This is a genomic window from Chitinophaga jiangningensis (genome assembly GCF_900142605.1).
Taxonomy (GTDB): Bacteria; Bacteroidota; Bacteroidia; order Chitinophagales; family Chitinophagaceae; genus Chitinophaga; species Chitinophaga jiangningensis.
Genome location: NZ_FRBL01000006.1, coordinates 173,015 through 230,685, shown reverse-complemented (window position 1 = coordinate 230,685; position 57,671 = coordinate 173,015). Strand labels below are relative to the sequence as shown.

General features: G+C 46.4%; 45 protein-coding genes and 2 tRNA genes (2 of these 47 running past the window's edge). 33 read left to right on the top strand and 14 right to left on the bottom strand.

The features are described 5' to 3' along the window. On the bottom strand, positions 1–1,025 hold the start of the coding sequence (fusA, locus tag BUB18_RS16445; RefSeq protein ID WP_073083170.1) for an elongation factor G. The gene continues 1,120 nt to the left of window position 1, outside the view; the window shows 1,025 of its 2,145 coding nt (coding positions 1–1,025); its start codon is at positions 1,023–1,025; its stop codon lies beyond the left edge, outside the window. 625 nt (positions 1,026–1,650) lie between these two features. Between fusA and BUB18_RS16440 the strand changes: the two genes are divergently transcribed. The 5 genes from BUB18_RS16440 to BUB18_RS16415 are packed head-to-tail and all read left to right on the top strand — an operon-like array spanning position 1,651 to position 9,231. Further along, entirely contained in the window at positions 1,651–4,107 is a 2,457-nt protein-coding gene (locus tag BUB18_RS16440; protein WP_143159972.1) for a tail fiber domain-containing protein, read from the top strand. An 11-nt stretch (positions 4,108–4,118) separates the two neighbouring features. Then, entirely contained in the window at positions 4,119–4,625 is a 507-nt protein-coding gene (locus BUB18_RS16435; RefSeq protein ID WP_073083166.1) for a T9SS type A sorting domain-containing protein, read from the top strand. Positions 4,626–4,656: 31 nt separating this feature from the next. Beyond that, entirely contained in the window at positions 4,657–5,823 is a 1,167-nt protein-coding gene (porV, locus tag BUB18_RS16430) for a type IX secretion system outer membrane channel protein PorV (protein ID WP_073083164.1), read from the top strand. 42 nt (positions 5,824–5,865) lie between these two features. After that, entirely contained in the window at positions 5,866–6,237 is a 372-nt protein-coding gene (locus BUB18_RS16425; RefSeq protein WP_073083161.1) for a hypothetical protein, read from the top strand. Between the two features lie 18 nt (positions 6,238–6,255). Beyond that, positions 6,256–9,231, top strand: a complete 2,976-nt coding sequence (locus tag BUB18_RS16415) for a collagen-like domain-containing protein (protein WP_218588052.1) — start codon at positions 6,256–6,258, stop codon at positions 9,229–9,231. A 391-nt stretch (positions 9,232–9,622) separates the two neighbouring features. Here BUB18_RS16415 and rpsG read toward each other — a convergent pair whose 3' ends face one another. The 3 genes from rpsG to BUB18_RS16400 all read right to left on the bottom strand — a co-directional run bounded on the left by rpsG (position 9,623) and on the right by BUB18_RS16400 (position 11,912). Further along, positions 9,623–10,090: a 30S ribosomal protein S7 gene (gene rpsG, locus BUB18_RS16410; RefSeq protein WP_073083158.1), complete on the bottom strand. Its 468-nt coding sequence runs from the start codon at positions 10,088–10,090 to the stop codon at positions 9,623–9,625. Between the two features lie 29 nt (positions 10,091–10,119). Beyond that, complete coding sequence (rpsL, locus tag BUB18_RS16405) at positions 10,120–10,500, bottom strand: 30S ribosomal protein S12 (protein WP_012789278.1); 381 nt, start codon at positions 10,498–10,500, stop codon at positions 10,120–10,122. A gap of 314 nt (positions 10,501–10,814) precedes the next feature. Continuing rightward, entirely contained in the window at positions 10,815–11,912 is a 1,098-nt protein-coding gene (locus BUB18_RS16400) for a branched-chain amino acid aminotransferase (RefSeq protein WP_073083156.1), read from the bottom strand. 131 nt (positions 11,913–12,043) lie between these two features. On the opposite strand from BUB18_RS16400, the gene BUB18_RS16395 reads away from it, so the two are divergent. The 4 genes from BUB18_RS16395 to BUB18_RS16380 are packed head-to-tail and all read left to right on the top strand — an operon-like array spanning position 12,044 to position 14,191. Then, entirely contained in the window at positions 12,044–12,541 is a 498-nt protein-coding gene (locus BUB18_RS16395; protein WP_073083154.1) for a hypothetical protein, read from the top strand. A 7-nt stretch (positions 12,542–12,548) separates the two neighbouring features. Beyond that, entirely contained in the window at positions 12,549–13,130 is a 582-nt protein-coding gene (gene rdgB / locus BUB18_RS16390) for an RdgB/HAM1 family non-canonical purine NTP pyrophosphatase (RefSeq protein ID WP_245805687.1), read from the top strand. Positions 13,131–13,150: 20 nt separating this feature from the next. After that, positions 13,151–13,585 carry an acyl-CoA thioesterase gene (locus BUB18_RS16385; protein WP_073083151.1) on the top strand — a complete coding sequence of 145 codons (435 nt, stop codon included), beginning with the start codon at positions 13,151–13,153 and terminating at the stop codon, positions 13,583–13,585. Positions 13,586–13,597: 12 nt separating this feature from the next. Then, positions 13,598–14,191 carry a nitroreductase family protein gene (locus tag BUB18_RS16380; protein WP_073083150.1) on the top strand — a complete coding sequence of 198 codons (594 nt, stop codon included), beginning with the start codon at positions 13,598–13,600 and terminating at the stop codon, positions 14,189–14,191. 162 nt (positions 14,192–14,353) lie between these two features. Here BUB18_RS16380 and BUB18_RS16375 read toward each other — a convergent pair whose 3' ends face one another. After that, positions 14,354–15,919 carry a glycerol-3-phosphate dehydrogenase/oxidase gene (locus tag BUB18_RS16375; protein WP_073083147.1) on the bottom strand — a complete coding sequence of 522 codons (1,566 nt, stop codon included), beginning with the start codon at positions 15,917–15,919 and terminating at the stop codon, positions 14,354–14,356. 98 nt (positions 15,920–16,017) lie between these two features. Between BUB18_RS16375 and BUB18_RS16370 the strand changes: the two genes are divergently transcribed. The 3 genes from BUB18_RS16370 (at position 16,018) to BUB18_RS16360 (ending at position 20,753) form a co-directional block, all read left to right on the top strand. Continuing rightward, positions 16,018–18,543, top strand: coding sequence for a mechanosensitive ion channel family protein (locus tag BUB18_RS16370; RefSeq protein WP_083550143.1), 2,526 nt, complete (start codon positions 16,018–16,020; stop codon positions 18,541–18,543). Positions 18,544–18,662: 119 nt separating this feature from the next. Beyond that, positions 18,663–18,736 (top strand) — tRNA-Met (locus tag BUB18_RS16365). A gap of 190 nt (positions 18,737–18,926) precedes the next feature. After that, on the top strand, positions 18,927–20,753 hold the full coding sequence (locus BUB18_RS16360; protein ID WP_073083142.1) for an AIPR family protein: 1,827 nt from the start codon (positions 18,927–18,929) through the stop codon (positions 20,751–20,753). 45 nt (positions 20,754–20,798) lie between these two features. Here BUB18_RS16360 and BUB18_RS16355 read toward each other — a convergent pair whose 3' ends face one another. Further along, positions 20,799–21,017, bottom strand: a complete 219-nt coding sequence (locus tag BUB18_RS16355; protein WP_073083140.1) for a helix-turn-helix transcriptional regulator — start codon at positions 21,015–21,017, stop codon at positions 20,799–20,801. Between the two features lie 455 nt (positions 21,018–21,472). Between BUB18_RS16355 and BUB18_RS16350 the strand changes: the two genes are divergently transcribed. Together BUB18_RS16350 and BUB18_RS16340 are read left to right on the top strand one after the other, a co-directional pair. Next, positions 21,473–21,775: a hypothetical protein gene (locus BUB18_RS16350; protein WP_073083138.1), complete on the top strand. Its 303-nt coding sequence runs from the start codon at positions 21,473–21,475 to the stop codon at positions 21,773–21,775. Positions 21,776–22,124: 349 nt separating this feature from the next. Continuing rightward, entirely contained in the window at positions 22,125–22,325 is a 201-nt protein-coding gene (locus BUB18_RS16340; RefSeq protein ID WP_073083135.1) for a hypothetical protein, read from the top strand. 294 nt (positions 22,326–22,619) lie between these two features. Here BUB18_RS16340 and BUB18_RS30190 read toward each other — a convergent pair whose 3' ends face one another. Further along, on the bottom strand, positions 22,620–22,985 hold the full coding sequence (locus BUB18_RS30190; protein ID WP_073083133.1) for a pentapeptide repeat-containing protein: 366 nt from the start codon (positions 22,983–22,985) through the stop codon (positions 22,620–22,622). Between the two features lie 20 nt (positions 22,986–23,005). Then, a complete protein-coding gene (locus BUB18_RS16330) occupies positions 23,006–23,695 on the bottom strand; it encodes a methyltransferase domain-containing protein (protein ID WP_073083132.1) in 690 nt (229 codons plus the stop codon). A gap of 246 nt (positions 23,696–23,941) precedes the next feature. On the opposite strand from BUB18_RS16330, the gene BUB18_RS16325 reads away from it, so the two are divergent. The 3 genes from BUB18_RS16325 (at position 23,942) to BUB18_RS16315 (ending at position 27,088) form a co-directional block, all read left to right on the top strand. Then, entirely contained in the window at positions 23,942–24,982 is a 1,041-nt protein-coding gene (locus BUB18_RS16325) for a bifunctional transcriptional activator/DNA repair enzyme AdaA (RefSeq protein ID WP_073083129.1), read from the top strand. A gap of 113 nt (positions 24,983–25,095) precedes the next feature. Then, positions 25,096–26,190 (top strand): YbjQ family protein, encoded by a 1,095-nt coding sequence (locus tag BUB18_RS16320; RefSeq protein ID WP_073083126.1) that lies wholly within the window; start codon positions 25,096–25,098, stop codon positions 26,188–26,190. 10 nt (positions 26,191–26,200) lie between these two features. Beyond that, on the top strand, positions 26,201–27,088 hold the full coding sequence (locus BUB18_RS16315) for a DUF6929 family protein (RefSeq protein WP_073083123.1): 888 nt from the start codon (positions 26,201–26,203) through the stop codon (positions 27,086–27,088). A 2-nt stretch (positions 27,089–27,090) separates the two neighbouring features. Here the strand turns inward: BUB18_RS16315 and BUB18_RS16310 are convergent, their stop codons facing one another. Next, complete coding sequence (locus BUB18_RS16310) at positions 27,091–27,900, bottom strand: ATP-grasp domain-containing protein (RefSeq protein WP_073083121.1); 810 nt, start codon at positions 27,898–27,900, stop codon at positions 27,091–27,093. 14 nt (positions 27,901–27,914) lie between these two features. Continuing rightward, on the bottom strand, positions 27,915–29,027 hold the full coding sequence (locus BUB18_RS16305) for a Fic family protein (protein WP_073083119.1): 1,113 nt from the start codon (positions 29,025–29,027) through the stop codon (positions 27,915–27,917). A gap of 122 nt (positions 29,028–29,149) precedes the next feature. Here BUB18_RS16305 and BUB18_RS16300 point away from each other — a divergent pair, with 122 nt between their 5' ends. The 14 genes from BUB18_RS16300 to BUB18_RS16230 all read left to right on the top strand — a co-directional run bounded on the left by BUB18_RS16300 (position 29,150) and on the right by BUB18_RS16230 (position 47,445). Then, on the top strand, positions 29,150–29,767 hold the full coding sequence (locus tag BUB18_RS16300; RefSeq protein ID WP_073083116.1) for a class I SAM-dependent methyltransferase: 618 nt from the start codon (positions 29,150–29,152) through the stop codon (positions 29,765–29,767). 93 nt (positions 29,768–29,860) lie between these two features. After that, complete coding sequence (locus tag BUB18_RS16295) at positions 29,861–30,457, top strand: RNA polymerase sigma factor (RefSeq protein ID WP_073083114.1); 597 nt, start codon at positions 29,861–29,863, stop codon at positions 30,455–30,457. A gap of 78 nt (positions 30,458–30,535) precedes the next feature. Further along, positions 30,536–31,696: a FecR family protein gene (locus tag BUB18_RS16290; RefSeq protein ID WP_073083112.1), complete on the top strand. Its 1,161-nt coding sequence runs from the start codon at positions 30,536–30,538 to the stop codon at positions 31,694–31,696. A 142-nt stretch (positions 31,697–31,838) separates the two neighbouring features. Then, the gene (locus BUB18_RS16285; protein ID WP_218588051.1) at positions 31,839–35,276 is read left to right on the top strand and encodes a SusC/RagA family TonB-linked outer membrane protein; all 3,438 of its coding nucleotides are present in this window, start codon (positions 31,839–31,841) and stop codon (positions 35,274–35,276) included. 88 nt (positions 35,277–35,364) lie between these two features. Next, entirely contained in the window at positions 35,365–36,702 is a 1,338-nt protein-coding gene (locus BUB18_RS16280; protein WP_178372150.1) for a RagB/SusD family nutrient uptake outer membrane protein, read from the top strand. A gap of 10 nt (positions 36,703–36,712) precedes the next feature. Continuing rightward, on the top strand, positions 36,713–37,399 hold the full coding sequence (locus BUB18_RS16275; protein ID WP_073083109.1) for a DUF4843 domain-containing protein: 687 nt from the start codon (positions 36,713–36,715) through the stop codon (positions 37,397–37,399). A 22-nt stretch (positions 37,400–37,421) separates the two neighbouring features. Next, positions 37,422–38,858 carry a PKD-like family lipoprotein gene (locus BUB18_RS16270; protein WP_073083107.1) on the top strand — a complete coding sequence of 479 codons (1,437 nt, stop codon included), beginning with the start codon at positions 37,422–37,424 and terminating at the stop codon, positions 38,856–38,858. Further along, positions 38,858–39,724: a peroxiredoxin family protein gene (locus BUB18_RS16265; RefSeq protein ID WP_073083104.1), complete on the top strand. Its 867-nt coding sequence runs from the start codon at positions 38,858–38,860 to the stop codon at positions 39,722–39,724. The genes BUB18_RS16270 and BUB18_RS16265 overlap by 1 nt, the downstream gene beginning before the upstream one ends. Before the next feature lie 10 nt (positions 39,725–39,734). Further along, complete coding sequence (locus tag BUB18_RS30145; RefSeq protein ID WP_083550133.1) at positions 39,735–40,985, top strand: TlpA family protein disulfide reductase; 1,251 nt, start codon at positions 39,735–39,737, stop codon at positions 40,983–40,985. Positions 40,986–41,837: 852 nt separating this feature from the next. Next, complete coding sequence (locus BUB18_RS16250; RefSeq protein WP_178372149.1) at positions 41,838–42,680, top strand: sensor histidine kinase; 843 nt, start codon at positions 41,838–41,840, stop codon at positions 42,678–42,680. A 9-nt stretch (positions 42,681–42,689) separates the two neighbouring features. Next, the gene (locus BUB18_RS16245) at positions 42,690–43,436 is read left to right on the top strand and encodes a LytR/AlgR family response regulator transcription factor (RefSeq protein WP_073083095.1); all 747 of its coding nucleotides are present in this window, start codon (positions 42,690–42,692) and stop codon (positions 43,434–43,436) included. Positions 43,437–43,571: 135 nt separating this feature from the next. Beyond that, positions 43,572–43,775, top strand: a complete 204-nt coding sequence (locus BUB18_RS16240; RefSeq protein WP_073083092.1) for a hypothetical protein — start codon at positions 43,572–43,574, stop codon at positions 43,773–43,775. 23 nt (positions 43,776–43,798) lie between these two features. Further along, positions 43,799–44,161: a response regulator gene (locus BUB18_RS16235; protein WP_073083090.1), complete on the top strand. Its 363-nt coding sequence runs from the start codon at positions 43,799–43,801 to the stop codon at positions 44,159–44,161. A gap of 107 nt (positions 44,162–44,268) precedes the next feature. Then, positions 44,269–47,445, top strand: coding sequence for a lantibiotic dehydratase (locus BUB18_RS16230; RefSeq protein ID WP_083550124.1), 3,177 nt, complete (start codon positions 44,269–44,271; stop codon positions 47,443–47,445). 107 nt (positions 47,446–47,552) lie between these two features. Here the strand turns inward: BUB18_RS16230 and BUB18_RS16225 are convergent, their stop codons facing one another. Then, the gene (locus tag BUB18_RS16225; RefSeq protein ID WP_073083083.1) at positions 47,553–48,662 is read right to left on the bottom strand and encodes a suppressor of fused domain protein; all 1,110 of its coding nucleotides are present in this window, start codon (positions 48,660–48,662) and stop codon (positions 47,553–47,555) included. Between the two features lie 104 nt (positions 48,663–48,766). Here BUB18_RS16225 and BUB18_RS16220 point away from each other — a divergent pair, with 104 nt between their 5' ends. Both BUB18_RS16220 and BUB18_RS16215 read left to right on the top strand, forming a co-directional pair. Next, on the top strand, positions 48,767–49,534 hold the full coding sequence (locus tag BUB18_RS16220) for an NIPSNAP family protein (protein WP_073083082.1): 768 nt from the start codon (positions 48,767–48,769) through the stop codon (positions 49,532–49,534). Positions 49,535–49,685: 151 nt separating this feature from the next. Then, positions 49,686–49,757: transfer RNA gene (locus BUB18_RS16215), tRNA-Met, on the top strand. Between the two features lie 313 nt (positions 49,758–50,070). Here the strand turns inward: BUB18_RS16215 and BUB18_RS16210 are convergent. From BUB18_RS16210 to BUB18_RS16200, 3 genes are all read right to left on the bottom strand, one after another. Next, positions 50,071–52,536, bottom strand: a complete 2,466-nt coding sequence (locus BUB18_RS16210; protein ID WP_073083079.1) for an outer membrane protein assembly factor BamB family protein — start codon at positions 52,534–52,536, stop codon at positions 50,071–50,073. A gap of 202 nt (positions 52,537–52,738) precedes the next feature. Continuing rightward, positions 52,739–54,544, bottom strand: a complete 1,806-nt coding sequence (locus tag BUB18_RS16205; RefSeq protein ID WP_073083831.1) for a RagB/SusD family nutrient uptake outer membrane protein — start codon at positions 54,542–54,544, stop codon at positions 52,739–52,741. Positions 54,545–54,554: 10 nt separating this feature from the next. Further along, on the bottom strand, positions 54,555–57,671 hold the 3' portion of the coding sequence (locus tag BUB18_RS16200; RefSeq protein WP_073083077.1) for a SusC/RagA family TonB-linked outer membrane protein. It continues 318 nt past the right edge of the window; the window shows 3,117 of its 3,435 coding nt (coding positions 319–3,435); its start codon lies beyond the right edge, outside the window; the stop codon is at positions 54,555–54,557.

Here is a 57,671-nt window from a genome sequence, read left to right as displayed (position 1 = left end):
TAAGCCCGGAAGAACGCCAGACGACCTACGAAAGGATCGGTCATAATTTTGAACGCCAGTGCTGCGAATGGTTCTTTAGCATCTGGTTTACGCTCGATTTCATCACCAGTATCAGGGTTGGTACCTTTTACCGCTTCGATGTCCATTGGAGAAGGCAGGTAACGGCAAACCGCATCCAGCATTTTCTGAACACCTTTGTTTTTGAAGGAAGAACCGCACATCATAGGGATGATAGCGATATCGATGGTAGCTTTACGGATAGCTTCGTGGATTTCAGCTTCGGTGATGGTATTAGGATCATCGAAGAATTTCTCCATCAGTTTGTCATCGTAGTCAGCAACAGCTTCAACCAGTTTAGCTCTCCACTCGTTCGCTTCGTCTACCATGTCAGCAGGGATTTCGATTTCCTGGTAAGTAGCACCTTTACCTTCTTCGTCCCAGATGATACCTTTCATGGTGATCAGGTCAACCACGCCTTTGAAAGTATCTTCTGCACCGATAGGCAGGGTCAAAGGAACAGGGTTAGCACCCAGCATTTCTTTAACCTGTTTAACTACGTTCAGGAAGTCAGCACCTGCACGGTCCATTTTGTTAACGAAACCGATACGTGGTACACGGTAGCGGTTAGCCTGGCGCCAAACGGTTTCAGACTGAGGCTCAACGCCGGATACGGCGCAGAACAGTGCCACCAGACCGTCCAGTACACGGAGGGAACGCTCTACCTCAACGGTAAAGTCCACGTGGCCCGGAGTATCGATGATGTTGAATTTGTATTGTTTAGTATCTGGTTGTGGCTTACCCTGTAAAGTTGGGAAATTCCAAAAACAAGTGGTAGCAGCAGATGTGATGGTAATACCTCTCTCCTGCTCCTGTGCCATCCAGTCCATGGTAGCGGCACCTTCGTGTACCTCACCAATTTTGTGGGATTTACCTGTGTAATACAGGATACGCTCTGTGGTAGTGGTTTTACCCGCATCAATGTGCGCCGCAATACCAAAGTTCCTTTGAAATCTTAAGTCTGCCATAATATTAAAATGACTAAATAATGCAATTTAGGGCGCAAAGGTAATCTTTTTTCCGTAATAAATAAAACGCCCGGGTAGGTGATCATGTTATTTATTCCTTAACGAATTTCGGCTTTTTTTCCGGACCGCCGCCGACCCATAAAAACCGACCAAATTTGGAAATTTTACCGCCGTATTTCATTTATTCTCAATGGGATAAGAATTGTTTGATAATTTAGAGAACATTTTTGCAGTTTTTTATGTTCCATTGCAACGGATCATAACTATTGATTGGAAATCAGCACTATGAATGTTTAAACATTGGAAGCCGTTTTTGTTCATCCTTATCTAATGCACTTATGAAGAAATTACTACTTATTCTGTAATGTTTTATCCTGACCCCGATTTTTACCAAAATCGAAACGATATGACCCCTGCATTGCACTACGGGCTTATTTCGAGCAACATCAAGTCAGACAGATAGATTGTAATTTTTGATGCATTAGCACATGAATACCGTTATTGCCAGCGCATTAACAGGGAGGATTTGTGTGCAGACTGATGCCGGGCGCTACTATCATTCTACGCAGAAAGACACAACGTACAAGAGTTTAATCCCATTCCATAGATAGAAAACTTCTGCAAAATGAAAAGATCCCTTAGGGTTTTATGCCTGCTGATCGCATGCATATGCCTGTTTCAACCTCAGCAAACCATGGCCCAAAGCGGTATGGGCGGTATTAATTATCAAGCGGTGGTGCGTAATGCAAGTGGTACCGCAGTTCCTAACCAGCCGATAAAGATACGTTTCTCCGTATTGGACAACTCTCCCGGAGGCCAGGTCCAATACCAGGAAACACATGATTTAACAACGAATCAATTAGGGTTATTTACCACGCAAATTGGTACGGGAACCCCTACGAACGGCACTTTTGCAGCTATTCCATGGGCCAACACCAACCAGTATCTGCGGGTAGAAGTAGCAATAAATGGTGGCAGTTACAGCGAATTGGGCACCGCCCAGTTATTTGCTGTACCCTATGCCTTGTACGCTGCCAATGCGGGATCTCCCGGGCCCCGCGGATTACAGGGTGTACAGGGTATACAGGGTCTTAAGGGAGATGTGGGTGCCACCGGTCCGGCAGGACCAGCCGGCCCCGCAGGCCCTCCAGGTCCGCAGGGCGCACAAGGCCCGGCTGGCGTGGCAGGACTGGCAGGTCCTAAAGGAGATCCCGGTATACAGGGCCCTCCAGGACCGGCAGGCCCCATAGGACCACAGGGCCCCCAGGGCGAACAAGGTTTAACCGGCCCCCAGGGAATGATCGGATTTACCGGCGCCACCGGACCAGTAGGTCCCACAGGCCCGCAGGGACTGAAAGGGGACGATGGTATCCAGGGGCCGATGGGCCCAACAGGACTCACCGGTGCTAAAGGCGATCCCGGTGATCCCGGACCAGCAGGACCGGCAGGCATCCAGGGACCGGCAGGGCCCATAGGACCCGCAGGCCCTATAGGCGCCACCGGTATAGCAGGCCCCATAGGCCCCGTTGGACCGGCAGGACCAGCAGGAGCAACCGGTGCCACAGGCCCTCAGGGTGTTCCAGGCCCCATGGGATTGATTGGACCAATGGGCCCTATTGGACCAATTGGACCAATTGGGCCAGTAGGAGCCACCGGCGCCACAGGGCCAATCGGCCCGGCAGGACCTCAAGGCCCCATAGGTCCGGCAGGCAGCTTAACCGGCGCGGCGGGCGGCGACCTCACGGGCACCTATCCCAATCCGCAGGTGGCAGGGATAAGAGGCATTAACGTCTCCACAACCCCACCTACCAATGGTCAGGGATTGGTATATAACGGCACCGATTGGGTACCGGGTAACCTTACCGGAGATAACCTTGGGAACCACATTGCCACCATGGACATACAGCTGCGTGGTTATAAGCTAACCAATCAACCAACCAACACCGGGATCAACCTGACCGATGAGGGCAAATTTACCCTCACCACCAATCCCGGCGGCCTGGGTACCTACGCCACCACCTTCGTAGTGGATGATTTTGGCAGTGTAAACGCCCAGGGAAAACTTTCCGTTGGTACTATCCCTGCTACCGGAGCAGGCTGGCGGATGATGTGGTATCCGGGAAAAGCCAGTTTCCGTGCAGGTGGTGCAGTGACTAACGAATGGGATGATGCAAATACCGGCCAATACTCCATAGGCTTAGGTACCAATGTGCTGGCGAGCGGCTTTGCCAGTATTGCCGCAGGAGATGCCATCCGATCAGCCGGATATGCAAGTGTGGCGCTTGGCAGGGCTAATGAAGCCAGCGGAAGTGGCGGTATAGCTATAGGCACCCGTTGCTATTCATCCAAACTTAGCGCTGTAGCGATAGGTGATACGGTAGCAGCTGATGGAGACTATAGTGTAGCACTGGGCAGATATGCTAAAAATGCCGGCTATGGCGGTTCTATGGTCATGGGTGATAACTCTTCCGGACTTGATGTAGTGGTAAATACGGCCTCCAATCAATTTGTAGCACGTTACGCAGGAGGGTATATACTTTATACTTCACCATCATCAGGAGGTGTATCCCCGCTGGGAGCAGCATTAATACCAGGTAGTACTTCCTGGAGTGCAGTATCCGATTCAACCAAAAAGGAAAAATTTGCGCTCGCGAATGGTGATGAATTCCTGGAGAAGCTAAACCAGCTCCATTTAGGTTCCTGGAATTATAAAACATTTTCACCAGCTGAATACCGGCATTATGGTCCGTTTGCACAGGAAATTTATGCAGCATTCGGCAGAGACAAATATGGCAAAATCGGTTGCGACACCCTCATCAACAGCGGAGATATGGATGGTATCATGCTCATCATGCTGCAGGCATTAAACAAGCGCTGCGAAGCATTACAAGTAGCAAACAAGAAACTGGTTTCACAGGTAACGGATCTGGCTACCCTGAGAAAAGAAAATGAAGAGCTGAAAGCCGCCCTGAGCAAAGTGGAAGCACTAACGCAAAGGATTCTGCAACTGGAAGCCACGGTAAAATCAAGTGCTGGCGATCAACCAAAAACAACAGCATCCAACATCAATCAAACACACTAACCAGTATCGCTATGAATGTATTTACACGTGCAGGTATTTGTATACTCTTTTTACTGAGTGTATGCATTACTGTTGCTCATGCTCAACTTATCCTTAACAGGCAGGTGGCTGCAACGGCGGGTGGTAGCGGCACAGCGGGGAATACGCGTATTCAGTATACGATCGGAGAACCAATGATCACACTGATTACCGATGGCCGCGTGCTGCTCACCCAGGGCTTCCAGCAACCGGAAGAGCTGCCTCCTGTGGATCCGGGTGCCAACGTGGTAAAGGGATTCATCATTTTCCCCAACCCGGCTTCTACTAACCTCAAAGTTCAGCTCGATTTACTCGCGCCGGCAATTGTCAATCTCGAATTGATCAATACCGCCGGCCAGAGCATGTATCGGGAGGGGCAGTCGATGGGTGCCGGCAGAAACACGGTGGTAATTGCCGTCAACAAATTTGCCTCAGGCATTTACCGGCTGAAAATCAAGGTAGGACCTCAGATATTCTTTGAGAAAATCATTATTCAATAACCTTCTTCGCAGATAGATAAAAGCTACCATTATGCAAAAACAGTTCTATTTGATTTTGCTTGTGTGCATGCTATATGCCCCATCCCTGCTGATGGCGCAAAAAACCGGACAGCGGCCGCCAGACATTGGCGCCAGTTTTCTGTTGGTTAACCCGGATGCCCGCAGCAGCGGCGCCGGTAATGCACCTACGGGATTGACCCCGGATGTAAACGCACTGTTTTCCAATGCCGCAAAAATCGTATTTGCCGGCGACTGGGGCGTGAGCGCCAATTACGCCCCATGGATGTGGGAACTGAATAACAGTGAGTCGAATATGGCTTATGTAGCCGCTTTCAAAAACTTTGGCCAGGACCGGAACCAGGGTGTAGGACTTTCCATGAAATACTTCAATTATGGCAGCATGACCTTCCGGGATGATAACGGTACTGTGTTGCAGGACTATAATCCAAGAGAATTTGCCATTGATGGTTCCTACGCCAGAAAGCTCGGCCAGCGTACTTCCCTGGCAATATCGCTGAGATACATCCGCAGCCAGCTTGGTGAAGGTAACTACAACGGCCTTCAGCAAAAGCCAGCATCTGCGGTGGCCGGCGACATCGGCTTCTACTACCAGAACACGGCCGACAACCTGGATTTCGGTAACCGTTACAGCTTTGGCGTAAGTATCACCAACATCGGCACCAAGCTGTCCTACACCGATGATAAAGACAGGAAGAGTTTTTTACCGATGAACCTCCGGATTGGCGGTGGATATGCCTTTGTAAACACCGACTACAACACGTTTACGGTTACACTGGAAGTAAATAAGCTGCTGGTGCCCACCCCTCCTATTTATGCGCTGGACTCCAATGGTTTGATGACCGACCAGATCCTCAAAGGAAAGGATCCTAACAGAAGCGTGGTAGAATCCATTTTTTCCTCCTTCGGCGATGCGCCGGACGGATTCCAGGAAGAGTTGCGGGAGTTCACTATCGGAGCGGGCGTAGAATATTCCTACAAGCAGACCTTGTTTTTACGGGCGGGTTACTTCTACGAGCATCCTAACAAAGGTTACCGCCAGCACTTTACCAGTGGCCTGGGTGTGAGGTTTTCCAATGTGGAACTGGATATGGCTTACCTGATACCAACAGACGGTAGTTTATATCAGAAGAAGACACTGATGTTCTCTTTACTCTATAACATAAACAAAGATCACTAGCAGGGCTAAATATTCAAATAATTGCTAAACCTCCATGTCGATATGAAAAGACTATTAACACTACTTATTATCAGCTGCACCGTAGCAACCGCAGCACATGCGCAGGACGCCAAAGAAGGTCAGTCACTGAAGCAACGGCTGTTTCCGACGATGAAGCAGGATATTGATGCCATCAATCAACGTTCTGCCGTAAATGACAAACTGCCTGTAACGCCATCGAATAAACGAACCAAAGAAGTGATTTTTACCGACTACAAGCCGGCTGCTACCACGGCGCCGGCTGCTGCAACAGCCCGGTCAAAATCCAATGCCGGCACGCTCCCTTCTGACAAGGCACCCGTGCACAGCATTGATTCTACACCAGCCAAAATCTACATCCCTCATCAGGGAGAAGAAGCACCCAAGAAAAATTAAACTTTAAAAAAGCAGATTATGCTATTAAGAAACTTTGTTCTTATACTCTTCCTGATGGCCGTAGTACAGGGCGCGTCCGGTCAGAGCAGCTTACAGAGAATTAACTACCAGGCGATAGCCAGGAATACCAATGGTACCGTATTGGCAAATACAGCCGTGAAAGTGCGTATTTCAGTGTTGGGTGGCGCTGCAAATGGACCGATACAATACCAGGAGACACATGATGTAGTCAGTAATCAATTGGGGCTGTTTACCCTGCATATAGGTGCAGGAACGCCTGTAACCGGCACCTTTGCCGGGGTGCCATGGGCGGATGCCAACCAGTTTATACAGGTGGAAGCCTCTGTAAATGGAAGTCCGTTTGCAGTACTGGGCACCAGTCAGCTGGCCAGTGTACCGTTTGCTTTATATGCGGCTAACAGTCAGCCCGGCCCGGCCGGACCGGCAGGACCATCAGGCCCTCCGGGGCCAGCAGGACCTGCAGGGCCGCAGGGTGAGCCCGGCGTGGAAGGTGCTATGGGGGTACCGGGTCTTCCGGGGGCTCCCGGTATCCAGGGACCCGTAGGGCCACTGGGACCTATGGGACCGGCAGGACCCATTGGACCAGCCGGACCGGCAGGCACACCTGGAGCACCCGGAGCAGTAGGACCAGCCGGACCGGCAGGCCCCGTGGGACCAGCAGGGCCAGTGGGACCGGCAGGACCTGAAGGACCATCCGGACTTTCCACCGGACCAGCCAGCGGGGATCTCACCGGCAATTATCCCGGCCCTACCGTGGCTAAAATCCAGGGAGTGCCCGTAAGCGCGGTAGTGCCAACCGCTAATCAGTTTCTGCGGTTTGACGGAGTTGAATGGTTGCCGGCATCCATTGGTGGTGGTGGAGGAGGTTCCCTTACCCTGCCATACATTGCCGCTGAAAACAATGCCAGTACTTTATTTTCCATTGCTAATAGTGGCGATGGTACTTCCATTGAAGGTATAAACGGTACAACTACTTCCAACGTGGCGGCTGTACGGGGTTTGATCAGCAGCGCTTCACCCGGAGGTTTTTCAGCCGGGGTGCGTGGTATCAACAATGGTACCGGCGGGCTTGGCGTGGGCGTGTATGGCTCACAGAACGGTAGCGGCTGGGGCGTGTACGGTACTACTCCTAATGGCCTTGGCGTATATGGCAATGCCAGTGCCAATGGTTACGGTGTGTATGCGAACAGTAATACTGGTACCGGTTTGAATGCGACCAGTAACAATGGTATCCCTGCTAATATTTCTATTTATAATAACGCCAACAATAACAATGCACTGGTGGTGAATTCAGTGGGTAATGGAACGGTGGTAAATGTGACCACCACTGGTAATGGCGTAGGCGTGAGAAGTTCTACTACTGCCGGTTTCGGTATACATGGCATCACTTCCGCTGTAACTTCGGCGGGGGTGGTAGGTGATAACAATGGTGGGGGTGAAGCCGTAGTGGGAAGAACTACCAGTGATATTGCCGGCGCAGTGGTTGGCCGGAATGATGGCGGGGGTTATGGTGTAAGGGGTTTTATTGCTACCAGTACGGCTAACACTGCCGTTGGTGTATTAGGGCAGGTGGGTTTGAATAACAGTACCGGCCGCGCGGGACGTTTTGAAAATTTTAATAATGTTAATACCGAGGCCAACACATTAGAAGTTGTATCTAATGGGAATGGTAATATCCCGGATAATACGCTGGGAAATGCTTCTTCATTTTTCCTGAATAATACAAATAGTGTAGGCGCTGCTGTTAGAGCCGAAGTAAATACCATCTTCGGAAACTTTGGTGCAGCGGGTGTTTTCGGTATTTCCTCCGGAACCGGTGGCCGTGCAGGGTTATTCTATGCTTCGAACCCGGCAGGTAATGGGGCTTCGCTGATTGCGCTGACGGATGGTAATGGGAACGCTATTACTGCCAATGCGGGTAAGAATGGTAACGGGGTGGAAACTAATATAGACGGTTCCGGAAACGCGCTGTATGCCTGGGTGCCAACGTTTTCAACGGGTCGTGCCGGCAGGTTCGAAATATTTAATGAAAACAATACCAGCGATGTCATTACTGTAAAAACCGTAGGTAATGGCGTAGCTGGTAATTTCAAGGTGGATAGAGTTACCGGCACTTCTCCTGCTGTTAAGGCGGAGGTGAACACGCAATTTGCCAATTTTGGTGCAGCGGCAGTGTATGGCATTTCTTCCGGCACCGGCGGATATGCGGGACTTTTCCATGCCTCTAATCCGGCAGGAAATGGACCTGCGCTAATTGCGATCGCTGACGGCAATGGCAATGGTATTACTGCCAATGCCTCCAATACCGGGGATGGCGTGGAAACTACGGCAGATGGTACAGGTAATGCCTTGTTTGCCTGGGTGCCTAACTTCGGTAACGGACGTGCAGGCCGCATGGTGAACTTCAATACAGCAAATACCAATCCGGTGCTGACGGTTGAGCAACACAGTAATGGCAGCATCGCGCTGTTTAAATCAGGCAACCCGGGCACTGTGAATGTAGCCAGGATTAACTCTGCTGGTCGCGGCTTCTTCAACGGAGGTACCCAGAACAGTGGCGCCGACGTGGCTGAATCCTTTGATGTGAGCGGTCATATCAATCAGTATGAAGCCGGTGATGTGTTGGTGATTTCCACTACTACTGACCGTACGGTGGAGAAATCGCAGGAGCCCTACTCTACCCTTGTAGCAGGTGTTTATGCCACCAAACCGGGTGTATTGCTAACGGAAGCCGGCATAGATGATGATTTATCGCACCAGGTGCCGATGGGTGTGGTGGGAGTGATTCCTACAAAAGTGTGTGATGAAGGTGGAGTAATTCACCGTGGAGATATTTTGGTGACTGCCAGCAGGGCTGGTTATGCGATGAAGGCGGATATTAACAAGCTGAAACCAGGCCAGGCGATAGGTAAAGCGCTGGAGGAGCTTACCGGAAAAGAAGGTAAAATCCGGGTGCTGGTGAATGTGAAATAAATACTTAGTCGAGGAACTAATTGGTTAGAGGCCGGGGTTTTTACCCTGGCTTTTGTTTTTATGGTTATTAATGACACCTTCGGTGTCATTGAGGTGGTTCCGCGCTGCGCGCGGTTGGGCTTTTGGTGGTTAGGGAGATGCTAATGCCGCATTGGGTCGGAGATTAGTTTTTTAAGGGGGGATCGTTGGCTATTTATGTTTGGGGAGATGTTATTGCAGCAGTTGACGGGTGATTAGTTGCTTTGAGGGCGTACCCCTGACTTTTTATGTTTGGGGAGATGTTAATGCAACTTATAGGCAGCGGCTAGGATTTTGCAAACATAAAAAGGCGAACAGTTCCGATAACAGAACTGTTCGCCAAATATATTGAGTTTGCCTTTTAGGGCAAGAACTATACTCTGAAGTGAGAGAAAGCTTTGTTAGCTTCAGCCATACGGTGAGTATCTTCTTTCTTTTTGAAAGCGGCACCTTCACCTTTGCTTGCTGCTACGATTTCATTCGCCAGCTTGTCAGCCATGCTCTTACCGTTTCTGTCACTAGCGTAACGAACTAACCATTTGATGCTCAGGGAGATCTTTCTGTCAGGACGAACCTCAGCAGGAATCTGGAAGGTAGCACCACCGATACGACGGCTTCTAACTTCAACAGCAGGAGTAACGTTAGTTAATGCCTTTCTCCAAACCTCGTAACCGTTTTCGCCGGTCATTTGGCTCACTTTATCCACAGCATCGTAGAAAATTTTATAGGCAATGCTCTTTTTTCCTTGCTCCATAACATTATTAACAAAGCGGGTAACCAGCTTGTCATTAAATCTTGGATCTGGAGCCAGAGGCAATTTCTTTGCAGCTTGCTTTCTCATTTATTGAAAATTACTACTATTATTAATTATTATTTTTTAGCCTTTTCCTTTTTAGTACCATATTTGGAACGGCTCTGCTTTCTGTCTTTCACACCAGCAGTATCGAGGGAACCGCGAACGATGTGATAACGAACACCTGGTAAGTCTTTTACCCTTCCACCACGGATCAGTACGATAGAGTGCTCCTGGAGGTTATGACCTTCACCTGGGATATATGCAATCACCTCAACTTTGTTGGTCAAACGCACTTTCGCAACTTTACGCAATGCGGAGTTAGGTTTTTTAGGCGTAGTAGTGTATACACGCGTACAAACGCCACGGCGCTGAGGGCAGCTATCTAATGCCCTGGACTTAGACTTAGCCCGGATAATTTCTCTTCCTTTTCTTACTAATTGTTGTATAGTAGGCATTCTTTACCTAGTTTTTTATGTCGGTTTACTAAGACGACCAAATTTCCCATATGGGATTTTGGGACGGCAAAGGTAAAACTATAACTGTGAATAACAAAATTGTTTCGAAAAATTTTTTCGTCACACCAGTGGTGCAACTACCCCGGAAGCGGTTTTGGTTCCTTAGGTAATTGATACGCTTACCTGTAACCGGAACGCAAAGGTAGGGTTTCTCCTGAAATCTACCATAAAAAAATATCGACTTCCCTTAAAAAAAGAACTTATACCCTCAACGGGCATAAGTTCTCTTTATATAATATTATATAAGTGGCTGATTATTGGCCAACTATGTAATTCCAGTTGCGGGTATCTGCTGCCCTGCCGGTACGGATACCATCCAGGCGGCGGATCACTTCTGCCCCTACTTCATATTTAGTAGTGTCCAGTTTCAGGTGGTTATCCAGGTAATCCAGCTGCTCCACGTAAGCTACGCTGGCGGCAGTGCCGGTACCAAATACCTCGCGGAGTGTACCCTTGTTGTAGGCCGATACGATTTCGTCAATAGAAATAGGCCTTTCTTCCACATTAAGTCCCATATCTTTTAAAACATCCATTACACTGTTACGTGTTACACCTTCCAGGATAGTGCCCTGGGTAAGGTCAGGCGTAATGGCATTATTGCCGATAATAGCGAAAACGTTCATGGTACCGCATTCCTGCAGGTATTTATGCTCATAACCGTCTACCCAGAGGATCTGGTCGAAGCCCTGCAGGCGGGCCTGCTGGGTCGGATACATTGCGCCACCGTAGTTACCGGCAGCTTTGGCATAGCCTACGCCGCCAGGAAAGGCACGTACATATTTATCCTGCACCAGTAATTTAATAGGCTTATTAAAATATGGGCCGGAAGGGGAATTAATAATAGCAAATCGGTAGGTATCAGATGGGCGTACCCCGATAAACTCGTCCGCCGCAATCATAAACGGACGCAGGTACAGGGAGCAGCCTTCGCCGGTTGGCACCCAGTCGCGATCCAGATCAATGAGCATATCCATACCGCCAATGAATAACCATTCAGGTACAGGAGGCATGCCCATCCTCTCCGCGGAGAGGTTGAAGCGTTTATAGTTATCGTAAGGGCGGAAAATCATCGGATTGCCCTGTGGATCCTTGTAGGCTTTAATACCTTCAAAAATCGCCTGACCGTAATGCCAGGCCGCATTGGAAGGACTCACTGAAAAGTTCTGGAAAGGGATAATTTGTGGATTTGTCCACTCTTTACCGTCAAAATCCGCCACCAGCATATGGTCGGCATACTTTTTACCAAATACCAGGTTATTAAAATCTATCTCACCTATCCGACTATGCGCTGTTTTGGTGACCTTGATCTTCTTAACAGCTTCTTCCTTTACTGTTGATTTAGCTACCATCATGGTTAATCAATTTTATCTCAATATTTTTACACTTTCGTTGTGTACACATCGTGCCTGGAAAGGCAGGACTGTGCAAATAAACTGATTTTTCCCCACGCGGGACCTTCATATAAATTATAATTATAATAACTATGGCGCTTGAAGATTTGCAACTGGACCCGTACTTTTTGGCGAAACTCTTTGCCCAGCCCATCATTCCCGGGAAAACGGAGGGAACTGCCAGCCCACAAAAATCGCTCCCTAAAGTCAAATTTTTAGGAGAAAATCAAAAAAACGTTGCGCTCTTCATACAAAACGAAAACGAACCCTATTTAAACGACGAATTATTCAACCTCCTTACCAATATATTAAACGCTTGTAAACTCGGGATGCAGGATGTAGCACTTATTAACATCAGTTCCTACCCTGACCTCAGCTTTGCCGACTGGCAACAGGCTATTAAAATAAACCAGGCCGTTGTATTTGGGATCGCACCGCAGCAACTGGCCATAGATGAACTGCCGAACTACCAGTTGTTCACCATCGACAGCAGCGCCGTGCTGTTTTCAGACGGACTACAGATTATTGGCACGGACAAAACCCTCAAGGCCAGACTGTGGGCGGCACTCAAACAATTACTGACGATATAGCTATATAATGATGAAATTAATATTTGCGACGAACAACGAAAATAAAGTCAAGGAATTCAAATCATTGCTCGGTGACCAGTTTGAGATCGTGACCCTGCTGGACGCAGGCATCGATATTGATATTCCGGAGCCGCACGATACGCTGGAAGCCAACGCCCGGGAAAAATCCGAAACCATCCACCGGATGACCGGTACCAACTGCTTTGCTGAAGATACCGGCCTGGAAATAGCAGCGCTGAACGGCGCTCCAGGCGTGCTTTCTGCCCGCTATGCCGGGGAACAGAAGTCCTCCGCCGACAACATCACCAAAGTACTGGAAGAAATGCGGGATAAGACCGATAGAACCGCTCAGTTCCGCACTGTCATCTCCCTGATATTAAATGGGAAAGAATACCAGTTTGAAGGGGTAAGTAAAGGCCGGATCACCGCCGACATAAAAGGCAGCAAAGGCTTTGGATACGACCCGATTTTTATCCCGGACGGGGCAGATAAAGCCTTTGCGGAAATGGATCTCTCTGAAAAAAATCAGTACAGTCACCGCGCCAGGGCATTTCAAAAATTCGTAGCATTTCTGCAGGACTTACAATAATATCTCCCTAAACCAGCATAATGGCAAGAATAAAAATTGATTTACCGGCTGCTTTTCCTTTTAGCACGCAGATTCCGGTAAGAATACAGGATGTGAATTACGGCGGCCATGTGGGCAACGACGCTATCCTTAGCATCATGCACGAATCCAGGCTGCAATACCTGCAATCCATCGGATATAAAGAGCTGGACCTGGTGACGAACACCGGTTTGATTATGGCCGATGTGGCGATCGCCTATAAAGGTGAAGCCTTTCATGGCGATGTGCTGGTGGTGGAAGTGGCTGCGGGCGAGTTCAGCACCTTTGGGTTCGAACTTTTTTATCGCATTACCACTTCACGGGCCGATAAAACCCACACCATTGCAGAAGGCAAAACCGGCATGGTTTGCTTTGATTATAACACCAGAAAAGTAGCGCGACTGTCGCCCGAAATGAAGGCCAGTCTTGAAAATTAAAAACACCAACTCATGATAGATACAACAACACCAGCCACAATTGTGGATAGCATTATCAGCAACCGCCGTAACATTAAGCCTACGAGCATGAACGGTAAAAAGATTGCTGACGAAACCGTACGTGAACTGCTGCAGATGGCTGACTGGGCCCCTACTCACGGTTATACCGAACCCTGGTATTTCGTGGTTTTCAGTGGCGAAAAAGTACAGGAATTTTGCACGGCTCATGCAGACATGTATAAGCAATATACCCTTGCTGAAAAGTACATCGCAGGCAACTACGATAAGCTGAAAACCCAGGGGGACCTGGCTTCTCACGTGATTGCCATTACCATGAAAAGAGGTAATAAACCAAATATTCCGGTGGTAGAAGAAGTGGCTGCTGTGGCCTGTGCCGTACAGAATATGTGGCTGAGCGCCAATGCACGTGGTATTTCAGGTTACTGGGGATCGGGCGGTATGACCTTCCACCCTGCTATGAAAGATTACCTGGGACTGGGCGACGAAGACCAGGTGCTGGGCTTCTTCTATTTAGGTTATTCGGACGAGGCTGCCCCGGCTGGGAAGCGGGTGAAGCCTGCGGAAGAGAAATTTAAGTGGATGTAATTTTTTCTTGCAAAGGATTTTGTTTTGTCTTTTTTTCTCGCCAAGCAGCAAAGCAGGTAAGCAGCTAAGGCTTGTGCTTTGCTGTTTATTTTAAGATTCTTTGATCCAGCGCCTGTGGCGCTGGATCAAAAGGGGAAAGGGCCCTGGTGGCCCTTTCCCCTTTTATAATAAGAACAATGCTGCCTCTTTATTGAAAGAATCGATTTGCTGGTTGATCCAGCTTTCATCTTTGTTCAACTCCTTCGCCATGGTGGCGGCTACGGCGGGGGCTATACGAATAGCTTCCTTTGCATCGAGGAAAAGCAGCCTTACCCTTCTGGCTAAAAAATCTTCTATATTCCGGGCCATTTCTTCTCTCACGGCCCATATTACCTGCGATTTTCTGATGTTGTATGGCTGGCTGAGCACTTCCTGCAATTCCGGGTGGTGGGCTTCCAGACTTTTGATATGTTTTTCGTCACTGCCGTAGAAGTACCAGGGATCGTCCCAGTTGACCTGATCCGTGGCGCCATGGATCTGCAAATGGCGTGTAGCTGTTTCCGTTGGTTTCCATACCAGGGTTTGTTCCAGCTTTTCCACTACGTCCTGGCCCATGCGACGGTAGGTAGTCCACTTACCACCGATGATAGTGATGAGGCCTGATTTAGCGACAATAATTTTATGGCTGCGGGATATTTCCTTGGTTTTATGGCCTTCTGCCTTGGCGGCGGCCAGTGGCCGGAGGCCTGCCCAAACGCTGCGTACATCCGCTCTTTGAGGCGGGTGAGCCAGGTATTGATCGGCGGTGGTGAGGATGAAGTTTATTTCTGCTTCGAGGGCGTGGGGGTCGAGGGTGATATAGTTTACGGGTGTGTCGGTGGTGCCTACCACCACTTTATCGTGCCAGGGGACGGCGAATAGCACGCGTCCGTCGCTGGTGGAAGGTATCATAAGTGCATTATGCCCGGGCAGGAATTTTTTATCCAGCACCACGTGTACGCCCTGGCTGGCAGCGATGGACTTAGGTGCTGCGGGATTATCCATTTCCAGGATATCGTCTGCGAATACGCCGGTAGCGTTAATCACCGCGCGGGTATTGAGGTGAAAATCCGGGCCGCCGTTTAGTGTATCCCTTACCGTTACCCCTGCTATTCTTCCCAGTTCATCTTTCCGGAGTGCGGTCACTTTCATGTAGTTGAGCACGGTGCCGTTTTTGTCCACGATGGTTTGGGCGAGATTGATGGCCAGGCGGCTGTCATCGAATTGGCCGTCGTGGTAAAGCACGCCACCGGCGAGTTTATCCGGCTTGAGGGTGGAGAGTCGCTCCAGTGCTTCTGCCTTTGAAATATGTTTGGATTTGCCCAGGCTGAGGCGGCCGGCGAGCCAGTCGTACATTTTGAGGCCGATGGTATACTTCAGGTTTTCCCACCAGGAGAAGGTTGGGATTACAAAAGAGAGATTACGCACCAGGTGGGGCGCGTTACGCGTGAGCAGGCCACGTTCTACGCTGGCTTCGCGCACGAGGCTCACATCCCCCTGGGCCAGGTACCGGACACCTCCATGAACCAGCTTAGTGCTTTTGCTGGAGGTAGATTTAGCGAAATCCACCTGTTCGAGGAGGAGGGTACGATATCCGCGGGTAACCGCTTCCAGGGCGGCCCCAAGGCCGGTGGCCCCGCCACCTACTACAATGATATCCCAGGGCTCAAGGTCGGCGCGCAGCGATGCGACAATTTCTTCTCTTTTCATATACAAAAATCTACAGAGAGTAAACGGCCTAAAAGGCTAAATGTTTGGCAATGACCAAACTTTTAACGCTGGTTAAGCGTTCCTGATAGTAATTACATATGTCCATTCAGGTTATTATACGTTTCATGCTGCTTTGTTGCTGGCTGTGTATACATTTTATACCGGCGGAAGCCCAGCGGAAGAAAACCGTCGCTATCAATACGATGGCGCATGATACCCTGCGGCCGGCCGACAGCGCCACCATCAGCCGCAATTTGAAAAAAGCCGCTGCTGATACTAGCAGTGAAACGCGTATACGAAGGTCTGACACTACCGTGGCCTTACTCATCAACCGGATAGAAAATTATACTTTGCTCCTGAACCAGGAGATGAGCTCCTTAAAGCGAGGGTTTGATACTTCCGGCATTACGGAAATGCTGCCGTTGATAGATAGTTGCCTGGCCCTGGTGAAACTGAATATTGCCGGGCTTTCCCGCACCCCTAACCTGAATGATATTCATACCAACAAGATTATGCTGGATCAGCTGGAGCGCAAGCTGAATTCCTGGCAGTCCACCCTTTTTTCCTATTACGACCGGCTCGTGGAAATCAACGATACCATTCATTCATTGCGGCGGGATACAGCTATGCGCAACATTCCTTCTGAGGATGAATTGTATGGTTTTTATGTGGGTCAGTTGTCGAACCTGATTACGAAGTTCAGGGCGGTGGATAGTGCTAACAGAGCGAATCTTATCAAAATCGGGTTGCTGCAAAACAAGGTAGCTAACCGGTATATTGAGGTAAGTAATCTGCTGGAAGATATGAATTTCAGGATTCAGCAGTTTACCACGCACATGTTTAACCGGGATTATCATTACATCTGGCGGCCTGCCCGGGACAGCATTAATCCAATGACTTTCCTGCAGGTGGTGAAGGTATCGCTGCATAAGAGTACGAAGGTGCTGGGGTTATTTTTTGCGATTCACTGGCCAATATTTTTTGTGTGGTTGTTGCTAACAATATTATTTGGCTGGTGGATATTTTATAACATTCGCCGGATCAGGGCGCGGCATGAGGAGCAGGAAGCCGAGGCGATACTGCTGCATTCCAAATTCCTGTACCGCTATCCGATAGCCAGTACCTTGTTGTTTATCAGTACGTTGTCGACCGTTTTATCGATCCGGTATCCGATTTTGTACACAGAGATCATGTGGTTTATTATCATGCTGGCATTAACCTACATGTTACATAAACAGCTGCCCAAAACGTTGTTTAGAAACTGGCTGATGCTGATGGGGTTATTGGTGGTGTACTCCCTGAACAATTTATTGATAGAAGTGACTTATGTGGAGCAGTGGGGCATCCTGGTGGGTTCGGCGCTTTCTATTATTTTAGGCATCAGGTTATTACGGGAGACGTCAGTGTCGACTTTTGCGGAGCCAAAGTACACGGCTCCGCTGCTGATCATCTATATACTAACCGCGTTTTTTTCGATGGTGGCGGTACTGATGGCGCGGGTTACATTGGCGAAGGTGCTGGGATCCAGCGCGGTGGTGAACACATTTATGGCAGTGAACCTGTACGTGGTTACTACTATATTGCTGGAGGCCGTATACCTGCAGGTGGAAGCTAATAAAACGAGCAGCAGTTTCATATCATTTGTGGACTACCAGGAGGTACAGAATAAATTACGTACGTTGTTTACGGTGCTGGCATTTTTCGGCTGGCTGGTGCTGGTATCCCGTAATCTGTACATGTATGAAGTTATTTATGACTGGCTGAGCGACTTTTTATCCACCAGTCGCAAGCTGGGGAGCCTGGAGTTTACGTATAGCAGCATTATAGTATTTGTGATTGTGATATGGGTAGCGTTTGTGGTGTCGCAGCTTATCTCCTATTTATTCGGCACTTCGGGGCAGCAGAGCACCGGCAAAAAGAACAAGCTGGGTTCGGCTATCCTGCTGCTGCGACTGACAATACTGGCGGGAGGTTTTCTGCTTGCTTTTTCCGCATCCGGGATACCGATGGATAAAATTGCCATTGTGATTGGTGCGCTGGGTGTGGGCATAGGTTTCGGTTTACAGAATGTGGTGAACAACCTGGTATCAGGGATTATCCTGGCCTTTGAGAAGCCGATTGAGGTGGGTGATGTGATAGAGCTGGGTACGCGTTCCGGCGTGGTGAAGGAGATTGGCATCCGCTCCAGTAAGATTTCGGCGTATGATGGGTCGGAGGTGATTGTGCCTAACGGCGATCTGATATCACAGCAGCTGATCAACTGGACGCTGACGAGCAGGAACCGCCGGGTGGAGTTCAGCATTGGCGTGGCTTATGGCAGCGATGTGCAGCAGGTGAAAGAGATTATCAACAGTGCATTTACAGCCCGTACGGGAGTGCTCACTTCTCCGGCGCCTATTATATTACTGAGTCAGTTTGCGGACAACTCCATCAATTTCAAGGTGTATTTTTGGATTTCCGAGCTGGGGGATGCGGGGCCGCTGCAAAGTGATGTATTGGCTTACATATATGGGGAGTTCAACCGGGCGGGCATTGAATTGCCTTATCCACAGCGGGATTTACACATTCGCAGTGTAGATGAATCGGTTATACGTAACTTTGAAAAACCAGATGAAAAAAGCTGACAGGAAATTTTTTTTCAAAAAAGTTGAAAATACATTTTGATTTTTCATTTAATAGCCGTTATCTTTGCACTCCCGTTTTGAGGGAAAGCAGCCATGGTTGCTGAAATACAAAACGATTTGGCGAGGTAGCTCAGGTGGTTAGAGCGTTGGATTCATAACCCAAAGGTCTCGGGTTCAACTCCCGATCTCGCTACAGATAATCTAAACCGCAAACGCTTTATTATAAAGAGTTTGCGGTTTTTTTCGTTTGGGCGTGGTGGTCGATTTGGTGGTCAAAATATTTACCCTTTGTCAATAACGTATGATACTCTATCTATCATAAGTAAAATTACGATCGGTCAACGAATATTAATTTCAGTACTATAAATTTCAAAAAGGCAAGTATGAGTTTAAAAGTATTACTAGAAGACCAAATAACTAAGCTCTTTAGCAATAACCCTGAATTATCAACTTCACAAAAAAATAGATTCGAAATAGCTGTTGCTTCTTTCGCAAATTTTAAAATCTTAAACGGTCTAGAATTTGATGACTTACTGGATGGTATAATGGGAGACGGAGGCGATGAAGGAATCGATCACTGCTATATATTTTGTAATGGGGTAATAGTTAAGGATGAAGATCACCCAATAACAAGTGATAGTACAATTAAGGTAAAGTTTTTTCAAACAAAAAAAGAAGACGGTATTTCTACTGATGGTTTTCGCAAAATGGTTGAAGGCATCAAGGAGATATTTAATTTAGAACTAGAGTTATCAGAACTTCAGAATATTGGAGCCAATCAAGAAATAATTGAAATGGCTGATTTATTACGGAAGATTTTTAGAAGAGCCCGTCTTGAAAATGCAAAATTTTCTTGCGAGGTATATTATGTAACTGCTACTGCCGAAGTTAAAGTATCTGAAAAAATAAAACTCCTTGAAAAGGATTTAAAGAATCTTCCAACTAAAATTCCATTTGAATTTGAATACTGGGGTGCACAGAAACTAATTGATTTAAGCGGCAGACGAGATGAAGAACTTAACATCATTTTTGAATCCCAACCTTTAAACATTTCGGAGAAAAATAGCCCTACATCAGGGTATACCGGATTCGTCAATGGCAATGAACTAATGCAGTCCCTTATTGACAATGAAGGTAATTTTAAAAGCCATTTAACCGAAGGGAATGTTAGATTTTTCTTAGGTGAAAATACAAGAATTAATTCCTCAATAATTGATACAGCACTAGACCCAATTAAGGCTGCGAACTTTTGGGCAATGAATAATGGACTGACTATTATAGGGGAATCGATCAAAGTCCTTGACGCTAAGGAATATACCATTGTAAATCCACAAATAGTTAATGGTTGTCAAACTATTCATTGTTTAAACGATGCGTACAACAAAGCCAATAAGCAAAGCCTTCCTTCTACTCTCAAGGTTTTTGTAAAAATCGTACAGACTAATAATATTGACACTCAAGGAGATATTATTAGTGCTACCAATTCGCAGAACCCAGTGAAGTCTGCTAGCTTAAAAGCCAATGACAACATTCAGCGTAATATAGAAAAACATCTTAAGGAAGTTGGAATATTTTACGAAAGAAGAGATAATTATTATAAAAGACAGGGCTTCACAGGTAATAAAGTAATTGGATTACTTAAAATGGCTCAAATAATGCACACTGTTGTTAATAAAGAAGCTGTAGTAGCCGCCAACGACACAACTACTTTATTTGATTCAGCAACCAAGTACAATTCAATTTTTAATGATAAGGCAGATTTCGATTTGTATAAATTTTCAACAGTTTTATACCAAAAAATTTGGAGTCTAAAAAACTCAGACCTTCGCAATAATGACTATCCATCGGACAAAAAAGAGCAAATATCAAAAGGAGGGTTTATCTTTTTACATATTATGAGTTCGTTACTCTTTTCTGATGCGGAAATAGTTGATGGCGGAAAAGTAATGCAAAAACCTCTGACAGGGATTCTTAATATAGAAAGCCCCGCTAGAAAAAATGAATTTACAAAAAGAAAAGCTTGGTTATTAGCCAAGCTAAATGATGAAGAATCTTTGAATAATTATTATGAAAAAGCGAAATTAATTTTTCAAGATGCAATTGATAGTTACACAAAGACTGGTAAAGCCGCTAACACTCTTTTTAAGTCTCGAAATTTTGATAAAGATTTCTTGCGACCTACTGTCGATGCATATATTGAACAAAAATGATTAGCTATAAAAAATAAATCCTCACATTGTTAAGCTAAATCTGGTCTACTTTTCCTTACGTGGATCAACTAGCAACTCACATATACTTACATCCAACGCTATCGCTATATCCCTCAACAGCTTTAGCGTTGGTTGAAAATCATTATTGCATATCCTCGTAATAGCACTAGGCGTTTTCCCTACCATAGCCGCCAAATCCTTGTGCATTATATCCTTCTCAGCCAGTACGGCTTTAATCCTGTTTATTTTCAGCTTTTCTGCCATATCTGATAAGATTTCTATCAAATTTAGGAGAAAATGCAATTTCAGCAAGCACAATTACTTATCATTCAATAAGTTATAGTTATTATAATTGATTTTTACGTATTATAAAATACGTAATACTTACGTTATAATAAGTTTTACGTATCTTTATTACTGTTGAAAAATTTTAAAAAACAAATTCTCATGTACTCAGACGATACATCGTAAAACCAAAATTGTATTTTCGCAGGCACATAAGGAATTATTAAGCGTGTTTGCTTTGCTCTCGTCACCGAAAACTACGACCTTTCAAGACAATGGGAGAATAAGGTAAATCGCCTATACCATATTGGTGTGGGCGTTCTTATCTCGTTGTCAGGGTGTCGTAGCCCTTCGGGACGGTAGGAACTAACCCGCACCTTTTTTATGCCTATCCCACCACATTAATGTTAATTCCTTTCCTCAAATTTTACCAAATGACTAACAAACCCAATCGGCGGAAAACCCGCGCCAATACCTTAGCAACCTTACATAAGGTTTACACACAGCAATCAGTCGAATTCCGGGAACAGGTTTGCAAAGAATGTAAATGGAGCGTTCCTACTTTTTATCGAAAAATGAGGCTTAAAGACGTACTGGACGATGATACAGATACCTACATACCATCCCTCAGCAATGCCGAAAAGGAAAAGATAGAGGCTATTTTTGCTGAGGTATACAAAAAAAGCTGGAACAGGGCTGTTAGATCAACGAAGAACAAAGCATCTTTAAACAAGTAACACCTAACCCATGATTTCAATTTCAATTTGGTTTACACTGACGGGAATTGCCTATTGGTATAATATAGACTTGTACTTTCATCTGGCAATTCAAACAGTATGGCTTACAGGGGAGGTTAAATTGTGGCGTTTGTTAGCCATTTTCGCGCTCATACATTTGACCGTTTTGCAGTTGAACAAACATACAGCTATATACAAGATTGGCAGGTACCCCTACAATGGACGAAAGACAGCACAAAGCTGTCTTTCGCTCACAAAGGCAACCGGCCGGCTTTAAGATGGTTAAAAACAGCAGGAAGAATCAAAAGATCGTCTTTTCTAGCACCTTGCTAAACCAAATTAAATACTAATGGAAAAACTGAAAAACGCTGATTACTGCCGTATTAAAAACAAGAGTAGAGTTACTTTACGTTTGAAATTCAGGAAAAAGAGTCCCGAAAGAATTGCTATGGAAAGTTACAGCAAAGTATTAGCATACATTCAAAAAGAGGAGGCAACTGAGATTGACCTCATGATTGCCTCTACAAAGGCGTTTTTACTTACCCTATAATCTAAGGCGATACTAATACTTATCCTGCTTTATTGAGCAATATGCTACAACTCTGTGTCATTTTGCCTTTTTAACAGGATAAAATTTTTTGCTTAACGTTTCTTCCAGCATTTTCCCAGACATTATCTTTCTTTTGCAGTTTAGGCCTGTGATATCAAAACAAGATAGAAATTTCCACCCTTCTGCTAGCTCCGCTATCAATTAGTTGGCTGGAACTAACAAAGGCTCAAGACAACAGCTGTGTATAAGCGAAAATACGTGACACATTTTTACAACTTACTATTCTATAGCATCCTAATTTTTACGATTGTAAAAATGCTCCTTAAAATGACGCTGCTCTGCTACAGCCCCATAGTAGCCATTATTTTCAAATTTGAATCCTTCGATGATTGCATGATCAAAAATGGTACATTCTACACAACAATTCTTTATCAGTGCATTAGTAAGGTTACAATTGCTTAGGTCCAGACATTTAATGTTAGAGTCAATGAACTTTGCATTTGTGAAGTTGCTATTTGAACAATCTATGTGGAGGAAGCACCTTTCGAAGATACAGCCACTATAATCACGGTTAGTAAACCCCTCTATATCTTCAAAATAGAGATCAACAAAATAACGTTGCCCATTATTGTAGGATTCGAAGAACGCTGTTTGTGTCATTATTTGTAAAATAGTGTGATCTAACGTATGAACGAGTAGTATGCATCAACAGCTGCTTGTCCTGTGTAATTAGGACCGGTAGTATCATCTGCTCCTCTATAAGTTAACCTGAAGTCAAGATACCGAGGGCCTTTGCACACAAGCAATCTTTTCCGGACATTATATTCAATATTGTTTTCCTTAAACAGTTTCTTAAAATATCGGAACGACTCCGCATTATCAATTTTAATACTATCCAGATCAAAATTGGCAATCAGCATTCCGTACTCTTTAATTGATTTAAGGGCGACCAAAAGCGCCTTCAACTTATCTCCGACATAGTGAAAACCATGCACACTGGTGATAAGGTCGTATTGCATATCGGAACTCCAGGCAACGAGCGATTGTGTTTCGAAGTGCAGGCAATGCACGAAAGATGGGATTGTCTGAAATTGATCAACTAAGTCAACTCCCGTAAGCTTTACCGCATTCTGTTGGTCATTTAAAGCTACTTTTGAAGCGTATTGAAGTAATGCATTACCTTCTCCACAACAAAGGTCCAGCCAACTCACTTCACTTCCTTGTTCTAAAAGATTATCGAGATAGGCTTCGGGATTGAATCCTAAGTCTTTTTCATAGCTATTTACCCCAGTCGCTTTCCGCTTGCGATTCATGCGGTTATTGGCTACAACAGCAGACCAGATCAATTCACTTTCTGTCAATAATTTCATTATTGCTAATATACCTTTTAAAGCGGATTCTTTCGTATGTATATCCGCACTTCTGTAATAAACAGTACACTACATATACAATATGTATTAATATTATAAATAATATTTCTGTAATTAATAAGAATAAATATTCTAAAATACTTGTCAATTTTTCGGTTGTACAGAGAAGAGTCCAAGGAGTATTTTTGCAATACAGATGTTTAGCATATACATCAGTATCATAATTTAATACATTCTTGATCAATCATGAACTTAACAACTGAAATAATGTACAAAGCCATAGTAGAAAAAGACACCTCCTTCGAAGGTCAATTTTTTACTGCAGTCAAAACAACCGGCATCTTTTGCAGGCCTTCATGCACTGCACGGAAGCCTAAAATCGAAAATATAGAGTTCTTAAAAACAGCCAAAGAGTGCATTTTAAAAGGCTACAGGGCATGTAAGGTTTGTAATCCCTTGGCTTCCTTAAATGAGACTCCGGCTATATTCCAACAGGTCATCGATGAACTCTCAGAAAACCCCTCCATAAAATTTAAAGATTACGACCTCCGGCAAAAAGGGATTGAGCCTAGTCAGATCCGCAGATGGTTCTTAAAAAACCATGGCATTACGTTCCAAGCCTATCAGCGCATGTTCCGAATTAACTCAGCGTTTAAGAAAATCCAAAATGGCGAAAGTGTTACACATACCGCATACGACGCCGGGTTTGAGTCTTTAAGCGGATTTGGCAATACATTTAAAAGTGTTTTTGGCGTGTCACCTAAACGGGGAAAGGAACAGCATATAATAGACATGACACGCATAGAAACACCGTTGGGAACCATGATTGCCTGTGCTACCAAAGAGGGTATTTGCTTATTGGAATTCACCGACAGAAAGATGTTGGAAACAGAATTAAAATCAATAGCAAAATTGCTGAATGCCACCATTGTTCAAGGGAACAATCCGCATTTTGAATTACTTCAAATGCAACTGGGGGAATATTTTAAAGGAGAAAGAAAAGAATTTTCGGTTCCGCTTCATACTCCCGGTACTGCATTCCAGCAGAAAGTTTGGAAAGCACTACAGTCAATCGAATACGGACAAACCAGATCCTATCGGGAACAAGCCATCACCATTGACAGCCCGGAAAGCGTGAGAGCCGTGGCAAATGCGAATGGAATGAATCGGGTATCACTTTTAATTCCATGTCACAGAGTGATTGGATCGGATGGCAAATTGACCGGGTATGGCGGTGGATTATGGAGAAAAAAATATCTGCTGGAATTGGAGGAGAGGAATAGTTAACCTAAACTTCATTGATAGTTATACAACGAATAACGCATTGGATAAAATTAATCCCTTATATTACATACTAACATACCAATAGATTAACTTCTCCTTGTCCAGACTCGATAATTATGCGAAACTCTAAAGACATTTTAGTAACAACAACCTCAACATTAGAAGGAATTACGATTAAACGGTACTTAAAGCCTATTACTGCTCATGTTGTCGCTGGGACAAACATTTTTAGTGATTTTATAGCTAGTTTAACAGATGTTTTTGGTGGCCGTTCACGCAACTATCAGCGACAACTGACATCCCTTTATGATGAAGCCACTGAGCTTATAAGGGCTGCGGCATATGAACTTGGAGCAAATTGCGTAATCGGCCTTAAGATAGACATGGATGAAATTTCTGGAAAAGGTAAATCAATGTTTATGATTACAGCAATTGGAACCGCAGTAATTATAGATAGACCTGATGAATATCTTGCTACTGGTAAAACTTTTGAAAGGCAAGCGAATGTAGATCTCGAAACGCTGAACACATTAAAAATCAGGAACAGCATTCTTAAGGATGCGATGTCTGACAATTTAAAAATGGGAGCAGATACTTGGCAATTTATTACTAATCACCAAATTCACGAATTATATCCATATTTGCTAAAGAAATTGGCCGAAAGCATAGATAGCGATGAACGTTCTATTGAAGCAAAAACTCCGGAATTCATTAAACTATTGATCCACTACCTTGATGGTATGCCCAAAAACATTCAACATGGCCTGGTAAGTAGCAGTTTACTTCATGAAGAAAATCATAAAATTATTCCTCCTCTAATGGATGTTGCCAAGACACTTAATATAATTGATTATGACCTTATAAACACCATGATTTCCAGCCCCGACTTTGATATCCAAAAAAGAGGGGTCAAACTTGCGACCTATGATAAAGAATCTTACAATAAAGATGATTTACAAAAACTAAAAGACCTTAGTAACAAGATAAGCAACTCCTTCCCTGAGCAAGGTAAACGGACAATAAAGAAACAACTACTATCAAAAGAAAGAGAGGTATGGATATGCGGTTGCGGTCAAACAGCTGAGATGAATGCATATTGTGAATGTGGAAAAAACATATATGGTTTTAAGCAGTTAGATGTGCAACCGCAAACAGCTGAAAAGCAAATCCAGGAAAAGATAGGACTGATATCCAATTTCTTCAACTCTTAGTTTTTTTTGGATGAAAACTATCATCACCTTACTAAAAACCCTGCTACTAAGCCATTTCCCGTCTGGCTCCTCCATCAATTACCATGATGGCCTACTCTACCTTATTGGCGATGATGCAAATGAACTCCTGGTGCTGGATAGTAATTACAACCAGGTTAATGCCGTAAAACTGTTTAACTATGATGGGAAACGCATTCCCAAAGCACAAAAGCCAGATCTGGAAACCTCAGTTATCCTTAACGGTACACTTTTAGCATTAGGCTCCGGCGCAACCAAAGAACGTGAAATAGCGGTAACGGTAAGCCTGCCCTTAAACAACAGTCAACCATTTAAAAGTTCCTATTCTACTTTTATAAAACGCCTCCACCAGATTACGGAAATAAATATTGAAGGAGCAGCTGTAATTGGAAATCATGTAGTACTCAGCAATCGTGGCAATGAAGCGAATCCGGTTAATCATTTTATCATCACCAGCACAGATTTTATATCCCAACAGGAAACAGCACCAATCCGTATCATAAGTCTTAAACTCCCATTACCAGGCTTTGCCGGCGTGTCTGAATTGTGCTATGCTGAAAAAGAAGACATCCTATTTGTCATTCTTTCAAGCGAGGCTACCAGTAATGCCTATGATGATGGCGCAATTGGTGACAGCTATTTCGCCTGGGTAAATAACATCAGTCGGAAACTAAATGATAAGGAGATATCACTGGATGGGATTGTTAATTTGTCAGATGTTGATGCCGCGTTCAAGGGTGAAAAAGTTGAAGGAGTGTGTATTTCAAGCATCACTGACAACAGTTGGATATTACACCTCGTGGCTGATGACGATAAAGGAGCAAGTAGGTTATTTCAAGTTAACGTAGGTGTGAAAGCACTGTTGGATAGCTCGAGGTAGTATTACAAACTACTTATAAAATACGACGATACACTCCTGACTATATCCTCAATATTCGCTTTATAAAAACCTGCGCCGTTCATACATCCGCACTCTACTATGTAATAGGCATCTCCTGAATAACAAACATCCATTACAAATACATCATGCGGGACATATTCCGCACAGCGTGCCGAAGCAAAATCAACTACAGCATCAGGACACCCCAGCTCCTTCACCAGCCTGAAGTACTGTCTGTATTTCGAGGCCGCCACAACCTTTTTGTTGACAATCCAAAGTCGCCACTCAGATTGAATGTTATAAGGTTCCGACACCACTATTTTGGAATCAGGCGTAAGTGATGTATTCTCCAGATTTGCAAGTGCGGTATACCACGATTCAATTTCACAATAATGTTTTACCTCACCGGCAAAGGACTTATCATCATCATTTGGACGAATAAATAAAAGTTTTTCCGGTGCGTAGCTATTATTCGCCATCAGAGATTTAAATGAAGAAATTTCAGCACCGAAATTCAGCATATGTGCCCCCCAGTGCTCCATATAGTTCTCGATCGAAAACCTCTCCGAATCAAAGAAGTAACCCTTTTTTAGCTCCACATCCTCCCCTGCCATTCTATTAAAAGTAGTGGAGCCATAAATGATTGAGTGGCGACTCCTATCAATTGGAGGCAGTGTTGTCGTGAATGGAATGATATCCACAGGCAAAAATGGGATCTCCAATTTTTCGCAGGCAGCGGCTAATTCATTGAAGTCAGTAATACTTGTCAGGTTGCGTTGTACCACCCACTGAATTGAAGAAAAGTCTTTCATAGGTTCAAATATTTTTAATTAATTCCCTCCTCCCGCAACACATAACTCGTACTCCTTCCCCCTGCTTCCTCTTTCACCAGTAACCCCCTCTCCATCAAATCCTGTATGTCTCTGATAGCCGTATCCTGCGAAGTTTTGGCGATGACTGCCCACTTTGAAGAAGTGAGCTTGCCATGAAAGCCATCCAGGAGCTTATTCAGCATGAGCTTCTGTCGGTCATTTACCGTTTGCGCCTGTGGGTTATCCCAAAATTTAGCTTTGCGGATTACAGCAGCCAAAATCTTGTCCGAACCACTCACAGCGCGATCCAGGCAAGCGAGAAACCACATAAGCCACCCGGTTATATCCAGTGAGTCTTTCTGGGTGCTCTCAAGTATCTGGTAATAATCTTTACGTTCTATCCTGATCTGGGCCGACATACTATAAAACCTTTGCGGGCTTTTATCCGCGCGGGCCAGCTGCATATCCGTGATCGCGCGGGCTATACGACCATTACCATCATCAAAAGGATGCAACGTTACAAACCAGAGATGAGCAATCGCTGCTTTTACTACAGGGTCTATTGTTTCATCCCTATTAAACCAGGTTAAAAAACGATCCATTTCCTGCTGAAGTACTTCGGAGCCAGGAGCCTGAAAATGTACTCTTTCACGCCCCATCCCACCTGATACTACCTGCATGGGATCATCCTTAGTATTATCCCGCCAGGAGCCAACTACTATTTTATGTATGCCACTGTATCCCGTCGGAAATAAGGAAGCATGCCAGCCAAAAAGTCGCTGTTCCCCCAACGGTTGATCGTAATGTTGCGTAGCATCCAACATCATTTCCACCACACCTTCCACATCTCTGTCGGATGGCACCAGTCCACCAATCTCTATTCCCAGCCGCCGGGCAATGGAGGAACGTACCTGGTCGGCATCCAGGATCTCTCCTTCAATTTCACTGGATTTAAGAACATCCGCTGTCAGGGTGAGCAATAATGCCTCTTCCTGCAGCGCAAAGCCCAGGTGCTCCATTTGTCCTAATAATCTACCCTGCTTATGACGTACTTCCCCTAGCAGCGGACTTATCAGCTCGCTGTCCCATGTAAAATACGGCCACTTTTTCAACTGATAGATAAACATTCTACGCAAATTATGCGTCGAATATAAGCATTATTCACCGCAAATGCACCTCATTCTACGCAAATAATGCGGAGAATATACCCAGAAACGCATTTTTTGTAACTTCGTTGCAAAAATCCGCCATGCCCGACCACAAAACACCCGAATTCTGGGAATCCGCCTTCTCCCAAAAACAAGAAATGTGGGGACTACAACCGGCGCACTCCGCCATCATCGCCGCCAACCTCTTCAAAGAAAAAAATCTCCAGGAGATACTCATCCCCGGCATAGGCTACGGACGCAACGCCCAGCCCTTCCTGGAAAACGACATGCAGGTAACAGGAATCGAAATATCTCAAACCGCTATTGAGTTAGCACATAAGCATTTCGGGGACACAATACCTATACACCAGGGCTCCGTTACGGATATGCCGTTCGACACCAACAAGTACGATGGCATTTTCTGCTACGCACTCATACATCTCCTAAATGAAAACGAAAGAAAAAAACTGATCAGCGATTGCTACCACCAACTGGCAAGCAACGGATATATGATATTCACCATGATCACCCAAGCTGCTGAAACCTACGGCAAAGGCCAATACATCAGCAAAAACAGATATGAAATGTTTGGCGGCATCAACATGTACTTCTACGATAAAACCGCCGTCACTACAGCGTTTGGCGCATTCGGACTAACAGGAATCAGGGATATCCAGGAAAACTACCCGTTCTACCTCGTCATTTGTAAAAAGCAATAAAATCTAATAATACTATCACTTTTAGCCCCACACTAAAACATCCTTCATCGGGATTTTTTTTCTTATTTTACCACCGATACAACCAAGATCAGGATGAGGGATGAAAATTTAAGCATAAGTGAACTGCTGGTAAGGACTGCCGATGGGGATGAAACGGCATTCGCCCAAATCCACCAGCATTACTGGAATGAGGTATATGCACTCGCCCTGGCATTTCTGAAATCCCCCGCCCTTGCAGAGGATATTATCCAGGAAGTATTTATTAAACTCTGGCTCAAACGTACGCAGCTCACGGAAATCCAGGAATTCACACCTTACCTGATGGTGATGGTACGCAATGAAATTATTAGTCACCTCCGTAAAGCTGCCACCCGCCAGAAACAATTGGAACAATACAGCAATGGTTCTCTGTCGCTGCAGGAGCTGCCCGCCGCTTCCATCACAGAAACTACCGCCGTCATCAATTCCGCCTTAGCCAGCCTGCCGCCTAAGCAGCAGCAGATTTTTGCAATGAGTCGCGAACAAGGGCTGAGTCATGAAGCGATTGCGGCACAAACAGGGCTGTCCAAAAAAACGGTGGCCAACACCATTACCATTGCCCTGAATGCCATCCGGACCTACCTGCACCGCAACGGTTATTTATACTGGACCGGCATTCCTTTGCTGATAAAGGCTTTCCAGAATTTTTAAAAATATTTCACTTTTTTTCGGGAGTACCGGCTAATTACTGCGTGGTAGTATAAAGGCCGAACTAAATCATTGCCTTGCATGAACAAAACTTTTGAACAATTACTCGATGGCTATTTAACGGATACTTTATCCGCACAGGAGTTATCCACATTTTACGACATGCTGGAAAACCCCGACCATGCCGCGTTGCTGGCTGCTGCCATAGATCAGGCAGCCCGGGAAAAAAGTTTTGTGGGCAATGTGGATCAGGAGTTAGGGAGACGTCAGAGCCTCGAAAGACTGCAGGCACGTATACACGCTACCCCATCATCTCCCAACATTCACACGCTAAGCCCCGGTAGACGATGGATGGCAGCCGCCACTATTGCGGTACTGATTGCCGCCGGCATATACCTGTGGCAAAACCATGCACGCCCGGCAAACAAAGCATTGGCCACCCGCCAGGACATTGCCGCTGTAAAAGGCAGCGCCACCCTCACGCTCTCCAACGGTACCACCATTTCGCTGGACAGCCTCCACAACGGCGCCACGGTGAATAGCCACGGACTGCAACTTAGCATGCAAAACGGCACTTTTTCGTATAACCCTGACAGTGATACGAAAACCGATATTACCTACCATACCATCAGCACCTCCCGGGGCAGACAGTTTATCCTGACCCTGCCCGACGGTAGCACCGTTACATTAAACGCCTCCTCCCAAATACGCTTCCCTGCTGCCTTCCCTAAGAATAAACGGGAAGTGGAAATAAGCGGAGAAGCCTATTTCGACATCGCGAAAAATGCAGACGCGCCCTTTATAGTGAGCGCCGGAGATGTAAAAGTACAGGTGCTCGGCACCAGCTTTAACGTGAAGGCTTATACCGACGAAGCCAATATAGCCACCACACTGGTTTCTGGAGCAGTAAGGGTATCATCTCCCCAAAAAAGTATAGTACTGGAACCGGGACAGCAATCCATAGCAGGCAGCGATTTAGCCGTGCGTAACGTGGATATCAGCGAAACCATCGCCTGGAAGGAAGGCCGCTTCGAATTTTACGGCAACATCAAAGACATTATGACCCAGCTGCAACGCTGGTACGATATATCAACAGTGGAATACCAGGGAGATATCGCCAAATATGAAGTGGCGGCCACCATATCCCGGTCTAAAAAGTTATCAGAAGTATTGGAGCTATTAGAAAAAACAGGAAACATTCATTTTATCATTGAAGGAAATAAGGTGATAGTAAAGATTTGACATACATCAACCAACATAACAGAAACCGGCCAGGAGGATAAGGCCAATCCGCCAACCAACGTTTCACTATTCATTTTACCGTCAACCGATGCGATGCGCCAAGCCGTATCCGCCATCGTATGGCCCTAAACCAACACTAGCCATGAATTCGACTGCTTTGCACAAAGCGGTAAAGCCCGGACGTATGCCCTGGCATTACGTGGGCCGCTGCTCATTTGCCTTTACACTGGTGATCTGCATGCTGTTAAGCGCCAGCACTTATGCACAACGCGTAACCATGAAGGCCCAGAATGTAACGCTGGACGAAGTTTTCCGGTCGTTTAAAAAACAAACCAACTATTACTTTGTGTACAACCTGTCGGTAGTACGTCAACAGAAACGCATCAACGTAGATTTTAAACAAACATCCCTGGAAGAGGCACTGGCAGCCTGCCTGAAAGATGCGCCTCTGGAATTTGAAATCATCGAAAACACGGTGGTGATCCGTCAGCGCAAAGCCAATGGCCCAAATTCGGTAGCCCAGTCAGAACAACCACTGAAAGGACGCGTACACGATGAAAGCGGCAAACCCATACCAGGCGCCACTATCCTGGTACGTGGCACCAACGTGGCCACCCTCTCCGACGGCAGCGGCAACTTCCAGTTCCGCAACGTCCCTAACGGCGCCTGGCTGGTAGTATCCAGCATCGGCTATGAAAAACGTGAACTCGCCGTTAACGGCAGGTCAGATATTGGCACCATAGCACTGCTGACCGCCGTGGAAAACATCAATGAAGTAGTGGTGACCACCGGATTGTTCAAACGCCCGGTGGAAAACTTCACCGGTGTAGCCACCTCCGTTACCGGCGAACAAATGCGCAGCGTCAACTCCATGAGCGTTTTTGATGCACTGAAAGTATTTGACCCCGCCATGCGTATTCCGGATAATGTGCAGTTTGGCAGTGACCCAAACCGGCTTCCGCAAATCAGCCTACGTGGTACCAACAACTTCCCCGTGCAGGGTACCGGTGGCGGAATACCCGCTTCCGGCGCGGACTTCATGTCTGCCTACCAAACCAATCCCAGTATGCCCCTTTTTATACTGGATGGCTTTGAAGTAAGCCTGCAAAAAATATATGACCTGGATATCAACCGCATTGAGCGCATGACTATCCTGAAAGACGCGGTGGCCACTTCGGCCTATGGCTCCCGCGCCGCCAATGGCGTAATAGTGGTAGACACCAAACAACCCAAGCCGGGTAAGCTCACGGTAAATTACTCCGCTACTCTGCAGGTAACGGCACCTGACCTTACCCCGTACCACCTGCTGAATGCGGCCGACAAACTGGAAGTAGAACGCCTGGCCGGCCGCTATATCGGCTCCAATGGCAACTACCAACAGTTTTATGATGAGCTGTATTCCAAACGCAGATCAGCAATAGAAAAAGGAGTAAACACCTACTGGTTATCCCAGCCGGTGCAAACGGGCGTGGGTACACGACAATCCCTCTACGTGGAAGGTGGCGACCAATACCTGCGCTATGCAGTCAACTTCGGTTACACCAACAACCGCGGGGTGATGATCGGCTCCGGTCGTAAAACCTATGAAGGCGGCATGATGCTCTCCTATCGCCGTAAAAATGTACTGGTACGTAATCAACTAACGGTAACGGGTAACCGCTCCGATGAATCGCCCTATGGTGCGTACTCTCAATATACGCGACTAAATCCGTACTGGTCGCCCTACGACTCCAACGGCCGCGTACAAAAGCAGCTGGATTACCTCACCACCCCAGGCTATGCCGGCGGCACACGGGTAGCCAATCCTTTATACGACGCTACACTCGGCACCTCCAACTACGCTAAATATTTCGGTGTTACCAACAACACCTTCCTGGAATGGCGCCTGCGCAACGGGCTCAAATTCACAGGTAAGCTGGGTATCATCAGCCAGGCCGATCAGTCAGATAAATTCCTGCCGGCGGATCATACCGCCTTTATCAACGTGGTGGACTATGCCTCACAGGCCTACCTGGAACGTGGCAGCTACGATAAAACCAATGGTAGCTTCTTCTCCTTTGATGCAAGCGCCACACTGGATTACAATAAAACAATTGGCGACGGGCTGTTCTTCGCCACCATTGGGGCCGGGGCGGCGGAGCAAACCAGTCGCGCCGCAGGCATGTCCGTACGCGGATTCCCTAACACCAACCTCGACGAAATTTTCCTGGGAAACACTTACCTGCGTAACTCCCGGCCCAGCGGTAAAAATGATATTACCCGCAGGTCGTCCATGTTCAGTAGTCTGAACTACACATACGACCGCCGCTACATGGCAGATTTTTCCTTTAACATGGACGGCTCTACGCAGTTTGGTGCCGACAACCGATTCGCCCCTTTCTGGGCCCTCGGCCTGGGCTGGAACCTGCATGAGGAAGCGTTTATGAGCGCGCTGAAAGGATCAATTATAGACAGGCTGAAGCTGCGTGGCGGCGTGGGTACTACCGGTAGTCAAACCTTTAGTCCGTACATGGCTACTTCTACCTACGCCTACAATACCAGCCGCGATTACCTGGGGATGCTCGGCGCCAACCTCCTCTCCTACGGCAACCCCAACTTACGCTGGCAGCAAACCATGAAAAAAAATATAGGCATGGACGTTAGCCTCCTCAAAGAACGGGTAATCGTTCGCCTGGATGCTTACCTGGAAACTACTAACGACCTGCTGCTGGATATCAATACCCCGCCCTCCGTTGGCGTTTCCTCCTATAAGGAAAACATTGGTAAGCTGCAAAACCGCGGTGTGGAAGGGAATATTAATGTTTTCCTGATCAAGAATGATAAGCAATCCACCTTCTGGAGTGTATTCGTTAACGGTATCCACAACAAAAATGAAATCAAGGAAATTTCCAATTCCCTGAAAAAAATGAATGCCAATAACGACAAAACCGATAACAACCTGCAAACAAAACCGCAGCTGCGTTTTGAAGAAGGTCAATCCGTGAACGCCATATGGGCAGTGCGTTCGGCAGGTATCGACCCAGGCACCGGTAAAGAAATTTATATCACTAAAAAAGGAGAACGCACCTACAACTGGAGCGCTGCTGATAAAGTAATTGTGGGCGATGCACTACCTACCGTAAGTGGCAACGTAGGCACCAACGTAAGCTGGAAAGGCATACAGCTGGGCGTTTATTGCAGCTACCAGTATGGTGGAAAGATGTATAACCAAACGCTGGCCGACCGCGTGGAAAATGCTGACGTGCGCTTTAATGTGGATGAACGCGTGCTGCTGGGCAGATGGAAAAAACCGGGTGACCTCACCTACTTTAAAGGCCTCGCTGATCTCGACGGGTTCCCCGTTACCAGCCCTACCCTGGCCACTTCCAGGTTTGTGCAAACCAACAACTTCCTCGAAATGGAAAGCCTGTCACTCGGCTACCTGGTACCAGATAAATGGACGGCGAGATGGCATTTCAAAAATACCCGCCTGAACCTGCAAATGAATAACCTCTTCCGCCTGTCCACCATCCAGGTGGAGAGAGGACTGGATTATCCATTTGCCCGCAATATCAATTTCAATCTTACCACCACTTTCTAAATCACCGCTGATGACAACTATTCACAGATCTACATACTGGCTTCTTCTGGTAATATTTTGCAGCACGGGCTGCAGTAAATGGCTGGATGTGAAACCTAAAACCTATGTAAACGAATCCGACCTATGGAAGGATGAACAGGGCTTTAAAGATGCGCTGACAGGTGTTTACGTATCTATTTCCGACACTTCACTGTATGGTAAAAACTTTACCATGGGCATGATGGATGTACTCGGAGGTAACTACGATGTATCCAACTCCTTTCATACGTACAACAAAGCCGGTGCCTACCAGTATACCGATACCAAGGCCAGGCAGCTCATTAACGAATACTGGACGAAAGGATACAGTGTCATCGCCAATCTCAACAACCTGCTGGCGAATATCGATACCCACAAAAGCTTGTTTGTAAATAATAATTACAACATTGTTAAAGGAGAGGCGCTGGGCCTGCGTGCACTGCTGCACTTCGATCTGCTGCGGGCTTTTGGCGGGGTGCCTGCACTGGGGCTCGACAAAAAAAGTATTCCATACGTTACGCAGTTTTCCATGACGGTGAAGCCTAACCTCACGCTCAATGAAGTGCTGGATGCCTGCCTGAAGGACCTGGCAGCGGCCCGGGAGCTGCTGGCGGTTTATCAAAACATCAACAACAGCACCGACGATCTGTTTTTATCGCACACGCGTAATCACATGAATTACTGGGCGGTGACCGGATTGATGGCCCGCATCTACCTCTATAAAGGCGACCTGCCGAACGCTTATGCCATGGCTAAAACGGTGATCGATGGCGGTAAATTTTCGTTCATTGAGGTAGGTGCTATCAGTACAGTTTACCCTAACCGCCTGTTTACCACCGAGCATTTGTTTGCCGTTTATTCTGCCAATCAGGAAGAAATCAATGCAGGTTTGTTCAAAAGTACCGCGGGCACTAACAATCTGCTCACCAACAAAACGGCCTTCATCAATACGCTGTACGAAATAGCATCCGGTGGCAGCACAGACTATAGATACCTGTACCTCTGGAAAACCGAGGGCAGCGCCTCCACAAAATACCCGGCAAAATACTGGCTGGATGATCTGCTGGCTGGCAATGGCAATTCCATCCGCCGTGTGCCAATCCTGCGTTATTCTGAAATGTTTTACATCGCCGCAGAAGCTACCGCCAGCCTGCCGGAGAAAACAGCGCTGCTGAACCAGGTACGGCAGCACCGCGGACTGGCAGCGCTGGCCGCCACCCTCACCGCAGAGCAGCTGGACAACGAGATATTTAAAGAATACAGGAAAGAATTTTACCAGGAAGGACAGCTGTTTTTTTATTACAAACGCAAAAATAGCACACAAATCGCAGGATCAGGCATTGCAGGCAGTGCAGCAGTTTATGTACTGCCCATCCCTGATGATGAAATTGAATTCAACCACGGATAAAATTAACAACATGCAACGCTTATTATATCTTATTTCATTCGTTATACTGTTCGGCGCCTGTCAGAAAGAATCGCTACAGGCCTACAGTTCCACGGCATTGGTTTACTTTTATGAAGCCGTCCGATACAAAACCATCACCGACGATAGTATCACTTATTCGTTTGCCGTAGTGCCTGACAGTGTACTCACCGATACGATCTATTTACCCCTCCGCATAATTGGAGAAGCATCAAAAACCGACCGGCAGGTAGGCTGCGAGCTCATTGCCGCAGCCTCTACTGCTGACCCTTCTACTTTTGAAATTCTGCCAGCAATCATTCCTGCCAACAGCTATACCGGTACCATTCCGGTAAAAGTGAACCGGGCAGCGGTATTGAAAAAAACCGAAATGCGGCTTTGGATTCAGATCATTAACTCAGCAGATTTCAAAACCGGTGTAAGCGATCAGCTGAAATACCTGATACGGCTAAACGATTTCCTGTCCAAACCCAGCAGCTGGCGCGATAACCTATTCGGGAAATACAGTAATGTAAAATATGACCTGATTATTAAGGCCACCGGCGTGGTGGATTATACAGGGCTGGACTACATTTCCGAAAGAAATTTACTCCAGGAATGCCGCAACGCACTCTACGCCTATGAAAATGATCATGGGTTTTTGTATGATGAAAACGGAGAACCCGTAGTGTTCCCATAAGTTCAGGTAAAACCAAAAAATTATGACACGTCAGCTATACAGTTGTTTATGCCTGCTGCTTCTGGTACTCACAGGCTGTTTCAAGGATAAAGGCAATTATGACCTGCATCCGATTAATGAATTAACCATCACCAGTACTACACCGGATACCATCCTGGTAAACCAGTTCGACAGGATTAAGATGCAGGTAGAGATTGCACAAACAATGCCTTCGGGAGATTATAACTACCGCTGGACAGTATACCCGTATATCAATGCAGGAAGTGTGAATGATACACTTGGGCTGAGTACCGCCATTGATACCGTTGTGAAGGTGAACCCGGGGGATTACACGCTCCTGTTTGCCGCCACTGAAAAGAAAACCGGTATTTCCACCTTCAAAAAATTCTTTATGCGGGTATCCAGTATTTACAGCGAAGGCTGGATAGTACTGGATGGAGAAGGGGGCGATCAACAGTTATCGCTGATCAGGCCCGATGGGAGCGTGATGCGTAATGTGTATCAAACCGCAAACGGGGAGAAGCTTCCTGCAAACAGCTTCCGGGTGCGGGTACTCAACGTTTATATCGGGGACCAGGATATCTTTTTAATTAGTAAAGATGGAGGTGTATCTATGGATTATATCTCCTTTAAAAAGCAGTTGAATTATCCGAACTGGTTCTTTAAAGCACCGGATACCATTGCACCTGCCAACATATTTTATAACAAGCTGGGGGTGGCTGGTTTCGTTATCAACAACGGGAAAGTGCATTACCTCCCCTTTTCGTATCAGGGGCCGCGCCGGTATGGTGCACCATTGGAAGGCGATTACGTGATATCTCCCTATGTATTTCCAATGATGAGCAGTGATAATGCTATTTTCTTTGACACTAAATACAGACGCTTCCTTTCCCATGCCAATGGTAAGCTGACACCGCTGATCAGCCCTGCAGGTTCTGCATTTGACCTGGCTAATGTGGGCAAAACGCTCGTGTATGCCGGAGAAAGTAATAACGATTTTCATAACTGCCTTTTCAAGGACCTTACTGCCGATAAATTCTATGTGTACCGTCTTAATACCGCGGCTACCAATATGGCCGCTGAAAAGTATGATGTGGTGGACGCACCGGAAATAAAGGATGCACGGCTCTTTGCGTCCTCCGGAATCTACCTGCAAATTTATTATGCGGTGGGTAACAAGGTGTATTTGCTGGACATTCCGGCGCAAAAAGCCAGGCTCGTGTATACGTTCCCGGCAGGCACACAAATTACGGCCATGCGACTGAAAATGTCGACCAGCCTGCTGATCAGCTATCCGGATAACAACCGCGTGATCACCTTCGGTACGCTGGAAAACAATGAAGGGAAAGTGTATTCCTTCTCCATTTCCAACACCGGCGATTTTGTAAACAACACCTTTACGAAGGTTTATACCGGCTTTAAAAAAGTGGTGGACCTGGAATATAAAAACAGAAAATAATGCGCAAACTTATGCTCACCGCAGGTATGGCACTTGCATTGGCCACGTCAGTACAGGCACAGAAAAAAGATCGTTCCTCCGATCCGTATTACACACAATATACCGCGCTGAATCACGAGGCTGACAGCATTTATGCCGTTGTTTCAGCAACGATTAAGGGTAATGCTGCAACGTTCCAGACGGACACTGCATTAAAGGCCAGTGTCAGTCACCAACTGCGTATGGCAGGGCAGCACCGCGCCATAAGTGATTCTATTTTTGTGAAGAAATATCCAGGTTCTATGATCAGTTATGATATTGTGCGGAGTAAACTGGGTGGCAGCAATGAACCGGAGAAAATTTATGCGGCGCTGAAGCAGCTATCCCCCGCGGTGATGGAAGCACCGGAAGTAAAGGCATACCTGGCGGATGTAGAAAAAATGAAAGAGCTGGGGATTGGTAAAATGGCGCCGGTGTTCAGTTTACCTGATACATCAGGGAAGATGGTAAGCCTGCAGGACTTCAGGGGTAAGTATGTGTTAATTGATTTCTGGGCTAGCTGGTGTGGGCCTTGCCGCGCCGAGAATCCACATGTAGTGGCGGCTTACGAAAAATACGGTCCTAAAAACTTTACCGTGCTGGGAATTAGTTTGGATAAGGAAGATGGGAAGGCCGCGTGGTTAGCTGCCATTAAAAAGGACCGTCTAACGTGGACGCATGTATCAGAATTAAAGTGGTGGAAAACCGAGGTGGCTAAAAAATATTTCATCAACGCTATACCACAGAATGTACTGGTAGATCCGCAGGGCAGGATTGTGGCGCGCAACCTGCGTGGGCAGCGACTCCTGGAGCAACTGGACATTATCCTGAACAACAAAAAATCCTAAACCAACCATTATGAAAAAACTATTATCAATGGCTGTGTTGACTGCCTGCGTGTACCTGAATGGACATGCGCAGGGGCAGCCGGCACCGGCGGCGAAAAAGCCGAATATGATGCAGGAGCTCTTCCGGCAGTTTTCCCCGATAGACACGGCCAGCAATGCGGATACAGCCAGGATGCTGTTTGAACGGATGCTGGCCAGGTATCCCGAAAAGGAGTACCCGGAGCATGCGAACATCTATCAGATTGCCCGTTCGGTGGTGGTCAGCAAAATGATTCAGGCGAATAAGCCCGGTGCGCTGGATACTTTCGCGGCCATTCCTCCCGGGATGATGCGCCGCCAGTTTATGGTGCATACCTGTAATGCTTTGATTAAAAAAGGCAGGACGGCGGATGCAGAAAAGCTCTACCTGCAGGACCTTGCGAGGGCCAAAGGCGGTGTAAAAATGGACAGCGCGGATTATTACACGTTTAGTGTGGGCTATGCCGAGTTGTTGTATGACACCAAACGTTATGCGGCTGCGTATAGTTATATGGAGCCGGCGCACCAAATGGGTTATGTAAAGGAGAATAAAGACCTGACATATTATGCGAAGATTTTGCTGGAAAATAAACAGGCGGATAGTGCGTTGGCAGTAATGCATAAAATGGTGAAAGATGGTAAGAGTGATGATGCGGGCCGGGAGCTATTTAAGAAAGCCTGGAAGGCGGCTGGTAAAAAGCAGGCCGACTATGATGCGGTGATGGCTGCGCTGAGTGATAGTTTGCGTGGAAAATATCAGGCAGAAGTAGCACATGCCGATACCAATTATGTGGCGCCGGGTTTTGAACTGGTGGATCTCAACGGGAAAAGCTGGAAGCTGTCGGATTTAAAGGGGAAAGTGGTGGTATTGGATTTCTGGGCTACCTGGTGTGGTCCCTGCGTAGGGTCGTTCCCGTTAATGCAGGCGGCAGCTGACAAGTATAAAGGGAAAGCCTTATTCCTGTTTATTAATTGTTGGGAGAAGAAAACCAATCCGGTGGAGCGTCGTAACCTGGTGGCTAAATATATCAGGGATAACAGTTACCGCTTTGATGTGTTGCTTGATGAGGCAATAGCGGATAATAAAGGGGCCAGGGTGGCTACTGACTACCAGGTAAAGGGTATTCCTGCCAAATTTATTATTGATAAGTCGGGCAATGTGCGGTATAGGCTGAGTGGCTTTTCAGGCAATTTTGATGCGTCGATGATGGAGCTGGATCTGATGTTGGAAAAATTATTATAGGAAGATATAGATAAACGCTATGAAAATGGCCTCCCCGGATCACCGGTGGAGGCCTTGTTTATTCTGAGGGATGTATGAATTAGCTAATTAGATGATGGTGGCATGCAACGGGTGCAGCGCAGGTGTGTCTTTAATGATGCTGGAAAAAAAGTTGGGGTTAACGATGGAAAATGGAGGGTTAAATGGTCCAGATTATATGAAAATGTTATTCCGGCGGAACAATTTTAACACCTGCTTAGCCGCAAATCCATCGGTGGATTTGCGACTCTGGAAGGGTTTTCCGGCAGGGTATTTTGAGGGATAAAACTTCAGTGGATGTAATTCTGCGTTTGAATTATAATAATATTTTATATATACAAAATAGGCGATATCATTATATTAAACAGCTATTTCGGTTTCTTTTGCGTTAAAAAATAAGTAATGCGAAACATAAGTGCTCCCGACAAATAATTAATTTATGAATTGTTACTTTTTCTTATTTTGGATACAAAGCACGAAAGAATTTAGTATCCATGAAATATTATTCGACCAATGTCCATAACGGCTAGACATAACTCAGATACTTTAGCAACAAAGCAGGGAAACTGGCTGATGAGATGGATAACGTCGGGGGCGTTCGACAAGTTTTATACGCGTCGGGTGAGCATCTTCGCCCACTTACTCATGTGGTTTTTATTATATACATTACATACTGTAATTCTTATAACTTCATTCTCCGAATCCTTAATAATCTGTCAGGCTTTTGCGTTGCGCAACGTATTGGCGATTGCCTTTTGTTTTTACTTTATTATGTATCTGGTGGTCCCTTATTTTATTTCAAAGGGGAGATATATACCGGGAATAATTTTATTGGTGGTTCCTGTATTTGGCTATCATGTTATTAATTATACTTGCACCTGGCTAATCAGTAATTACCTGGAGATTACGGTGCCCAGTGTCCGGCAGGTATGTAATGCAGTACTGGCGGATGGTATATTCGGAAAGGCTGCCTACCGCAGGATGGTAAGAGGAAGCTGGCCATTTGTATCGGCGGTGGCGCCTTGTATTGTAGCGAAACTGGTGCTGGATATTATACGTAATATAACCCGTACCTTACGACTGGAGAAGGATCGCCTGGATATGGAGTTGAATTTCTTAAAATCTCAGTTAAATCCGCATTTTCTGTTTAACACGCTTAACAACATTTATATGTTGTCGTTAAAAGGCGCGGAACAGGCGTCGGATTTGATTTTGCATTTATCTGAAATGATGCGGTATACATTATATGATTCAGACACACCTTTGGTAGAATTGCAGGATGATGTAGCTTTTCTGAAGAATTACACGGAGCTGGAACGGGTGAGGTATGGCGCCAAGGCAAACATTATTTTTGAGTATAACGAGGAGGAGATCAGTGATCAGTTGATCAGTCCGCTACTGATGTTTCCATTTGTGGAAAACGCATTTAAGTACGGGCATGTGGGAAATGACGGCCAGTGTCATGTTACTATCCGGATTACTGCTGATGGGCCGTTACTTACCATGAGTGTTAGTAACAGTAAAAACAGCGTAAACAATGTTCCTAAAGAGGTGGGAGGAATTGGCCAGGCTAACTCCCGCAAGCGGTTGGAATTGCTGTATCCGGGAAAGCACAAACTGGATATTCAGGATTGTGCTGACACATATTCAGTGACCCTATCACTAAATCTTAATTAAAGTACATAAATGGAGCAACAGATTAGATGTCTGGTAGTTGACGATGAACCATTTGCCAGAGAATTAATGACAACCTATATTGGCAGGGTTCCCCAGCTGGAGCTGGTAGCCACCTGTGAAAACGCACTGGAAGCGTTGGAAATACTGCAGAATCAGACGATTGATCTATTGTTTTCTGATATCAGGATGCCGAATATTAACGGGGTGGAAATGATTCGCTCACTGCCGCATATTCCGCTGGTCATTTTTACCACGGCCAGCAGGGATTATGCAGTGGAGGGATACGAGCTGGATGTGGTGGACTACCTGATGAAGCCTTTTGGTTTTGACCGCCTGCTAAAGGCCATCAACAAGGCCAAAGCTATATTACAGCAGCGGAAGCAACCCGCTGCACCGGAAAAGGAGAAACTATCTCCCGCTACCTACATGTTTGTGAAGGATGGGCAAAAACTCAGTAAGGTCATCTTCAACGATATTTATTATGTGGAAGGCATGAAGGACTACATCAAAATTGTGACAGCCCGGGAAACGCATATTATCTACCAGCGAATGAAGCATATGGAGGACTTGCTACCGGATAATCAGTTTATCAGGGTGCATAAATCCTACATTGTGCAATTAAACGCTATCAAGAATATTATTGGCAATACCGCCGAACTCATAAATAACCATACGATTATCATTTCAAAACAATACAAATCCGAGCTCAATAAACGCCTTGGCATTACCTCAGATGCCAGGGAAGGAGAAGAATAGTTGCCCAATCCCGCGCATACGGCTAATTAGGATTCCAGTTATGTTTGTCGTGCAGCTACTGCATTTGGTCTAAAAGAAAATTTACTGTAATGGAACATCGGCATTTTTGTTTACAACTAAAACGCCCTGATCTCCATGAAAACACGTACGCTCAATTCCCAATTAATTCCGTCACTGGAACTTAACAAAGAAATCGTCGCTAAAGCGGATTCTTTTGCAGTAAATAACCTCAGTACGCTGAAAAACAAACTGCAGGAGGGCCGAAGTAATTCATTGGAAACCACTTGTGGCAGTACACAAACTACCACATTGTCCGGCATTCTTACCTTAAAATTCTAAATCCCCTGGTTGCGTTGAGAGAGATGACATACCGTTGTGCAATAGTTGATGACGAGCCCCTTGCGGTGGAATTACTCAGTAGTTATCTGAACAGAATGGACCACATGGAGCTCGTTATCGCTACTGATAAATTGCAGGATGTTTCGGAACTGATCCGAAGCCGGGAAATCGATCTTATCCTGCTGGATGTGAACATATACGGCAGACAAACTACCGGCCTGAGTCAACTACTAAAAAATACTGATTGCAGCTTTATTGTAGTAACTGCCTATCCACTTGCCAGCCTTGGAGACCTGCCGTTGGGAGGGCGCCACGGGTACCTGCCAAAACCTGTCAGTTTCTCAAAATTCCGTGATCAGGTCACTAAAATGCTAAAACTTGCCTGAGCAGGATATTGAAAAAGTTCGTCATTTCGTCGTGCAAACGATGCTTTTGGTCGAAAAAATATCTATGTAGATAAAGATGTTAGCACCTTGTACTTCAAACAAAAGACATGCACGATCGCATATTGATGCCGCAGGTTAAGTCTTTCGATTTTTATCTATTACGATTGCCGCTTTTGTCCTACAACACCATTAAGTCCCTTCATACTGGAAATAAGCGTGATGTAGCCTCTTTAACTGCAGCATTAAAAGAAATTTACCGGCAGCCCGTGCTGCAGGAAGCCATATATCTGGCCAGCCAGGAGTTACATACAAGTCTGCTGGATTGGTTAAGCGGTACATCAGTACTCAGGCCGCAAAAACAACACAAACTGGTACTGACCCTATATAAATATTTATTAAGAATGAGTGCTCGTTGCACACCATATGGTTTATTTGCAGGTTGTTCTACCGGCAGCATCACGGATGCACCGACTGCTATTACCATAGACGAGTCCTCCCGCCATAAAAAAGCAAAAATCGACATGCACTGCCTGTCGGTAATCGCCGATGAACTGGTCGCTGACCCGGAAATCGCCGCTGTACTCACTTTCCTGCCTAACAGCAGTATCTACCGGGTAGGAAATACATACCGTTACTACGAATATCAAATCAAGGAAAATAAAAGACACTATTTTCTCAGTAGTTTCTCCCATAACATCTATCTAGAGAAAATCCTATCTACTGCCAGTAATGGCGCATCCATTCAACAGCTCACTGCTGTACTCATGGATCTTTCTATCACTGCTGATGAAGCCAAAAGCTTCATCAGCATGCTGGTGGAAAACCAAATACTCGTCTCGGCCTTTCATCCGACGTTAACAGGTCCGGATTATCTGAGTACAATTGCAGAAAAGCTCCGTTTAAAAGGAGTTAAAGCTCCGTTGCAGCAACTGTTGACAGCAGCACAACAACATTTGGTTGCTTATGAGAAAAGAAATGAACCTTATAATGTTATAGGAGAACTACTGCAGAAAGTTAGCCCAGGATTGCTTAAAAAAGACCTCGTGGTGGTCGACCTCTTCCACGAAACACCCGCCAATAACCTCCATCATAAGGTTATTGACACCATTACCCAAACCCTTAGCGAGCTTACCGCGCTGAATGTTTCTCATGAAGACCCAGACCTGGCTGTTTTCAAAAAGAAATATACCGCACGCTATGAAGGCAAAGCAATGCCACTCATGTCCGTACTGGACAGTGAAAATGGTATTGGATTTGGCATCCTTTCAGGCGATAAGTCCAATTATACCCCGGTCATCGATGATCTTGTTCTCCCCTCAGCGTCTTCTTTCAACCAAAACCAATGGACCAATCACCATAAGCTGGTCCTGAGAAAATTTGCAGAGGCACAGCAACATCATTTAACCGAAATCGTACTTACATCTGAAGATTTGCTGGAAGCGACCCCCGAAAACCCGACCGGCTTGCCGGCAACTTCCACCGCCATGGGTAACCTCCTCGCCAGCAGTACCAGCCACCTGGATGCGGGCGACTTTCGGTTCGTACTCAAAAGTTGCGGTGGTCCTTCCGCCCTTCCCCTAATGGGGCGCTTCGGCTCTTCGAGTGAAACCCTCGCCGACCACATGCGCCAGATAGCAGCCTATGAAAAAATGCTGCTGGGAGATAAAATAATTGCTGAAATTATCCACCTCCCCCAAGGCCGCACCGGTAACGTTTTGCTTCGCCCCAAACTCTACGATTACGAAATCCCATTCCTCGGAACATCTTCCCTGGATAAGGAATTTCAAATACCTGTCAGCGATATATACGTTAACGTAGTCAATGACAATATCATCCTGTTTTCTAAATCCCTGCATAAAGAAATTGTGCCGCGACTCACCAGCGCGCATAACTTCAACAACAGCCTCAGTGTCTACAAATTCCTCTGCGCCATGCAAAGCCAGCAGGAAAGTATGTCAATCCTCTGGGACTGGAACATCCTCCAGGAACTCCCCTACCTGCCACGCGTAAGGTTTAATGAAGTGATCCTGCGGAGAGCACAATGGCGGCTGCTCAGCAAAGCGTTCCTCCAGGACGGAGGTGATGAACAACAACAGCTCTTACATCTCCTTAATAAAAATAATATACCTGAAAAGGTAATCCTTGCAGAATCAGATAATGAACTGTTCCTCGACCTGTCATGCGTACTGGCCAGGGACCTCCTGATTTCCCACCTCAAAAAAGGGAACGTTACCCTTTTTGAATCATTCCTGGAAGAAGAACACCTCTTCATCCGCACGGAATCAGGTGCCTTCTGCAATGAAATTGTCGTCCCTCTCTATAATAACACATATACCCATAGCAGAACAGCCATTCCGGAAAACCAGCAAATAAATGTCAAAAGGACATTCAGCCCGGGCTCTGAGTGGCTGTATGCTAAAGTTTACTGCGGTCCTAAATGGGTAGATAAACTGCTGACCACAGAAGTGTACCCCATTGTCAATAACCTGAAACTGGACGAAATCATTCACAAATGGTTCTTTATCCGCTACGTGGACAATGATAATCACCTGCGGCTCCGCTTCCACCTCACCGATCCGGAACAAAGCCAGACCGTTATCAATGAAATCAACCAGGCCTTCCAGGCTTATATCGACGACGATATCATCCATAAAATTCAGTTTGACACCTATACACGCGAACTGGAACGCTATGGAGCCGATATAATGGATTTATGTGAGCAGATCTTTTACCACGACAGCGAACTGGTACTGGAACTACTCCCACACATACAAAGCGGCAACCAGGAATTTTACAGGTGGATATTTGCGGTTAAGGCAACCGACACCATGCTGGAAAGCCTGGGGTATAACGTGCAGCAAAAGCTGGATATCCTCAGTATACTGCGGGATACCCTGTTTACCGAGTTCAATGGCAACAATGACCTCCAGTTCCAGCTGAATAATAAGTTCAGGGAACACCAACAGGCTATCGCAGGTATTTTGGACGAAACAGCCCGATCATTCCCGCTGGCCGACGTGATCTATGATCAGTTCAGCCTCTACGGGTCCGAAATAAAAAATATTTGTACAGAAATACGGATCATTTGCGGTAAGGCCTCGGCTCAAAGGTCGCGCCGGCTGCAAAAGTTAACCGGTGACCTGCTCCATATGATGCTTAACAGGTTTTTCCTGGCCAGTCCACGTTTACACGAACTGGTTACATACCACTGCCTCACCAAGCATTATACAGCAGTCCTGGCAAAAGAAAAGACTAGTTTCAATTTGCGAAACTTAATGATTTAGGATAAAATAGAATAGTTGGTAATTAAAAAAGGGTGCATCATTCTTGATACACCCCTGTTTTTTTCTCCTTGCTCCTTGCAATTCTCAGGCCCCTTCTTCAGAAAGCCTTACACTACAGGATTCCTGTTGGTAACAATATGATTGCTGCCTTCCCCGATCATTTTCTCGAGGAGGTCGTAACCGCCATTTTCCTTGCTGTGCGCAAAGGTGCGCTCTTCAAAAGTGATAGGTACACACCAGTAAAGGTTTACTTTGTCGCCATACATCTGGGGCAACTCTATGGCCGGGCCGTTGTACAGTGCGGATGACAGGATCAGGCTCTCATATGGCTTTGGCAGCACGCCGGAGGACACGGTATGCCCTTCTCCGAGCCAGGTAACGAGCTTCCATGGCCTGTCGGCCAGGCCTGCCAGCACCTGCGCCACCTGCATAATCTGCTCCTCCGTAAATATTTTCTTATCCATGGCCAGGGCCAGCTCCGCACGATGATAGCCGCCGGCATTTTCATTGTAGAGGAAATCCACCCATGGCATCGGGCGGATGCTCATGCCCAGTGTGAGGAAGTAAACCACCTCGTCTTTCTCAAATTTGGCCATGGCCATTGGCGGCCACTTATTATCATCGATGGCGTAATAGGCCTGCTCTGCACCAAATACTTTCGTATAGGCGTCCATGAAACTCGTCTGAATGGCCGGCCATTGCGGGGCTTCCTCGTTTTGCCAGTTGTTCCAGAAATCCGCTGCATCCAGGAACTTCCGGTACTGCATATTGGTTTCCGGCGTTCCCAGGGGAAAGGTAATGCTGTTATCATTGCTGTCGGTACACGCCGCCGCATAAGCCGGTGGCCTGTCCATGTACAATCCCCATCCGGGAATGATACCTATAATTTCCTCATCATATAAAATAGCGGCGCCGTCACCTTCTGCATTCCAGATAAAGGAAATACGTTCTTTTTCCAAAGGGGCTTCCCCTTCCGGATATTTACAAAACTTAGCTTCCAGCATTGGGGCTACACCGTTTTCCATAGCTGCCGTATCCCGCTTTTCAGGGGCGGGCTGCAGGTTTCGCAACCAGCATGGCCTTGGTTTAAATCGGTTACCCATGATTTCAGATGGATATAAATAAAAGTACGCAGTACGGTCATCCTGCTCTACCATGGCATACATGGTGCCTCTGTCGTTCGTTTCTTCTATCAGCATTTCAGGTTCGCTATACATAAGTTTCCATTTGTAACAGCTAATATACGGCTATCCACTCAGATGGATCAACGTTTGGAAATCTCCCGCTACTTTTTGTATTTTGACCGGCAAATTCTACGTACATGAAAACATTATTATCGTTGCTGACTTTATGTATAGCATTGCCATTTCTCGCTGCCGGCAAGGGCGGCCAGCAATATTACCAGATTAAAGTATATCATATCAGCGCCTCACAGGAAGCAGGGTTGGATAGTTATCTCGAGCAGGCGTTGCTGCCGGCATTACACCGTGCAGGTATTAGCCAGGTAGGTGTATTCAAGCCAGTGACGCAGGATACAGCCGATCTGCGTGTATACGTTTTCAGTGCATTTAAGTCGTTGGACCAGGTTTCACAACTGCCGGCGAAGCTCGACAAAGATGCTGCTTACACCACTGCCGCCACTACTTTCATGAGCGGGTACAATAATACTGCTCCTTACAATCGCATAGAAACCATACTGCTGCTGGCTTTCGAGGATATGCCAAAAATGGCACTGCCCGCACTCAGCAGCCCTAAAGCAGAAAGAGTATATGAACTTCGCAGCTATGAAAGCGCTACAGAAGCCTATCACAGTAATAAAGTAAAGATGTTTAATGCTGGTGGTGAAATAGAAATATTCCGCCGGCTCGGATTCAATGCAGTGTTTTACGGTAGCGTAATTGCCGGTAGTCATACTCCCAACCTGATGTACATGACTACCTTTAACAACAAAGCCGATCGTGATGCACACTGGAAGTCTTTTGGTGCTGATCCTGCCTGGAAAAAATTATCCGCGCTGCCTGAATATGCACACAATGTATCACATCAGGATATAATATTTGTACGACCAACTGCTTATTCAGATTTTTAGAAAAGTTTTTTGAAGTTTTTTAGACAGGCTTCAAACGCTTTACTACAAAGGATTACAGCGCACATCAAATTTCATCTTTTTAGCAATTGATAAAAAAAACTTAACACTATTTTTTGTGGTTTGATTTATTTGCCTACATTTGCAACCACATTGCGAGGTAGAGCAGAGGTAGCTCGTCGGGCTCATAACCCGAAGGTCAGTGGTTCGAATCCGCTCCTCGCTACAAAGAGAAAGGCTTTTAAGCAGACGCTTAAAAGCCTTTTTTAGTTGGTATAATTTGACGGCAATAAATTTTCGCGAAGTAGGGCCGTCTCGCAGGCGTCTATCAAAACACAATCTCCGCGTAAATTTATGTTGTTAACATCATTAATGCCGACTTAAATTACAGCGGAGATTGTGAAGTAGACCTACCTGAATAGACGCCTGCGAGGCGTCTCTACTTCGTGAATAAAATGGTAAACAACTGGCAATAATTATTCTGTAAAGAATTGAAAAATCAAGTCTTTACAGAATAATTATTGCCAGCTACAATACCATCAATGCAACCGAAATGCATTTACATTCCCCGAAAAATCTGCTACATACAACACCTCACCTGCTAATGCCATATCCGCATACACGGGCGCTCCTACTTCGAACTTAGCTACCAGCCTGCCTTTAGCAGCAAGATCCAACACATATAACCAGCCATCAGCAGCGGCTATAAAAGCATGATTGCCATTGATGATGGGTGTACTTTCAACGGTAGCTGCCGGTGGCAGTGAATAAGGTGCCGTGAAACTCAATGCCTGCAATGGCTTGAAGCCATATAACCATTTGCCGGTACCGAGTTCATAAGTTTGCACTCCGTCTGCAGCGGTGGCGAGTAACACCTGGTTTTGCCAGATAGCAGGGGCAGTCATGGTTTTCAGCTCTCCGTTTACTTTAATGCTATCAATGGTTTTACCTTCTTCATTCAAAACATGCAACATATTAATGCCCTGCACCAACAATTTATGCTGATGCACTGCCGGCGTACCACTTCTGAAACGGATCCCGCCATCGCTCCTTTTCCAGCGCAGCTGGCCCGTTTGGAGGTCGTGTGCAAAAAGGTGATTCCAGTTGCTGGAAGTGATCAGCAGGTTATTCCAGATAGTCATAGCAGTGGGCGTAGCTTCACCGCCATTCCAGGAAGTGTTGGTCCAGCGTGGGTTTCCGGTTTTAATATCAAGGGCCTGCAGGAAATTTCCGGTACCGGTGATATACATATCTTCATACACCACGCCACCACAGTTATAGGGAGGTAAACCTTTCATAGGTCCGTTATGTTGCCAGCGCAGCTTGCCTGTAGCGGCATCCAGCGCATAGGTGATGCCTTCTGCATCTGTCCCTAATAAATAGTTACCACTGAGCGAAAGACTATGCTTTATAGAGTTTGTAGTTTTATATCTCCATAAAACCTTACCTGTATTGGCTTCCATAGCCACTATCGCACATTTCTCCAGGTTTTCATCATCGATGGTGGCCAGGTATAATTTTCCATTATTCAATATAGGAGCCGATTTCCACACAGCCGCTCCCAGGTTGGATGACCACAATAATTGCAGGCCGGAGAAATTCACCTGCTTTGTAACCGGTACCCGCTGGGCATTTTGCAGGGTCTGGTTCCAGGTTTCGTTAGTGGATTTCACCGTCATCGGTGGCTGCATCACAAAAGTATCGCGCCTGAAGAGCACACGACCGGAGCGCAAAGTAGCCTCCAGCGTACTATAACAGGTATCTTTAAGATAAGGTTTCATTACAGCAGGTTCAATATCCGCATGCCAGTTCCAATCGCCCGAAGGCTGCAGGGATAAGCTTTTCAGCAGGTTACCCTTTTTGCTATAAACTTTATAGTTAACAGTTTGCAGGATTTCATCAGTCTGATAAATATTTGCACTCACCTGCATCTTACCGTTTCGATAGCTAATACCATTTACTGTGGGGGTTATCAGGGAGATGTGATTAGCCACATAACTGTAGCGCCGCGTTACCTGCTGAATACCATCTTTATCCACCTGTATCAGTTCAAAATTGGAAATGGAATTATCGATGCCGCCGTCAGCAGCTGGCGCCGCACACAAACTACGAATGCCGCTGTTGCCATGCTGATGTGCAAAATTATAGTGCCAGTGCCCGTAGATCCAGGCTTTCAGGTTATGCTGATTTAGGTTCAGCACTTCCCCCTTTGAGTTTTTAATAGTGAAATCAGAACCGAAAGTAAGCAGGTCATGATTAAATACTACAACGGATTTAGATGGATCTGTATTTGCCAGATCGTTCTGCAGCCAGTAATACAGGTCGTCGTAGGTATAGGAAGGTTTGTAATCGCCGTAAGGCATGGGGGTTACCACAAAGTGTGTGTTTCCGTATTCAAAGGAATAAAATACAGGTCCAAAGAGAGATTCATACAGTGCTTCGCCATAAGGCCCCTTTACCAGGTCGTGATTACCAACGCAATAATACACCGGCAGACCCATCGTTTTGGTATTCACCTGTTGCGCGTGGAACTGCATCCCTTTTTCATAACAGATATCGCCGGTGTGCACAATGAAGTCCGCCGCCTCATTACGTGCAAAGTTTTTCACCTCATTAATCCAGTTGCCGTACAGGGAGGTTTCCGTATCAGTAATTCTTACAAAGTGGCTGCTGGCATCCGTTTTACCGGTATGGTACATCGGGAAGTTGTACGTACTTTTTCCGGAGTCGACAGGCAGGTAATAGTTATTCACAAAATTATATCCAGCCGCAGGCGTAATGAATATGAACTTCTGCCGGGCATGGCCTGGTAAGTTGTAGTTACCTTCAGCATCCGTTTTCACCACGTGTCGGCCATCCGATACGCTGATATTTTTGATGCCGGGTTCTCCGGCATCCTTAACACCATTGCGGTTACTGTCGTGGTACACATTGCCGGAGAGGCCCTGCGCAGATGCGCTTGCTGCCATACTGAACAGCGCAGTGATGATTAACTGTATTTTCATATAAATAATTTAAAAATGACACCTTCGGTGTCATTGGCGAGGTTCCGCGCTCCGCGCGGTAGGTTACCGTAGGTTTGTTACTGGCGGTGGCTCACAGACAAATGGTTTTCCGTGCTCCGCGCGGTTAACTACCGCTGTTGTACTAAGAAAAAAGCGTTATTCCAGAGTAGCCTGGAATAACGCTGGTTTAAGCATAATAATTTTACCAACCCTGAATCTGTGTCAGATTCGGATTCAGTACCACTTCACTAAATGAAATCGGGCGATAATAATATTGCGGCGCCACAAATTTTCGCTTGTTATCACGGTAACGGGTAAACGAAATATGACCGGAAGTATTGTTATCCAGATAGAAGTTATTCTCTTTACCGTTCACATCTTTCAGCGCATAGCGACTGATGGACTGCTTTACCGCCGGCGGTAAACCTGCCAGGGAAGCCGTGTCGTTTGGTGTGGCCAGTATGGCGATGTCGGCAATACCATCTCCCGTAATATCCATAGGACCCAACGCTGGCACATACATGCCCTGCTGCGCCTGCTCCATGCCTGCCGCTGCCGCCCAGCGATTCAGATCGTTAAGGCGAAGACCTTCACAAGCCATTTCCACCCGGCGCTCCCTCCTGATTTCCAGCAGCACACCTTTATTCCCACCACTCACATTGCTGTATGCCGCCGCCTGCACGGGATCCGGATTGGCATTAGCGTTGGCCATCAGCAGATCAGGCATCTGTACACGTGCACGCAGTTTATTGACGCTGTTGGTAAGGTCATCCTGCGTGAGTGAGCCCAGCTCGGCCTTTGCTTCTGCATAATTCAACAGCACCTCAGCATAGCGGTATAGGGGTAAGCTGGTGTAATTAGCATCCCAGCCCTGGCGCTGTGCAGGATCACGCGGATAAAATTTCAGCTGATCAAAGCCGCCGAGGTTAGGTTTAGGGATGTAATACTTATCGTCGTTGGTAGTGGAAAATCCGGGATATGCCACTGTTTCAGCCAGTCGCGGATCGCGGTTAGCGAATACTTCCACGAAACCTTTTTTGTTATAATCAGGTTGACTGGTAAACGGTGTGCCGTCTTTCATGAGGTAAGTTTCAACCAGACTATTGCTGATGGACCATGTCCAGCCCAGCACTGCATGCGTGTTGTTACCCACTTTCAGCGCCTGCTGACATTCAAACCACTGAATCATTTCCCGGTTGGAAGCCAGCGTGCTGCTCACAAACAGTGCGCGATAGTCCAATGCACCTTTACCGGTGTTATACACCTGGAACCTGCCGCTGTTGATCAGCTCCTGCGAAGCCGTTACCGCTGCCTCCAGGAAAGGAGTTGCCGTTTCCTGCAACTTCAGCTCCGGATGATATTTACGGAAGGTACCTTCAAACAGGCCAAAGCGACTCATCAGCGCCAGCGCCGTCCATTTACTGATACGGGTTCTGTTGCCTTCATCCGGTTTGATATAGGTGATCGCGTACCGGAGATCGGCCATAATGGAATCTGCGATGAGCGTACGCGGGCTACGTGGTGCATATAATGCGGAGTCGATATTGGACAGTACGTGCGAGTACCAGGGTACATCCGAATAACGGGCCAGTTTATCAAAATAGAATTTTGCCCGAAAGAAGCGCGTGATACCGATATAATGATGGATCAGCGCCGTATCACCGGTGGCTTTGTGCGCATTATCCAGCAGGTAGTTGTAGGAACGCAGGCGTCCCCAGTCGTTCCAGCCGGTATTGCCTACTGTAGTAGCATTGAGGCCGCCTTCCATCATCAGGTCCAGTTCTCCGGCCTGACTGTAGTAGGAAATGTTATCGCTGTTGATATCGTCAGTAGCGTAGGTGGCTGCCGCATAAAATGAGTTGGAGTAAGTTTCCAGGTCTTTAGGCGATCCGAAATAAGCATCCGGAACAATCGAGGTCTGCGGATTTTTCTGCAGGAACTCTTTATTGCAGGAGGCTGTCCAGAAGCCCGCTGCGAGCAAAAGTATATAGGAAGTAGTTTTTTTCATGTTGCGCATTTTAGAAATTCAGGTTTAAACCAACAGAATAGGTTTTCTGGAAAGGATACACGGTACCGTCCAGGCCTTCCGGATCTATATCAGCTTTCAGGTGGGAAACTGTAAAGATGTTTTCTGCGGAGAGGTAGAAGCGCAGGCGTGCGATCTTCAGGCGCTCTGTTACGGACTTAGGCAAAGTATAACCCAGCGTCACGTTTTTGAGGCGCAGGTAAGCTGCATTCTGCAGGTAGCGGGTTTGTGGCGCACCCAGTTCTGTAGCGTCTTCTGCGATGTAGGATTTTACACGTGGGAAGTAGCCGTTCGGATTTTCCGGTGTCCAGTGGTCCATATTCTGCACCTGCACGTTGGCCCATGGCTGTGCATAAATGCCCCAGAAGTAGTGGTTGCCGGCGCCCGGATACCAGTCACGCTTGCCTATACCCTGGAAGAAAGCCCTGAAGTCCCATCCTTTGAAGCTGCTGTTTAAATCAATGCTGTAGGGCAGCTGCGGCAGGTTGTTACCGATGATCCGTTTATCGCCATGGTCGCTTACGGTATTTTTTCCGTAGCTGATTTCACCATCATTGTTCAGGTCCCTGAATTTGAGGTCACCTACGTACCATTTGTAGCCCTGGTCGTCCGAGCCTACTTTTGACTGGTCCGCATGGGTTTTGATTTCATCTTCACTCTGGAAAAATCCTTCTGTTTCCAGTCCCCAGATCTCGCCTAAGCGTTGTCCTACGTAGTAATCGCTGAGGTTTCCTACCGGGTTGTCATATTTGGTGATGTAGGTTTTACTGTTGGCTACCGCTATTTTAACACTATAGGAGAGGTTATCTTTTCCGATGGCAATATGATCACGCCACATGATAGACAGTTCACCACCGCGCGTTTTCAGGTCGGCCGCATTGGTTTTCGGAGATTCCGCACCGTATACGCCTGGCAGGGTTTTACCTTTTACAAACATCCCTTCGGTGAAACGTGTATAGTGATCAAAGCTTACATAGAGGCGCTCTTTGAGGAAAGCCATATCCACACCCATGTTCACAGAACGAACATTTTGCCAGGTATAATCTGCCGTTACCGGGTTTGGCATAAAAACTGCTACCGGCTGGTTACCATCCAGGATAGTATTAAGCGTACCGGCGTTCATGGTTTCGAAGTAGCCGTAGGAGTTAAAGGTTTGATCGCCCAGGGAGCCGTAAGAACCGCGGAGTTTCAGGAAGTCCATGCCGATGGTGGTAGCCAGGGGCTTCACAAAATTTTCGTTGGACACTACCCATGCTGCCGAGGCAGATGGGAAAGTACCCCAGCGGTTATTCATTGGGAAGCGGGAGGAGCCATCGCGGCGGCCGTTTACTTCCAGCAGGTATTTATCGTTGTAGTTATAGGCGAGGCGGTAGAATACGCCGCGTACTGCCCAGTCTTCAAAGTTTTCACCGATTTTAGGCGTACCGGTGGCCAGCTGCACGGTGGGGTACAGGGTACTGATCAGGCCATTGCGGCTGCCGGTAAATCCATCTCCCTGGAAGTATTCCTGGTTAAAGCCTACGAGTGCGGATAGCTCATGTTTACCGAATTTCTTGCTGAAATCGGAATAGAGGTTATACACGGTATACTTCATACCGAAGCTGTTAAACGCGGCGCTGGACTGATTTCCATCCGTATACTGCAATGGCTGGTTAGGGCCGGTGCGGTATGCTACCGGCAGTACGAACGATTTACCGGTGGTGTTGGTACGGCGGAAAGTAGCTTCTCCTTTCAGCTTCCAGATACCTTTGATGATGCCGAGTTCGCCATTGAAGCTGGCGAGGAATTCGTTCATGTTATTGGTATTGCGTCCGCCGCTTTGCAGGCGTCCCAGGAGGGCTGCACCGTCGGAAGTCCAGGTACCATCCGGGTTACGTGGCACTGACAGCGAAGGTGTACGGTTGGCATTATGGAAAAACAGGTAATCCATTGCCGTGCTTGGCGCATCGTAGGAAGAAGTGGTGTAGGTGGTGTTGGTACCTAATTTAATACGGTCGTTAAAGGTATAGGTAGCTTTACCACGGAGGTTGTAACGCTTGTATACATCCGGGTTGTAGCGGAGCATACCGTCTTGCTGATAATACTCTCCGGAGAGGTAGTAATTCAGTTTTTCATCCCCTCTTGCCACGCTGAAGTTGCCGGTAAAGGCAGGTGCAGATTTATTATATACTTCATGTAACCAGTCGGTAGTACCATAATACGCATAGGCGTTAGGGTTAGTAGGGTCCGTGATCACTGCCGGCAGTGATGGATCTTTGGAGCGTTTGGCGGCATATTCGCGCACTGCATCCGGGTAGAGGTTATAGAGCGGTGTGGCAGCGTCGTGCTTCATTTGCATGGTGGTGAGCGGATCTGTTACCACATCCGGTACTTTACCGAGCGTACGCACGGCATAGTTAGTATTGGCAGAAACCGTCAATCTGCCATCCATAGCGGATTTGGTGGTGATCAGCACCACTCCGAAGGCAGCGCGGGCACCGTAGATGGCGGCGGAGGCAGCATCTTTCAAAACCGTCACGCTTTCAATGTCAGCAGGGTTCAGGCGTGATACTTCATCAGCACTGAAAGGGATGTTATCCACGAGGATGAATGGTTCACCACCGGAAAGAGAGGTATAACCCCTGAGGTTAAACGAAGGTGCGGAAGAGGAGCGGCCGTTGTTGATACCGATGTTGAGGTTGGGAATCAATCCCTGCAGACCCGTACCTACGTTGGTGATAGGGCGGCTTTCCAGTGCTTTGCCGGAGATGTTATCCACGGCGCCGCTGAGGTTCACCCTTTTCTGGGTGCCGTAACCAACTACCACTACTTCGTTGAGGCCGCTGGAATTGGCGGTGAGGGTAACGTTGAAACTTTGCACTCCTTTGATGGGCATCTGCCGGGATTCATAGCCGATATAGCTGAATTCCAGCACTGCATTTTCAGGTACTTCCAGTTCGTATTCCCCTTTTACGTTAGTGGTAACACCCTGTGAGGTGCCTTGTACCTTTACGGTAACGCCAATGAGAGGGGTACCCTCTTTATCTTTTACAATACCTTTTACAGGTACGGTTTTCACCACTTCACTGCCTTTTACAATCACCACGAGGTTATTGGGCATTACGCGGTA

Excerpts from the sequence above, each read along its gene's own strand:
- BUB18_RS16440 (WP_143159972.1), top strand. The coding sequence starts at position 1,651 with ATGAAAAGATCCCTTAGGGTTTTATGCCTGCTGATCGCATGCATATGC.
- BUB18_RS16435 (WP_073083166.1), top strand. The coding sequence starts at position 4,119 with ATGAATGTATTTACACGTGCAGGTATTTGTATACTCTTTTTACTGAGT.
- porV (WP_073083164.1), top strand. The coding sequence starts at position 4,657 with ATGCAAAAACAGTTCTATTTGATTTTGCTTGTGTGCATGCTATATGCC.
- BUB18_RS16425 (WP_073083161.1), top strand. The coding sequence starts at position 5,866 with ATGAAAAGACTATTAACACTACTTATTATCAGCTGCACCGTAGCAACC.
- BUB18_RS16415 (WP_218588052.1), top strand. The coding sequence starts at position 6,256 with ATGCTATTAAGAAACTTTGTTCTTATACTCTTCCTGATGGCCGTAGTA.
- rpsG (WP_073083158.1), bottom strand. The coding sequence starts at position 10,090 with ATGAGAAAGCAAGCTGCAAAGAAATTGCCTCTGGCTCCAGATCCAAGA.
- rpsL (WP_012789278.1), bottom strand. The coding sequence starts at position 10,500 with ATGCCTACTATACAACAATTAGTAAGAAAAGGAAGAGAAATTATCCGG.
- BUB18_RS16400 (WP_073083156.1), bottom strand. The coding sequence starts at position 11,912 with ATGATGGTAGCTAAATCAACAGTAAAGGAAGAAGCTGTTAAGAAGATC.
- BUB18_RS16395 (WP_073083154.1), top strand. The coding sequence starts at position 12,044 with ATGGCGCTTGAAGATTTGCAACTGGACCCGTACTTTTTGGCGAAACTC.
- rdgB (WP_245805687.1), top strand. The coding sequence starts at position 12,549 with ATGATGAAATTAATATTTGCGACGAACAACGAAAATAAAGTCAAGGAA.
- BUB18_RS16385 (WP_073083151.1), top strand. The coding sequence starts at position 13,151 with ATGGCAAGAATAAAAATTGATTTACCGGCTGCTTTTCCTTTTAGCACG.
- BUB18_RS16380 (WP_073083150.1), top strand. The coding sequence starts at position 13,598 with ATGATAGATACAACAACACCAGCCACAATTGTGGATAGCATTATCAGC.
- BUB18_RS16375 (WP_073083147.1), bottom strand. The coding sequence starts at position 15,919 with ATGAAAAGAGAAGAAATTGTCGCATCGCTGCGCGCCGACCTTGAGCCC.
- BUB18_RS16370 (WP_083550143.1), top strand. The coding sequence starts at position 16,018 with ATGTCCATTCAGGTTATTATACGTTTCATGCTGCTTTGTTGCTGGCTG.
- BUB18_RS16360 (WP_073083142.1), top strand. The coding sequence starts at position 18,927 with ATGAGTTTAAAAGTATTACTAGAAGACCAAATAACTAAGCTCTTTAGC.
- BUB18_RS16355 (WP_073083140.1), bottom strand. The coding sequence starts at position 21,017 with ATGGCAGAAAAGCTGAAAATAAACAGGATTAAAGCCGTACTGGCTGAG.
- BUB18_RS16350 (WP_073083138.1), top strand. The coding sequence starts at position 21,473 with ATGACTAACAAACCCAATCGGCGGAAAACCCGCGCCAATACCTTAGCA.
- BUB18_RS16340 (WP_073083135.1), top strand. The coding sequence starts at position 22,125 with ATGGAAAAACTGAAAAACGCTGATTACTGCCGTATTAAAAACAAGAGT.
- BUB18_RS30190 (WP_073083133.1), bottom strand. The coding sequence starts at position 22,985 with ATGACACAAACAGCGTTCTTCGAATCCTACAATAATGGGCAACGTTAT.
- BUB18_RS16330 (WP_073083132.1), bottom strand. The coding sequence starts at position 23,695 with ATGAAATTATTGACAGAAAGTGAATTGATCTGGTCTGCTGTTGTAGCC.
- BUB18_RS16325 (WP_073083129.1), top strand. The coding sequence starts at position 23,942 with ATGAACTTAACAACTGAAATAATGTACAAAGCCATAGTAGAAAAAGAC.
- BUB18_RS16320 (WP_073083126.1), top strand. The coding sequence starts at position 25,096 with ATGCGAAACTCTAAAGACATTTTAGTAACAACAACCTCAACATTAGAA.
- BUB18_RS16315 (WP_073083123.1), top strand. The coding sequence starts at position 26,201 with ATGAAAACTATCATCACCTTACTAAAAACCCTGCTACTAAGCCATTTC.
- BUB18_RS16310 (WP_073083121.1), bottom strand. The coding sequence starts at position 27,900 with ATGAAAGACTTTTCTTCAATTCAGTGGGTGGTACAACGCAACCTGACA.
- BUB18_RS16305 (WP_073083119.1), bottom strand. The coding sequence starts at position 29,027 with ATGTTTATCTATCAGTTGAAAAAGTGGCCGTATTTTACATGGGACAGC.
- BUB18_RS16300 (WP_073083116.1), top strand. The coding sequence starts at position 29,150 with ATGCCCGACCACAAAACACCCGAATTCTGGGAATCCGCCTTCTCCCAA.
- BUB18_RS16295 (WP_073083114.1), top strand. The coding sequence starts at position 29,861 with ATGAGGGATGAAAATTTAAGCATAAGTGAACTGCTGGTAAGGACTGCC.
- BUB18_RS16290 (WP_073083112.1), top strand. The coding sequence starts at position 30,536 with ATGAACAAAACTTTTGAACAATTACTCGATGGCTATTTAACGGATACT.
- BUB18_RS16285 (WP_218588051.1), top strand. The coding sequence starts at position 31,839 with ATGAATTCGACTGCTTTGCACAAAGCGGTAAAGCCCGGACGTATGCCC.
- BUB18_RS16275 (WP_073083109.1), top strand. The coding sequence starts at position 36,713 with ATGCAACGCTTATTATATCTTATTTCATTCGTTATACTGTTCGGCGCC.
- BUB18_RS16270 (WP_073083107.1), top strand. The coding sequence starts at position 37,422 with ATGACACGTCAGCTATACAGTTGTTTATGCCTGCTGCTTCTGGTACTC.
- BUB18_RS16265 (WP_073083104.1), top strand. The coding sequence starts at position 38,858 with ATGCGCAAACTTATGCTCACCGCAGGTATGGCACTTGCATTGGCCACG.
- BUB18_RS30145 (WP_083550133.1), top strand. The coding sequence starts at position 39,735 with ATGAAAAAACTATTATCAATGGCTGTGTTGACTGCCTGCGTGTACCTG.
- BUB18_RS16245 (WP_073083095.1), top strand. The coding sequence starts at position 42,690 with ATGGAGCAACAGATTAGATGTCTGGTAGTTGACGATGAACCATTTGCC.
- BUB18_RS16240 (WP_073083092.1), top strand. The coding sequence starts at position 43,572 with ATGAAAACACGTACGCTCAATTCCCAATTAATTCCGTCACTGGAACTT.
- BUB18_RS16235 (WP_073083090.1), top strand. The coding sequence starts at position 43,799 with ATGACATACCGTTGTGCAATAGTTGATGACGAGCCCCTTGCGGTGGAA.
- BUB18_RS16230 (WP_083550124.1), top strand. The coding sequence starts at position 44,269 with ATGCACGATCGCATATTGATGCCGCAGGTTAAGTCTTTCGATTTTTAT.
- BUB18_RS16225 (WP_073083083.1), bottom strand. The coding sequence starts at position 48,662 with ATGTATAGCGAACCTGAAATGCTGATAGAAGAAACGAACGACAGAGGC.
- BUB18_RS16220 (WP_073083082.1), top strand. The coding sequence starts at position 48,767 with ATGAAAACATTATTATCGTTGCTGACTTTATGTATAGCATTGCCATTT.
- BUB18_RS16210 (WP_073083079.1), bottom strand. The coding sequence starts at position 52,536 with ATGAAAATACAGTTAATCATCACTGCGCTGTTCAGTATGGCAGCAAGC.
- BUB18_RS16205 (WP_073083831.1), bottom strand. The coding sequence starts at position 54,544 with ATGAAAAAAACTACTTCCTATATACTTTTGCTCGCAGCGGGCTTCTGG.